Genomic DNA, 57,671 nt, shown 5'->3' on the forward strand with positions numbered 1-57,671 from the left:
GCTTGTTGGAAACGCAAGTTGAATAGTTCTTCTTTATATTCTTTAACTTTGTCTTGCAATTGAGCAGCAGTTAGCTCTTTGATCTCACTAGCCTTCATCAGCGCCACCTACTTCCTCACGTTTTACAAACTTAGTTCTAACAGGTAGTTTGTGTGATGCAAGTCTCAAAGCTTCACGAGCAGTATCCTCGTCAACGCCACCGATTTCAAATAAAATCTTTTCGCGTTTAACAGGGGCTACCCATCCAGCTGGAGCACCTTTACCATTACCCATACGAACACCTACACCCTTAGCAGTGTATGATTTATGAGGGAAGATTTTAATCCAAACCTTACCACCACGCTTCATGTAACGAGTCATAGCAACACGGGCTGCTTCAATTTGTCTGTTAGTGATCCAACTTGAATCAAGTGATCTCAAGCCATATTCACCAAATGTAACAGTTTTACCACCTTTAGCTTCTCCGCGCATCTTTCCACGGAATTCACGACGGTGTTTTACACGTTTTGGTACTAGCATAGATTATTCTCCTTTCCCTTCATTTTTTGTGTCATTATGTTGTGGCTTAGCAGGAAGAATTTCACCACGGTAAATCCAAGTTTTGACACCTAAATTACCATAAGTTGTCTTTGCTTCAACCCAAGCATAATCGATATCAGCACGCAATGTGTGCAAAGGAACAGTTCCTTCTGTATGCCATTCACGACGAGCCATATCGGCACCGTTTAAACGACCAGAAATTTGTACCTTGATACCCTTAGCACCGGCACGTCTTGAACGTTGAACTGCTTGACGTTGTGCACGTCTGAAAGCAATACGAGCTTCAAGTTGACGGGCGATACTTTCACCAACCAATTTTGCATCTAGATCAGGTTTCTTGATTTCGATGATGTTGATGTGAATGTTTCTGTTAGTTAAGTTGTTTAATTCATTACGTAATTTTTCAACTTCAGAACCACCTTTACCGATAACCATACCTGGTTTAGCAGTATGAATTGAAACAGTAACGTTCTTAGCAGTACGTTCGATTTCGATTCTTGATACAGAAGCATTTGAAAGTTTGTCTTCAATATACTTACGAATCTTAAGGTCTTCATGTAAAAATGTTGAAAAGTCTTTATTGTTTGCATACCATTTGGCATCCCAGTCACGGATAACACCGACACGGAATCCGACTGGATTAATCTTTTGACCCACTAAAGTTACCTCCTATACTATTCTTTTTCACTTACAACTACTGTAATGTGACTTGTTCTCTTGTTAATTGGTGATGCTGAACCTTTAGCTCTAGGACGGAAACGTTTTAGAGTTGGTCCTTCGTCAACGAAAGCTTCACTGACGTATAGGTTTTGTGCATCTAAATCAAAGTTATGTTCTGCATTTGCAATTGCTGACTTAAGAGCTTTAGCAATAATTGGAGAGCCTGCTCTTGGTGTGAATTGCAAAATTGCAAGTGCTTCAGCAGCTTGCTTGCCTCTGATTAGATCAATAACAAGGCGAGCCTTACGAGGTGCAATACGCACGTTAGTAACCTTAGCTGTTGCAGATGTAATTTCTTGTTCTGCCATCATTTAAGTCTCCCTTCTTATTTCTTAACTGTCTTCTTGTCATCTGTTGCGTGACCATGGAATGTACGTGTAGGTACGAATTCACCTAACTTGTGTCCAACCATATCTTCTTGGATATAAACTGGAACATGCTTACGTCCATCATGAACTGCGATTGTATATCCTACGAAACTAGGAAAAATTGTTGAACGTCTTGACCATGTCTTGATAACTGACTTTTTGTCAGAATCTGCTTGTGCATCGATCTTCTTTAAAAGATGTGCATCAGCGAATGGTCCTTTTTTTAAACTACGACTCATCTTATGTCCTCCTTATATTATTCTAATGAATAGTTTACTTACCTTTTCTATGACGAACGATAAGCTTTTCAGATTTGGCATGAGTTGAACGAGTTTTCTTACCAAGAGTCTTCTTACCCCATGGTGACATTGGAGATGGATGACCGATAGGAGCTTTACCTTCACCACCACCATGTGGGTGATCGTTAGGGTTCATTACTGATCCACGAACTGTAGGTCTCATACCTAACCAGCGCTTACGACCAGCTTTACCAATCTTAATAAGTTCATGTTGTTCGTTACCAATGGCACCGATACTTGCACGGCAAGTTGAAAGGATCAAACGAACTTCACCAGAAGGCAAACGTAAGATTGAGTACTTACCATCTCTACCAAGCAATTGGATTGATGTACCAGCTGAACGGCCAAGTTGACCACCCTTGCCAGGTTTCAATTCAACGTTATGAATTGTTGTACCAACAGGAATATCAGCAAGTGCAAGTGCATTACCTGGTTTGATATCTGCATCTTTACCAGATTGAATAACTTGTCCTACTTCTAGACCCTTAGGAGCTAAGATGTATGATTTAACACCATCTGAATAGTGAATAAGTGCAATATTAGCTGTACGGTTAGGATCGTATTCGATAGCCTTAACTGTAGCTTTAACACCGTCTTTGATACGTTTGAAATCAATAACACGGTATTTTTGTTTGTGTCCACCACCACGGTGACGCACTGTAATATGACCGTATGAGTTACGACCAGCAGTATGGCTTTGTGATTCTAAAAGTGTCTTTTCAGGAGTTGTTTTAGTAATTTCTGAAAAGTCAGAACCTGTCATATTACGACGACCGTTTGTGGTTGGTTTATACTTGATAATCGCCATTATTTGACCTCCTTATTTATTCTTCGTCAAAAATCTTAATTTCATCTGAATCTGCTGTAAGAGTAACAATAGCCTTACGACGTTTTGCTGTAAAACCAACATAACGACCTTGGCGCTTCTTCTTACCAGAAACATTCATGATATTTACTTGTTTAACTTTAACACCGAAAACTTCTTCAACAGCTTGTCTAACAAGAACCTTGTTAGCGTCTAGGGCAACATCGAAAGTATATTTCTTGTCGCTCATAGCGTCCATTGAGCTTTCAGTAACAACAGGGCGAATAATTACGTCTCTTGCGTTCATTATCCAAGCACCTCCTCAATTTTAGAAAGTGCTGCTTGTGTAACAACTAACTTGTTTGCGTTAATAACGTCAAGAACGTTAACACCTTCTGGTGCAACAACCTTAACTTTATCAATGTTTCTTGCTGATAAAGCAACGTTGTCGTTACCGTCTTCAACAACTACAAGAGCCTTGTTGTCAGCACCTACTGTATTTAGTAATTGTGCAAAAGCTTTTGTACTTGGCTTGTCGTATGAAATTGAGTCAATAACGATTAAGTTACTGTCAGCAGCCTTTTGTGAAAGTACAGACTTCAATGCCAAACGGCTAACCTTCTTAGGAAGGTGATATGCATAAGATCTTGGTGTAGGGCCGAATACGACACCACCACCTACCCATTGAGGTGATCTAATTGAACCTTGACGAGCACGTCCTGTACCCTTTTGACGCCATGGCTTTCTACCACCACCACGTACTTCGGAACGGTTCTTAACATCATGAGTACCTTGTCTCATTGATGCACGTTGCATGATGACTGCATCTGTAACAACACTATCATTTGGTTCGATACCAAAGATTGCATCTTTTACTTCAACAGCACCGTTCTCAGCACCGTTATCTTTGTAAGCTGTGATTTTTGTCATAACTCATTTCCTCCTTCCTATTTTTGATTAGCTTTAACAGCTGTTTGAATTTTAACTAATGATTTGTTAGCACCGGGAACATTTCCCTTAATCATGATTGCATTACGTTCAGCATCAACTTTGATGATTTCAAGGTTTTGTGTAGTAACACGGTTGTTACCCATAACACCTGGAAGCATCTTACCTTTGAATACACGGTTAATGATGGCACCCATTGAACCAGCAACACGGTGATATCTAGAACCGTGAGTTTCTGGACCTCTAGCTTGACCAAAACGCTTGATGTTACCTTGCATTCCGTGTCCCTTTGTTGTACCTGTAACGTCGACAATATCACCTGAATTAAATGTATCAACTGTAACGTTGCCACCTAATTCGTAGTCTCCCATTTCAACATCGCGGAATTCGCGAATGTAATGTTTAGGAGTTGTATTTGCCTTTTCTGCATGACCTTTGGCTGGTTTGTTAGATAGAACTTCGCGTCTGTCTTCAAAACCTAGTTGAACGGCCTCATAACCATCATTTTCAACTGTCTTAAGTTGCATAACAACGTTTGGTGTTGCTTCAACAACTGTTACGGGAACAAGTTCACCGTTGTCAGTGAAAATTTGAGTCATTCCGACTTTTTTACCAAGAATTCCTTTTCTGGCCATGTTTGCACCTCCAATAATTTATTTTTAATTAGTAATTATAATTTGATTTCAATGTCAACACCAGATGGTAGATCCAACTTCATAAGTGAATCAACCGTCTTCTTTGTTGGGTTAACAACGTCGATAAGTCTTTTATGTGTACGCATTTCGAATTGCTCTCTAGAATCCTTATGCTTATGTGGTGAAGCTAACACTGTATATAGTGAACGCTCTGTAGGCAATGGAATTGGACCTGAAATTTGTGCTCCAGTTCTCTTTGCTGTTTCCACAATTTTGTCAGCTGATTGATCTAGAATACGATGTTCATAAGCCTTCAAACGAATGCGAATTTTTTGACTTGCCATGGGGTTACCTCCTTTTTGTCTCTTTCAAGATGACCGGCTCCGTGAAAATATCCGCCAGCCCTGCCGTGGCAAAGCGGCCGGGTGTGTCGCAACCTCTCACTTCTAAGCCGTCGATATTATTTTAATATCAATTTGGTACATACTTCTATATGAAATAAGCACTCTTATAATATTACACGATGAACTCCATATTTTCAAGGTAAAATCAAGTATTTTTTTAAATGAAAGACGCTTTCTTAAAAAAGCTTTTTCAACTATACTCTAAGAAATAGTGGAGGTGTGAATTGAATAATAATCTCGAATTTAGTTATAATAACAGGTTTTCGCAAAATAATAAAGACAAACTTTATTTTATTTTGTTCAAGAGCCAGGTAATCTTTAATGCTCTAGCAATTTTTGCTTACAGTGCTATGACTGAGAACTTATATCTCTTTGGTCCAATTGTCCTCAATCTATTAGCTTTATATCTTAAACAGCACCCTCAAAAAATACTTGATCGTATCAATTACATCTTTCAATTATTTTTTCAGGTTTTTATCATACCGGAATCGTATCATTATCTGATTAATGCTACAGCTAAACTTTACGGATGGAATCTTCCCAGTTCAATTGCTCTTTTGCTTGTAACTATGTTGTTGATATATATCCCTTACGTAACTGTTTTCTTTGGTAGCATTCGAAACAAGTTCTGGCAATTGGTCATCTTACTATTTGTTTTTGAATATGTTTCAATGGGTGGATTGAGTATGGTAACTTATGGAACTTTACTTTACTTCAATCCTTTTATGGCTACTTTAATTAATTCAGCCTTTCTCGGTGCCCTGGAGTTTCTAATCCTAACTCTTCTATTAATGAATCATTGGGGCTATTCCTTACCTAAGATGCGTTTGGCTAAATCCGTTAATTTCAAAGTCTTGACTTTATTATTGGTAGTAAGTATTTGGTTTGTACTTTGGAATGCTTTCGGAAGTGGCAACAATCTATTAACATCGTTCTTCAACTTTAACTTCTCTAATCTTAATTTTAAACCAGAATATATTCTCTCCGGCTTAGAAGCAGGAATTGCCGAAGAATTATTGTTTAGATATTCTTTTCTAACGATCTTACTATTAGTATTTCGAAATACTAAATTCAAAATCTTTTATGCTGCTGGTGTCAGTAGCCTTTGTTTTGGATTATTACATTTAGGAAATATCACTGCCGGTCAAAGCATTGCCAATACACTTAATCAAGTTATCTTTGCTTTTGGTTTTGGTCTGTTAATGTGTGGACTATATCTTTATACGGAAATGTTTTATGTACCTGTCATCTTTCATATTCTAGTTGATACGTTAGTATTCAGTGTTTCAGGCACATTAATGTCAGGTAAAGTAACTTTAGCAGATAGCCTTTTGACGATCTTAGAAACCTTAATTTTCGTTGGTATTGCCATTGCTATTCTAATTGCTGTTTATAATAGAAGAAACAAATCATTTAGTTTCTAATTAAATAGGCATCGAGCTCTTATATATCAAGGGTTCGATGCCTATTTTTATTATTAGTCTACTATTATTGAATCGTATCAGAAATATTTAAGAATTCATTGGTAGCTACTCTATAAAAAGAGGTTGGATTATCATCACTACCAAGATAACCAATTCTATCAACTAACCAACTAGTTCTAGGAGCAAGTGCTCTATTTGTGACCAATGCACCTTCATCATTCAATAGTCTAGCTATTTGATCTTTAGTATTAGCAATCGTATTAAAATCCTTATAACGATAAACACTTGAGATTCTAACCCATTCATTGGTTGCTACTCTGAAATACGTCATATCACCTAATTTAACATATTGATCTGAATACCAATCAGTATTCTCCGCTAATGCTCGGTTCGTCACTGGAACAAAATTAGTTCCTGATAATTTATATAAAGTAACATCACCCTTATCAACAAAGGTTGAAACATTTTGATTCTTTTTAACAATATCTAATTGTTCGCCAGAACCACCATTACCAGAGGAAACCTTTTTATAAGTAACCGTTTCATCAGTAGTTATCGTACCATCGGCATTAATAACAGCTGTAACGGAATCCTTATCTTTAGTATATCCTGGAACATCCGGAACCTTAACTGTTACTTTATCACCCGCCAAACCACTGATCTCTTTGACAGATTTTTCACCCAGATTAGAATCGATTGTCACATCAGCTACTATTAATGGTTCAACATATGGTGTTATTTTGTAATCGGCCTCGGTCGTATTATTTGAAATGTCAACTCCCCCGTCGTACTCAACGCCATTAACTTGTTTGAGCCATTCACTAGTTGAGACACGATAATACAGTACATTATTAATATAACGGTAAGAATCAGTTTGCCATATAGTACCACCCGTTTGCCCCTCATCAACCGCTGGTAGTCCACGATTAGATAGAGTTATATCTATATTTTTATTGTTTAACTTGTAAACCTTGTAAATATAATTATCTTTCTTCTCTAAAAATAAAGTATTTCCTCCGATTAACGGCACAGCCTTAGAATAAGATTCAATCTTTACAGACACATCTGGTGTAACCATAGATTCATTATTACTACTCAAGGTGGCTTTTACAATTTCACCAGCTTTTCCAGAATACGAATACGTAAAATCTTTATCATAATAGTCTGAGTGAACCACGACGGTACCTGTATAAATGCTACTGTTCTTATCCAAATTTCCAGTAACTGATTTATACTCTCCATTATTTAAGGTTGGATCATTAACAATAAATACAGGGGTTATTATTGCTGTATTAGGGTTGAGATTGCCACCCTGAAATGTTACTCCTGTATTTGCTTCAATCCATCCATCAATATCAATGGTGTGGTAATAAATATTACCATTATAATCTGTCATTTGAGCATCTACGGTCCAATCACTATTTCCAGCCAAACCTACGTTTAATTTCAATCCATATTTATCATTTACTATATATCCATAACCAGATGGACTATCCAAAATAATTTTATTGCCATCCGCTGGACCGATAAATTTTTCCTGTTTATTTGCTTCAATATTAATTACTACACTATTACCTGAACTATCAGTTTTTCTAACTGTATCACCAATATTACCGGTAACATCATAAGTCTGTCCTTGGTAAGTTACTGAAGCCGAATACGTACCATCAGCATTTTGTTTAACATTATCACCTTGATAAACATATGAATCTTCGTCCATATAATCGGCAGTATCATTATCATTTTGAGTTGTATCAGCTGCTTGTGTTTGTACGCCATCATTTACATCAGCAGCTTGTACATTATTCGTATTAGTATTATCTGCAGTATAAGTAATCACATCACTAGTACTGACAGAACCATCCTCATTTATTTCAACCGCAACGGTAGGACTACTTGTCACAGTGTAACCAGTTTTTGTTGGAACTGGTACATTAACAGTCGTACCTTCTTGACCATTTACGGAAACCTCTACATCACCTAAATTAGACGACACCATTAGTGATTTAGTTACAGCGGTTAAATTGCTATTATCGTTAGTCTGACTACCATTATTTTTGGTTGATTCGCTATCAGGATCTTGTTGAATAGCTTCTTGCTGTGTGTTATTTACGGTTGTAGCTTTTACAGGCATTGTGCTTAACATCATTATGCCTGCAAAACCCAGCATTGATGCAACTACCCAAACCTTACCCTTCTTATAAAGTTTCTTTCTGACAATTGCGTTAGGATTCGCTTTAAGTTGATTGAATCGCATGGAATCACCCCTTTGCTTGCTATTATACATTTTTAAATATACATTTTGAGATAAAAAGATATACAATCCATTTTTTGTCGCACAAAAAAAGAGAAGATCAAATTGATCTTCTCTTTATTAATTATCAACTAAAGATTAGTCTTCTTCAGCCTTACCACCATTTTTCTTGATGATTTCAGCTTGAATTGACTTAGGAACCTTCTCGTAGTGATCCATTGTCATAGTAAATGTACCACGACCTTGAGTTGCTGAACGAAGTGTTGTAGCGTAACCAAACATTTCTGCTAGTGGAACGAAAGCATTGATAAGTTGTGCGTTACCACGTGCTTCCATACCTTCAACACGTCCACGACGAGCAGTAACTTGTCCCATAACATCACCTAAGTAATCTTCTGGTGTAACAATTTCAACCTTCATAATAGGTTCAAGAATTACGGCACCAGCAGTCTTAGAAGCGTTACGTAGTGACATTGAAGCGGCAATCTTAAAGGCAGCTTCTGATGAATCGACTTCGTGATATGAACCATCATACAACTTAGCCTTAACATCGATTAATGGATAACCGGCAAGAACACCGTTTTCCATAGCTTCCTTCAAACCTTGTTCAACTGAAGGGATGTATTCACGAGGAACAACACCACCGACGATAGCGTCTTCGAATTCGAAGCCTTTACCCTCTTCATTAGGTGTAAATTCAACCCAAACATCACCATATTGACCTTTACCACCAGATTGACGAACGAACTTACCTTGAGCACTTGTTTGTTGTGTAAATGTTTCACGGTAAGCAACTTGAGGTTCACCAACCTTACATGCAACGTTAAATTCACGTTTCATACGGTCAACCATGATATCCAAATGCAATTCACCCATTCCGGCGATAAGAGTTTCACCAGTTTCAGGATTTGTTTCAGCTTGGAATGTAGGATCTTCTTCAGATAGTTTTTGGATAGCAATATCCATCTTATCTCTATCTTCCTTAGAGTTAGGTTCGATAGAAACTTGGATAACTGGATCTGGAATATCCAATGATTCAAGGATCAATGGATCTGAAGGATCAGTTAGAGAATCACCAGTTGTAGTATTCTTCAAACCGATAACAGCAGCGATATCACCTGAGAATACTTCTGGGATTTCCTTACGGTGGTTAGAATGCATTTGTAGCAAACGACCAACACGTTCACGTTTGTCTTTTGTTGAGTTCAAGACATAAGAACCAGATTCTAGAGAACCTCTATATACACGAATGTATGTTAGACGACCAACGAATGGATCAGTAGCAATCTTAAATGCTAGACCAGCAAATGGTTTGCTGTCATCAGCCATAAGTTCAACTTCTGAATCATCCTTTGGATCAGTAGCTTTATAAGGACGTACATCAAGTGGTGATGGTAGGTAATCAACAACCGCATCCATCAACATTTGAACACCCTTGTTCTTGAAAGCAGAACCAGCAAGAACTGGGAAGAATTTCAAATTGATAGTAGCCTTACGAATAGCTGCACGAATCTCATCGTTACTGATTTCTTCACCTTCAAGGTACTTGTCCATGATATCATCATCAACATCAGCAACGGCTTCGATTAATTCAGAACGCTTCTTCTTAGCTGTTTCAACATACTCTTCGGGAACATCAACTGTATCCCACTTTGTACCTAGCTCATCTTCATCATAAAGATCAGCTTTCATTTCGATTAGATCGATAACACCTTCAAACTTATCTTCAGCACCGATAGGCATTTGGATAGCATGGGCATTAGCATCTAGTCTTTCATGAAGTGTATCTACAGAATAGTCAAAGTCAGCACCGATTTTATCCATCTTGTTAACAAAGACAATACGTGGAACACCATATGTTGAAGCTTGACGCCAAACATTTTCAGTTTGTGGTTCAACACCAGATTGAGCATCAAGAACTGTAATAGCACCATCTAGAACACGGAGTGAACGTTCAACTTCAATTGTGAAGTCAACGTGTCCAGGAGTATCAATGATATTGATACGGTTGTTCTTCCATTCAGCAGTTGTAGCAGCTGATGTGATAGTAATACCACGTTCTTGTTCTTGAGCCATCCAGTCCATTTGTGAAGCACCATCATGTGTTTCACCGATTTTATGGATTTTACCAGTATAGTACAAGATACGTTCAGTAGTTGTAGTTTTACCAGCATCAATGTGGGCCATGATACCAATATTACGGGTATCTTCTAGTGGAAATTCACGTTTATTAGCCATGAAATATTGTTTCTCCTCTCAAATTAACTAGTTTAAGTAACTAGATCCTACCAGCGATAGTGAGCGAATGCACGGTTAGCATCGGCCATCTTATGTGTATCTTCACGTTTCTTAACAGCAGCACCAGTATTGTTAGCTGCGTCCATAATTTCATTAGCTAGACGTTCGTCCATTGTGTGTTCACCACGTAGACGAGCATAACTTGTGATCCAACGAAGTCCAAGAGTTGTACGACGATCTGGACGAACTTCGATAGGAATTTGATAGTTAGAACCACCGATACGGCGAGCCTTAACTTCAAGTACAGGCATAACATTGTTCATTGCTTCTTCAAACACGTCCAATGGTTCGTTACCTGTCTTATCTTTAATAATATCGAATGCACGATATAGAATTGTTGAAGCTGTACCTCTTTTACCATCATACATTAAGTGGTTAATCAAACGAGTTACTAGCTTTGAGTTGTACATTGGATCTGGCAAAACATCACGTTTTGGAGCTCTACCTTTACGCATAAAAAATTCCTCCGTTATTACATTATTTCATTAAAATGATTAATTGTTATTTCTTAGGCTTCTTAGCACCATATTTTGAACGACTTTGCATACGTCCATCAACACCGGCTGTATCTAAGGCACCACGAACAACGTGATAACGAACACCAGGTAGATCCTTTACACGTCCACCACGGACAAGAACAACACTATGCTCTTGCAAGTTGTGACCAATACCAGGGATATATGCTGTTACTTCAATAAGGTTTGATAATCTAACACGGGCATACTTACGTAGGGCAGAGTTAGGTTTCTTAGGTGTCATTGTTCCGACACGAGTTGCAACACCACGTTTTTGTGGAGCTGGATTCTTTGTGGCAACTTTCTTCATACTATTGTAGCCGTAGTTCAATGCAGGTGCATCGGACTTAGAAGTTTGTGACTTACGGCCTTTGCGAACTAATTGATTAATTGTAGGCATTCAAAGTTCCTCCTAAAAATTTAAGTACACACATCCAGGTGGTTCATAATTGGGTAAAATAATAAACCACGTGAGTGGCGTACGTTATGAGCTTTATATTTAATAAACAAACTAATATTGCTGCCAATAAAAGCACGTCTACTAGAATACCATCTAAAAAAAGCCATGTCAATGCAACTTCTAAAAAGTTATCCACAATTCCTCGTAATTTCTATTGAGGTGATTAAATTGAGATACTTCTTATATTTATTATTTTTCATACTGGGAGCTTGCATTATCTCCTTTCTAAAAGTAATTGCATATGATTACCCACAGATCAGCTTAACCAGACGGTCTCATTGTGACTACTGCGGTAGGATTTTACGATGGTTCGAAATTATACCTATAATAGGTTATTTCATAGTTCATGGTAGATGCTCCACGTGTAAAAATCAACTTAGTTTTTTATATCCATTTTGGGAATTTATTGGCGGTACGTTCCTTGTCACATTGTTATATTGGCAAGATTTAAATTACTTACCCTTTTTTATGATGTTGATAATTCTTAGCTTTTCCGACTACTATTATGGCTATATTTATCCCATTTTTTATTTAATCGCTCTTCCGACGATTTTTTTGAATCATTCGTCGCTTCATCTACTGGTTGGCATTAGTATTTATCTTCTTTTACGCTTACTAAATTACTTTTACCTATTGGGATTAGGAGATATTGAAGTATTAGCCATTATTGGTTTTCTTCTGGGTCTTTCCATTTTTCTCAAAGTACTCTTACTTGCCTGTTTATTCTGTATTGGAATCTTTTTGATCAATAAAAAAAGATCATTTAGATTTATTCCCTACATCACAATTGCGACTGGAATAATCTATCTGATCTCTCACTTTATAGTTTAGGTAAAATATTTTGCAATTTAAGCCAATTAACACATAGTTCCCACCACTTGACGTCGTACTCGTTTAGGTTAGCCTCATTTCCAGGTGCTTGAGTTACATATGTACCCAAAGATAATCCATGATCACCTGAGCCAAACAAATGCATTTCATAAGGAATTTTTAGCATATCCATCTTTTGTGCATAGAGAATCGAATTCATTACCGGCACTGTTTTATCAGTTACTGTCTGCCAAATAAAGGTTGGTTTCCCATGTTTTGTCAAATGCTCTTGGGCTTGCCAATAATAGATATCTGGCGCAGCTTTCATAGCCCAGTCCTCATCTTTAGGCCAACCAATGGTCATATCTATTACCGGATAGCATAAGATATTTAAGGCTGGTTCAACACTCAAATCTTCAGAATAAATTTTCTCCCGTTGCTCAGGATCTAACATAATTGAATTAAAGTTTGCTACTACATGGCTACCAGCAGAAAAGCCAACCAATACAACTTTACTCAAATCAATATGATGATCAGTTTGTGTTTTGAGCCAATTCAAAGTTGTCGCTAATTCTTGCAAAGCCAATGGATAAACACTGTGATTATCATCAATTAATTGATAATCCAATACTAAAGCATGCATTCCTACAGCATTAAATTTAAAAGCAATTGGTTGAGCTTCACGATCTGTCAAAAATTTAAAAGCTCCACCAGGACAAATAATCGCCAATGGATGATCAACTGGAGTTTCATAATCAGAAATAGGATCTAGCCAGTAAGTATCTAAGTTAAACTTGATATCTTGATAAGTTAATTCTTGTTTTTGCAAAATCTTAACCCCCAAATTATTTTTCATTCACATTATACAAAAAAAGAACTTGAGATATAACCACTTTTGTCATTAGGCCAGAACCTGGACACAATCTTTCCCACATAAAAAATCCCAGTATAGCAACCATCCTTGATGGTCTCTATACTGGGATTTATTTTTAATCATTTATTAGTGCTTTTCTTCTTTAGCAGCATCTTCAGCTTTCATTTGAGCTTCGATGTCAGAAATTGTATAGGCACCATTCAAAGAATTGTCTGCCATAGGACCGACTTTCTTAGGTTCCATATGGTTGTACTTAGCCATACCAGTACCGGCAGGGATAAGTTTACCAATAATAACATTTTCCTTAAGACCAAGAAGTGGATCATTCTTACCTCTGATAGAAGCATCTGTAAGAACTCTTGTTGTTTCCTGGAATGAAGCGGCTGACAAGAAACTGTTTGTTTCAAGAGAAGCCTTAGTAATACCAAGAAGAACAGGACGTCCAGTAGCAGGAATACCACCATTGAACAATGTCTCACGGTTATGGTCAGTAAATTGAGAAATATCCATCAATTGACCAGGCAATACATCAGTGTCACCAGGATCAAGAATACGGATCTTTCTAAGCATTTGTCTAACCATAACTTCGAAATGCTTATCAGAAATATCAACACCCTGCATACGGTAAACTTTTTGAACTTCTGCAAGCAAGTAGTTTTCTGTATGTAGAACGTTTGTAACTTTGATTAATTCCTTAGGATCGATTGAACCTTGTGTTAACTTACCACCACGTTTAACGTGATCGCCTTCGGCAACCGCAACACTTGATGTATAAGGAACACTATAAGTTCTAGTATCAATGTCACCTTCAACAGTAATTTCCTTAGTATGTTCTGCTGGGTTTTCGTCAATGGCTGTAACAGTACCATCAACTTCTGAAATAACGGCAAGACCTTTAGGATTTCTAGCTTCAACAATTTCTTGAACACGAGGAAGTCCTTGAGTAATATCGTCACCACCGGCAACACCACCGGTATGGAAGTTACGCATAGTCAATTGAGTACCTGGTTCACCGATTGATTGAGCAGCAACAGTACCAACTGCTTCACCAATTTCAACTTCTTCACCAGTTGCAAGGTTACGACCGTAACATTTCTTACATACACCATGTTTTGTATCACATGTGAATGCTGAACGAATTGTAACGTGTGTAACACCAGCATCAACGACTTTTTGAGCAATAGTTTCATCCATCAAGACACCACGAGGTACGATAACTTCGCCAGTCTTAGGATCTTTAATTGTCTTTTGTGTATAACGACCAACAAGTCTGTCATACAATGGTTCGATCATATCTGTACCTTCCATGATTGAACTTACAACAAGTCCACGGTCAGTACCACAATCTTCTTCACGTACGATAACATCTTGAGCAACATCAACTAGACGACGAGTTAAGTAACCTGAGTTAGCTGTCTTCAAGGCTGTATCGGTCATACCTTTACGAGCACCATGGGTTGACATGAACATTTCCATGACAGATAGTCCTTCACGGAAGTTAGAAATAACAGGGATTTCCATCATACCACCATTAGGAGCGGCCATAAGTCCACGCATACCTGCTAGCTGAGTAAAGTTTGAGATGTTACCACGGGCACCGGAATCAGACATCATTGAGATAGGGTTTGTAGGATCAAATGAATCGATCAACAATTGTTGAATTTCATCCTTTGTATCGTTCCAAACACTAATAACACGATCATGTCGTTCATTGTCGGTGATAAGTCCACGACGGAATTGCTTAGAAATTGAAGCAACTTGTTTGTGGGCTTTTTCGATGATCTCAGGTTTTTGAGTTAAGTTAGGAACATCTGTAACACCAACTGTCAAACCAGAAAGTGTACAAATTGTGTAACCTAATTCCTTCATATCATCAAGAAGTGATGATGTTCTTTGAACACGATAGATCTTGAAGATTTGAGCAATGATATCTGATAGATAACTACTCTTCAATGGATCAACAAGGTCCATTTCATCAAGGCGTTGGTTAATATCTTCACCTTTGCCAAGGAAGTATTTATCAGGAACACCATGCATCAAATTATCATCAGTTGGTTCATTCAAGTATGGGAAATCTTCTGGAAGAATTTCGTTGAAGATTACCTTACCAACGGAAGTAATCATAACTTTACTTCTTTGGTCATCCTTGAATGGCTTGTTAGGCATTGAATCAACAGCAATACCAATTCTTGTATGGTAATGAACGTCACCGTTCAAGAGAGCTGTTTGAACTTCGTTTGAATCCTTGAAGATCTTACCTTCACCAGTCATATGTCTTGTTTCAATTGTTAGATAGTAGTTACCTAAAACAACATCCTGTGAAGGAGTAACGATAGGCTTACCATCTTTAGGAGCAAGGATATGGTGAGCAGCAAGCATCAACATACGTGCTTCGGCTTGGGCTTCGTCTGATAGTGGCACATGGATAGCCATCTGATCACCATCAAAATCGGCATTATAAGCTTCACAAGCAAGTGGATGCAAACGGATTGACTTACCATCAACCAATACAGGTTCAAAGGCTTGAATACCAAGTCTGTGAAGTGTAGGGGCACGGTTAAGTAATACTGGACGTTCTTTGATAACGTCTTCTAGTACATCCCAGATGTCATCATCTTGTCTGTCGATCTTTCTTCTAGCATTTTTAACGTTAGAAGCAATTTCTCTCTTAACAAGTTCATGCATAACGAATGGTTTGAACAATTCCAAAGCCATTTCACGAGGCAATCCACATTGATAGAACTTCAATGTAGGTCCAACATCGATAACTGAACGTCCTGAGTAGTCAACACGTTTACCAAGTAAGTTTTGACGGAAACGTCCTTGCTTACCTTTAAGCATATGTGAAAGTGACTTCAATGGACGGTTACCAGGTCCTGTAACAGGACGGCCACGACGACCATTATCAATCAAAGCATCAACAGCTTCTTGCAACATTCTCTTTTCATTTTGAACAATGATATTAGGAGCATGTAGATCCAACAATCTCTTTAGACGGTTGTTTCTGTTGATAACACGACGATACAAATCGTTCAAATCAGAAGTGGCGAAACGGCCACCTTCAAGTTGAACCATTGGACGTAGATCAGGTGGGATAACGGGAATAGCTTCCATGATCATCCATTCAGGTTTGTTACCTGATTTTTGGAAAGCACTTAAGATGTCCAAACGTCTGATCGCACGAGTACGTTTTTGACCTTGAGCAGTCTTTAGTGTTTCACGTAATTCTTTAACTTCACTATCCATATCAACTTGGCTAAGTAAATCACGGACACCTTCGGCACCCATCTTAGCAACGAACTTGTTACCAAATTCTTCACGTTTCTTACGGTATTCTGTTTCAGTTAATAATTGTTTCTTTTCTAGATCTGTGTCACCTGGGTCGATAACTACATATGATGCAAAGTAGATAACTTCTTCCAAGTTTCTTGGACTCATGTCCAAAACAAGTCCCATACGTGATGGAATTCCCTTAAAGTACCAGATATGTGATACAGGGGCTGCTAGTTCGATATGAGCCATACGTTCACGACGAACTTTTGAACGAGTAACTTCAACACCACAGCGGTCACAGACAATACCCTTATAACGGATACGTTTGTACTTACCACAGGCACATTCCCAGTCTTTAGTTGGTCCGAAAATTCTTTCATCGAATAGACCATCTTTTTCTGGTTTCAAAGTACGGTAGTTGATAGTTTCTGGCTTTTTAACTTCCCCATAAGACCAACTACGAATCTTATCCGGAGATGCTAAACCAATTTGCATACTTTCGAATTTATTAACGTCTATCAAAAGGTAACCTCCCTAAAGTTTTGACTAGTTTTCTGATTTTGTACTAGTTGATTCGGCTGAATCTTTTGCTTCTTCAAGCTTCTTAGCTTCTTCTTCAGCACGTTTTTGTTCTTGTTGTTTAGCAAACTTAGATAGAGCGTCAATACTTACAGTATCATCGTCGTCATCCATATCTCTAAGTTCAATTTCTTTCTTATGTGAGTCTAGAACTTTCATGTCTAGTCCTAGAGCTTGTAGTTCCTTAACAAGAACACGGAATGATTCAGGAACACCAGGTTTAGGAATACTTTCACCCTTAACGATAGCCTCATATGTCTTAACACGTCCGACAATATCATCTGACTTGTATGTCAAGATTTCTTGTAGTGTGTATGCGGCACCATAAGCTTCAAGGGCCCAAACTTCCATTTCACCAAATCTCTGACCACCAAATTGTGCTTTACCACCAAGTGGTTGTTGAGTAACAAGTGAGTATGGTCCGATTGAACGAGCATGAAGTTTATCATCAACCATGTGAGCTAGTTTCAAGTAGTACATAACACCAACAGCAACACGGTTCTTGAATGGTTCACCAGTACGTCCATCATAAAGAATTGACTTACCGTCTGAATCCATATCGGCTTCCTTAACAATGTCCCAAAGTTCATCATTTTGTACACCATCGAAAACAGGTGTTGAAACATGAATACCAAGTTTTCTAGCAGCCATACCTAAATGAAGATCAAGAACTTGTCCAATATTCATACGTGATGGAACACCCATTGGGTTCAATAGGATATCTACTGGAGTACCATCTGGCATGTATGGCATATCTTCTTCAGGTACAACGATTGAAACAGTACCCTTGTTACCATGACGACCAGACATCTTATCACCAACTTGAATCTTACGCTTTTGAGCAATGTAAACACGAACTAACATGTTTACACCAGGATCAAGTTCGTCTCCGGCTTCACGAGTGAAGACCTTAACGTCTTGGATAATTCCGCCACCACCATGTGGTACACGAAGTGAAGTATCACGAACTTCACGAGCCTTTTCACCAAAGATAGCATGTAGCAATCTTTCTTCGGCTGATAATTCTGTAACACCCTTAGGTGTAACTTTACCAACTAAGATATCGCCATCACGAACTTCAGCACCAACACGGATAATTCCGAATTCGTCAAGATCCTTCAATGAATCTTCACCAACATTAGGAATTTCACGAGTGATTTCTTCAGGTCCAAGTTTTGTATCACGTGCTTCTGATTCGTACTCTTCAATATGAATTGAAGTATAAGCATCTTCACGCACTAATTTTTCTGAAAGTACAATCGCATCTTCATAGTTGTACATGTTCCATGTCATAAAGGCAATAAGTGGGTTTTGACCAAGAGCCAACTCACCATTTTCCATGGCAGGACCATCGGCAATGATGTCACCCTTCTTAACCTTTTCATCCTTGTGAACAATAGGTCTTTGGTTGTAACTCTTACCATTATTTGAACGACGGAACTTAGTTACTTTGTAATCATCAGTTGTGCCATCTTCATCACGTTTGATAGTGATCTTCTTAGCATCAACATATTCAACAACACCGGCGTGTTCAGATAATAAGGCAGCACCTGAATCATGCGCAGCAATGTATTCCATACCAGTACCAACAAGTGGAGCATGTGGGTTGATCAAAGGAACAGCCTGACGTTGCATATTAGCACCCATTAGGGCACGGTTAGAATCATCATTTTCCAAGAAAGGAATACATGCAGTAGCTACAGAAACTACTTGCTTAGGAGAAACGTCCATGTAATCGACTTTTTCTGGAGTTGTTTCGATATTATCATCTTTGTGACGAGCCAAGATGGTATTGTCAGCAAATGAACCATCATCGTTCAATGGTGTATTAGCTTGGGCAACAACATAGTTATCTTCTTCGTCAGCAGTTAAGTAATCGATCTTATCAGTTACTTTGTGAGTATCCCATGAAACACGACGATATGGTGTTTCGATGAAACCATACTTATTGATAATGGCATATGAAGCCAAGTTATTAATAAGTCCGATATTAGGACCTTCCGGAGTTTCAATAGGACACATACGACCGTAGTGAGTATAGTGAACATCACGAACTTCATATCCGGCACGATCACGAGTCAAACCACCAGGTCCAAGAGCTGATAGACGACGTTTGTGTTCTAGTTCACCTAGAGGGTTAGTTTGATCCATGAATTGTGACAATTGTGATGAACCAAAGAATTCCTTAATTGAAGCAACAACAGGTCTGATATTGATCAATTGTTGAGGTGTAACAGTTGATGAATCTTGAATTGACATTCTTTCACGTACAACACGTTCCATACGTGACAAACCAATACGGAATTGGTTTTGTAGCAATTCACCGACTGAACGAATACGACGATTACCCAAGTGATCAATATCATCAGTGTTACCAATACCTTCTTTTAAGTTCAAGAAGTAGTTGATACCAGCCAAAATGTCAGCAGGTGTAATTGTACGATTTTCTTCTGGAATATGACCATTACCGATCATATTAACAACTTTTTCGTTGTCAGTTTCTGAATATACTTTAATAATTTGAACAGTGATTGGGTCTGTTAGGACACCTTCATCTGATGGTTGTAATGTAACAGTCTTGAAGTCATCTCTTTCAAGATAAGGAGCAAGTTTGTTCATTGCATCACGGTCAAGAAGAGTGTCTTTAGCAAGCACAACTTCACCAGTATCTGGATCAGCTAATGTTTCTGCCAAAGTCTTGTTCAAAAGTCTTGTCTTGATGTTTAACTTCTTATTGATCTTGTAACGACCAACAGGAGCTAGATCATAACGACGTGGGTCAAAGAATCTAGCATATAGCAATGAACGAGAACTATCTGCTGTCTTTGGTTCACCGGGACGGAGTCTTTCATAAATATCTTTCAAGGCTTCTTCAACACGTGAATCACTTGTATCTTTATGAACATCTTTTTCAAGAGTAAGGTTCAAAGTATCGTTATCACCAAAAATATCAAGTACTTCTGAATCTTCGCCAAAACCAAGTGCTCTAACAAGTTCAGAAATAGGTAATTTTCTAGTTCTATCAATTCTTACGTAGCCTAGACCCTTAGCATCTGTTTCATATTCCAACCAAGCACCACGATTAGGGATAACAGTTGTACCGTAATTTACACGGCCATTTTTATCTGTATCTTGGTTGTAATAAATACCAGGAGAACGTACTAATTGGGAAACAATAACACGTTCAGCACCGTTGATGATGAAATTTCCTTCATCAGTCATGAGTGGGAAATCACCAAAGAAAACATCTTGAGTCTTGATTTCACCAGTTTCATGGTTAGTCAATTTTAGAGTTACATGTAATGGTGCTGAGTAATTAGCATCATGTTGTCTTGCTTCATCAACAGTATATTTTGGTTCTAGCAACTTGTAGCCGACGTATTCCAAAGAAAGGTTACCAGCAAAGTCATCGATTGGCATAATATCGTCAAACATATCTTTAAGTCCTTCATCTAAGAACCACTTATAAGAATTAGTTTGGATGTCAATCAAATTTGGCAATGGAAGTACTTCCTTGATCTTCGCATAACTACGACGAACACGGTGTGCACCATAATTAACGTTATGATAAGTCAAATTTTTCACCTCAACATTTAATTTGTTCAAATTGAGCCACCAAATATTACAATTTGATTACATTTTGCATGAAAACGGTTTTTTAACCTGTTTTAAGGCAAAAAAAAACCAAAAATAGAATCAAAATCTATTTTTGTGTTTTTTTATTTAGCATAACCACGGACAATAGATCGCGGCTTGCAATTTGAACTTTGAATCTCAAAAGAGATAATACTCTTAAACACTCTTCTTGTCAATAGTCAAGAGCCTAATTTTAATGAGCTAGTGTTGTTTTTCTTGCTTCAGGTTTATCAACTGTAATAGTTAACTTGCCCTTCTTAGAACCAACTTTAATTGAATCTCCAGCTTTAACCTTACCCATTAAGAGTTGTTCACTAACTGGATCTTCAATTTCTCTTTGAATAGTTCTTCTCATTGGACGAGCACCGTACTCAGGATTATAGCCATCTTTAACCAAATCATTATAAGCTGTTGGAGAAATAACCAATTTAATTTCTCTTTCTGCCAAACGTTTTCTCAAGTTATTGCTCATGATCTTAGCAATAGCCTTCAATTGATCCTTAGTTAGAGCCTTGAAAACGATAGTTTCATCAACACGATTTAAGAATTCTGGACGGAAGAACTTCTTTAATTCAGCATCAATTCGATCCTGCATTTCTTTATAATCGTTGTGAACATCCTTAGCACCGAAACCAACCTCACGATTGTCCTCTAATGATCTAGCACCTAAGTTAGAAGTCATGATAATAATAGTATTTCTAAAATCAACCTTACGACCTTTGGCATCAGTCAAAATACCATCATCTAAGACTTGTAGCAAAATGTTAAAGACATCTGGATGAGCTTTTTCAACTTCATCAAGCAAAACAACTGAATAAGGTTCATTTCTAACCTTTTCTGTCAATTGTCCACCTTCATCAAATCCTACATAACCAGGAGCTGATCCAATTAGCTTGGAAGTACTATATTGTTCCATGTATTCAGACATATCTACACGAATCAAATTATCTTCAGAGCCAAACATAACCTCAGCAATTGATTTAGCCAATTCAGTTTTACCCACACCAGTAGGTCCTAAGAACATAAATGAGCCGATAGGACGATTAGGATCTTTCATACCACTTCTAGCACGACGGATAGCACGTGAAACAGCACCGATAGCATTATCTTGTCCAATAACTCGTTTATGTAGTTCTTTTTCAAGATTAAGTAGCTTCTCACTTTCTTTTCTAGTGATCTGTTTAACAGGTACACCAGTCCATTGAGCAATTACTTCAGCAATATCGTCGGCTGTAACAACTGGCTTTTTATTGCTTTCAGTCTTCTTTTCTTTAAGCTTACTGATTTTTTCTTGAATATCTTGTTCTTCTTGACGAATCTTAGCGGCTTTTTCAAAATCTTGATCAAGAATAGCATTATTCTTATCATTCAAAAGTTTCATTGATTGATCAGTTAATTCTTCAACCTTGTTATTCTTAGAAACATTGTGGATTCTAACCTTAGCTGAAGCCTCATCCATCAAATCAATTGCCTTATCAGGTAAGAAACGATTTGTTAGGTAACGTGTTGAGAAACGCACAGCAGCTTCAACAGCCTCATCAGAGATTGTCAAACCATGGTGTTGTTCATATCTTGGACGTAAGCCTTCCAAAATTTTAACTGAATCAACAGCAGTTGGTTCTTCAACATGAACTTTAGCAAAACGACGTTCAAGTGCTGTGTCCTTTTCAATGTACTTTTGATATTCATTAGAAGTTGTGGCACCAATCAATTGAAGTTCGCCACGAGCCAAAGCTGGTTTCAAAATATTTGAAGCATCAATAGCACCCTCAGCACCACCAGCACCAATCAAAGTATGCAATTCATCAATAAATAAAATAACATGCTTATCTTGATAAATTTCTTCAATAATTTTCTTTAGACGATCTTCAAATTCACCACGATACTTAGTTCCGGCTACCAATGAGCCCATATCAAGCATCATGATACGTTTGTTTTGCATATCGATAGGAACTTCTTTTTTAACGATAGCAATAGCTAGTCCTTCAGCAATAGCAGTTTTACCAACACCTGGTTCACCTACTAGAACAGGATTATTCTTTGTTCTACGACTTAAAATTTGAATAGTTCTTTCAACTTCATCTTTACGTCCGATAACGGGGTCAATTTGATTGTCACGAGCCATCTTAGTTAAATCTCGAGCCAAAGAATCAAGAGTTGGTGTTCCACCATTTGATTGTGATTGTTGTTTCTTTTGTTTATTAGCTAGACCAGATGCAAAGCCACGACGAGAAGCCTTATTTGACATACCCATCTTACTCAAAAGTAATGACTTAGTTTTAGCCAAGCTGAGTCCTAAATTAACTAAAATTCGATTTGCTAAATTATCAGCGTCATCAAGAATGGCCAATAAAATATGTTCTGTACCGATACGGTTAGCCTTATATAAGTTAGAAGTTTCTTCCGCATCGCTTAAAATTAATTGTCCTTTAGGGGAATATGGTAAATAAATTCCTTTAGCAGTATTAGATGAGACATCCCCATAACCTGTAAGATGTTCAATCTCCTCTTCAACATCTCGATCACTTACAGCTAGATCTCTCAAAGTAATACCGGCAATACCATCGTTCTCCATTGTTAGACCAAGTAGAATGTGCTCAGTTCCAACAGCATTATGATGAAATGTTTTAGCTTGTTCTTGGGCTAAAACAAGTGCATTCTTGGCGCTTTCGGTAAATACTTTGTCCATAAATGTTACCTCTACTTTTTAAGTGTCTGTTTAGAAAGTATAATTGTGTTTTAAAAAAAAGCAATTAATTTATCTTTTTAGCAATTTTTCCACTATAAATATTCTTACATATCTTTATACGTTTATTAATTGCTTCCACTAGAATCCTAACACATTCGCACAACTTATACGCTTAATTCAGATTGCCAATCTGAACATTTCTATATTTACTAAAAATAATTCTTAGAGAACGAAAAAAGGTAATCAATTCTTATTAGAATTAATTACCCTTTTTTCAATTGTGATACTTCTCTAAAGCGGAAGACGGGATTCGAACCCGCGACCCCCACCATGGCAAGGTGATGTTCTACCACTGAACTACTTCCGCATTATGACGATGCCGACTAGAGGATTCGAACCTCCGACCCCCTGTTTACAAGACAGGTGCTCTGCCAACTGAGCTAAGTCGGCATTATGTCAACAACAATTAACATAATACCTAATAACTAACCTTTTTGCAAGGTTAATTATTAATACGGGTGAAAGGACTTGAACCTTCATGTCCAAAGGACACTAGAACCTAAATCTAGCGCGTCTGCCAATTCCGCCACACCCGCAAAAAACTTAATAAATCCACTAAGCATTTTGCTTAATGGAGGATACAGGGATCGAACCTGTGACCTCCTGCTTGTAAGGCAGATGCTCTCCCAGCTGAGCTAATCCTCCATAGTGTTTCTCGTTTGAAACAACTATATTAGTATACCTTTTGCTCATAAAAGTTGTCAACGAAAATTTTGAACTTAATTTAATTTTTTTGAAGGATGATTTTATAGTGGTTCACTGCCGGTTCCGAGACAAAAGAAAATTTTGGCTGGAACGCTACGGGCACAGATTTGAGCTAATTGAAGTACACAATTATCTCAAATACTGGCCTTCTTCTAAGTGGGTTCCCCACTAAGAAGAACTTCGTGGCTGAGCCAAATTTTCTTTTGTCTCTCCACCTAGTTTTTCCAAATTCTTTTTAATGTTCAGTTACAACGTTTATTTCTATATGCCTCAACAATTATTACGTCTCCATCACATTAAGTATTCACAATAAGAAAGCCTAATACTCGATACACTAGTTTATATTCTATTTAAGTAAGCAAAATAATATACAACTTGAATTAACGCAATATAAATAGCTCTAGGTGGAGGGGTGAAAGAAAATTTGGCTCAGTAGTGAAATTCTACTTAGCTCACGTAGTGAGGTTAGTAGAAGGCCGAAATTTGAAACAATTGCGACTTTCAATTGGTTCAAATTCGTGCCCACTACGTTCCAGCCAAAATTTTCTTTCACCCCGGAACCGGCAGTGAACAGAAACAAAAAAAGCTAGCCCTTAAAATCAGGGCCAGCTTTTTTAAATTTATTCTTCATTATTTGTATTGTCTTCAGGTCTCATTGTTGGGAACAAGATAACATCACGAATTGATGGTGCATCTGTCAATAACATTACCAATCTATCAATACCAATACCTAGTCCACCAGTTGGTGGCATACCATATTCCATAGCTTCAACATAGTCGTTATCAATGTGTTCAGCTTCATCATTACCATTTTCACGTTCTTTAGCTTGTGCTTCAAAACGTTGTTTTTGATCAATAGGATCATTTAATTCAGTAAAGGCATTACCGTATTCATGTCCTAAGATATAAACTTCAAAACGATCTGTGAAATTAGGATTATCTTTGCTCTTCTTAGCCAAAGGTGAAACTTCGATAGGATATTCATAAACAAATGTAGGTTCTTTAAGAGTATCTTCAACAAATTCTTCAAAGAATTCAGCGATGATATGACCAACACCCCAGAACTCTTCATAGTGAACATCTTTTTCATCAGCTAACTTACGAGCTTGTTCAAGATCCATATCTTGACTAAAGTCGATACCTGTTTGTTCCTTGATAGCATCAACCATCTTAATACGCTTAAATGGCTTGCTTAGATCAATTTCTTCACCTTGGTAAGTAACAGTTTGTGTGCCATTAGCTTTTTCCGCGGCATGTCTGAAAATTCCTTCGACTTCTTTCATAACGTCGGTCATATCCCAGTATGCAGCATATGTTTCCAATGAAGTATATTCCGGATTATGTTGTGTATCCAAACCTTCATTACGGAAAGCACGACCAATTTCGTAGACACGTTCAAAACCACCAACAATTAATCTCTTCAATGGTAATTCCAAAGCAATACGAAGATACATTTGCATATCCAAAGCATTGTGATGAGTAATAAATGGTCTAGCACTAGCGCCACCAGCTTGAGTATTTAAAACAGGAGTTTCAACTGACATGAAACCTTCTCCGTCCAAATATTCACGCACAGCTGAGATGATCTTAGTACGCTTCTTGAAACGATCAAAGCTATCTTGATTGGCAATTAAGTCCAAATATCTTTGACGATAAATTTGTTCAACGTTTGTTAATCCATGGAACTTATCAGGTAATGGACGTAATGACTTAGATAGCATTGTAATATGAGTAGCTTTAACTGTTAATTCACCCATATCAGTTTTCATGATTTCACCATGAATACCTAAATGATCACCAATATCGGCACGTTTGAAGATATGATAGTTTTCTTCACCAACAGTATCTTTACGTACATAAATTTGAATCTTACCACTTCTATCGCGAATATCGGCAAAACCAACTTTACCTTTTCCACGTTTTGACATCATACGACCGGCAATAACACAAGGTAAGTCTTGTTCTTCAAGAACTTCCTTATCCTCATCACCATACTTATCATGAATTTCTTGAGCTAGAGCTGTTCTTTCGAATCTTGAACCAAAAGGATCGATTCCTTCATCATAAAGTTCTTGTAGTTTTTCACGTCTGACCCTCAATTGGTCATTCATGACTCTAGTCTTCTTTATTTCTTCTTTAGTTGGTTGCTTTTTCTTATTTTCGTTACTCAAAATTTTTCCCCCTGTCTACGAAATTTTTGAAGATCTCGCTTCTCGTTTTTCGTAACTTTCAACAAATTGATCTAATGTACCGAACACTTCTTGCATTGTATTTTCATTCATAACTTTAGCACGAGTTCGTACTGCATGGGGAATCCCCTTTAGATAATATGCTGCTTGTTGACGAAATTCTGGAACACCAACATGCTCACCTTTTAAGTCTACCAGACGTTGGAGTTGAAGTTTAGCTATATTAATTTTTTCTCCAACTGATGGTTCAGGTAAAATTTCTCCTGTTTCCAAATAATGGTTCATTTCATTCAAACGCCAAAGATTTCCCAAAACTGCTCGACCGACCATTACTGCATCGGCTCCAACTTCATCAATCATCTTTTTGGCATCTTGAGGTGTTTTCACATCGCCATTACCCATAAATGGAATCGTTAAGTGTTGCGCTACTTCGTGTAAAAGTTCCCAATCAGAATGTCCTGTATACATTTGAGCCTTAGTTCGACCATGCATGGCAATAGCACTAGCACCAGCTTCTTGAGCAGCCAATGCATTCTCGACGGCTAAAATATGGTCGTTATCCCAACCAGTTCTCATTTTGACAGTCAAGGGCTTATCAATAGCTGAACTAACAGCCTTAACAGCCTCATACAAAGCATCAGGATCTCTTAACCAGCTTGAGCCAGCACCAATTTTAGTTACTTTTTTTACTGGACAGCCCATATTGATATCAATAATATCGGCTCCAGTATTTTCCGAAACATAACGTGCTGCTTGAACTAATGATTCCTTGCTACCACCAAAAATCTGAATACTAACGGGATGTTCTTTGGGATCAACGAACAACATACCGAGTGTTTTATTATTATGATACTTAATTCCTTGGTCACTGATCATTTCGCAAACAACTAATCCTGCGCCAAACTCTCGGGCGGTAACTCGAAAAGAAGAATTAGTTATTCCAGCCATAGGAGCAACAACAATCTGATTAGGAATTGTCACATCGCCTATTTTCCACTCCATACTTTTACCTCGGATTTTTTTCAATTACAACTTGCAATAATAACAAATTTTCTATTAATATGGCAAATATCATTAATCCTTTTTAGCAATAATTTCTTTTAAATCAGCTTCTGAGAATTGATACTTGTTGCCACAAAACTTGCAGATTGCTTCGGCTCCATGATTTTCTTCAATCATGGATTGTAAATTATCCGTTGATAAAGTTGCTAAAGATTTAGAAAATCTTTCTTTAGAACAATCACACTTAAATTGAACTGACATATCTTCAAGATACTTCATATCAATTCCATTCATAATTTTTTCCATAACTTCTTTATTGCTCAATCCTTCATTCAATAAAGTAGATAAATTAGGAATAACCTTTAAGTTATTTTCAATCTTAGCAATATCTTCATCAGTAGCTCCTGGCAATGTTTGAACTAAGAAACCACCAGCAGCACCAACAGTTTCATTAGGATTTACAAATACTGAAACTCCGATAGCTGAAGGAATTTGTTCTGATTCAGCCATATAATAGGCAAAATCCATTCCAATTTCACCGGAAACCAATGGTACTGAACCTGTGAATGGTGTCTTCAAATGTAAGTCCTTTGTTACGCTCAAAGTACCTTTTGTACCAACAGCAGCTTTAACATCGATATGACCATCTTCACGAGCCTTCAAACTTACATGGGGATTAGAAATATATCCTTTAGTATTTCCTTTGGCATCGGCATCAACAATAATTGCACCAACTGGTCCATCACCTTGAATACGAGTAGTTAATATTTCATCTTCCTTTAATGTCGAAGTGGCGATTAGTACTGAACCAATCATAGTTCTACCCAGTGCTGCACTAGAATTTCTCCAAGTATCATGTCGTTTTTGAGCTTCCTGAATTGTTTCTGTTGCATTCACAACATAAGCTCTAAACTTACCATCCTTTGAGATTGCTTTAGTTAAAGTATCCGTCATATATTTATTCCTCCGTTCAAAAAAGCGACTCTAACGAGTCGCTTTTTCTGTTTAATTATCATTATTATTGTTATTACTATTGTCCTTTGAATCACTGTCTGAACTATCAGAATCATTCTTAGCTGATTCATCAGCAGAATTGTTATCTTCTGCTGGTTTCTTATCAGCATCTTCTGAAGGATATGTAGTTTCATCAAGACCATCATTAGTTGATGTTGATGAACTTTCCTTACTTGATTCTTCTGATTTTTGTTTAGCAGCATCTTTGGCTTCAGCAGCCTTCTTAGCTTGTTCAAAGGTTGCAGCACTTTCACTTGGGAATTCTTGGTTAGCATCATTGGCAGGCATCTTACCTGTGTTATACAAGCTCAAGATTTCCTTTTCATCAAGTGTTTCGTACTTCAACAAGGCTTCAGCAATAATCTTATGTTGTTCACGATGTGTTTCAAGAATTTCTCGAGCACGTTCATGATCTTCATCAATAATACGCTTAACCTCTTGATCAATAGCCTTAGCAGTATCTTCTGAATATGAAGGCAATTGACGATAATTACCACCGCTAAATGGTTGACCGTTCTTTTCAAGTTGAACAGTACCCAATCTATCTGTCATACCATATTCAGTAACCATTGTACGAGCAATTTGAGTTGCTTGTTCAAAGTCATTTGAAGCACCCGATGAAGGTTGGCCGACAATAATTTCTTCGGCTGTACGTCCACCAAGTAACCCAGTAATTTGTTCGTTTAATTCCTTCTTAGTAGCAAGGTTTTGATCGTCCTTAGGAAGCATGATAGCATAACCGCCAGCACGTCCACGAGGAACAATAGTAACCTTTCTAACAACTCGAGAATCACTCAATACTAAACCAATCAAAGCATGTCCTGCTTCATGGTAAGCCACTGTGTGACGCTCTTGTTCAGGAACAACATGATTTCTCTTAGCTGGACCAGCAATAACACGATCTTCAGCTTCATCAAGATCAGTTGGATCAATCTTTTGCTTACCACGTCTTGCAGCAACAAGTGCAGCTTCGTTTAGTAAGTTTTCTAGATCAGCACCAGCAAATCCTGGAGTTTGTTGAGCAATTGCTTTCAAATCAACATCATCTGTAAATGGCTTGTTCTTTGCGTGAACCTTAAGAATAGCTTCACGACCCTTAACATCAGGACGACCGACAAGAATCTTTCTATCGAAACGACCTGGACGTAGTAAGGCTGGATCAAGGACATCAGAACGGTTAGTAGCAGCCATAACGATGACACCCTCATTACCAGTAAATCCATCCATCTCAATCAATAATTGGTTAAGAGTTTGTTCACGTTCATCATTACCACCACCGGTACCAGAACCACGTTGACGACCGACGGCATCAATTTCATCAATAAAGATGATTGATGGAGCATCTTTTTTGGCGTTTTCGAACAAATCACGTACACGTGATGCACCGACACCAACGAACATTTCAACGAAATCTGAACCAGAGATTGAATAGAAAGGAACCTTAGCTTCACCAGCAACAGCCTTAGCTAGTAAAGTTTTACCAGTCCCGGGAGGACCCTCTAAAAGAACACCAGATGGTATTCTGGCACCCAGAGAGACAAATTTTCTTGGATCTTTTAGAAATTCAACAACTTCAACAAGTTCTTGTTTTTCTTCTTCAGCACCGGCAACATCAGAAAATCTAACTTTATTTTTCTTTGGATCTTCTGGTTTAACCTTAGATTTACCAAAGTTCATGACACGGTTTGCGCCACCACCTTGGCCTCCACGGCCCATCATTGCGAAGATTATAAAGAAGAATAATGCAAACGGAACAATAACCGTCAAGATCAATGATATCCATTGTCCCGATTGCGACTTAGGAGCAGCAGTCGTCTTAACTCCCTTTGCCATCGCGGCATTGTTAATTCTCTTTAACGTGTCATTGTTAGGCAAAACAGTTGAACTAAATGAAGTTACTTCACTAGAAGTCGTAGATTGATTACGGCTGAATAATGACACTGAACGTGTAGTTTCGGCCTTTTGAGCTTTCTTGTATTCACCAGTTACTTGATAAGCTCCACCAATTGGCTCTAGTTTGAAACTCTTCACTTTGCCTTGCTTCAATTGTGTGATGAATTGGTCTTGGCTTAACGTTTTTGATTGGTCTGAGGATTGACCACCAGCAAACCAACTCGCTGCAAGAACCAAAACAACAAAGAGCAAGATGTAAAACAGGCTATTATTAATTAACCTATTTCGATTATTTTTCATACATTTCCTCCTAATTACTTAGACGTTACATATTGTAACATTGGTGAACAGTAACACAATAATAATTGTAACTCTAACTAAATTATTTTGTATTATATACCTCTGGTTTTAGAACACCAACATAAGGTAAATTACGATAGTGCTCGTTATAATCCATACCATAGCCGACCACAAATTCATCTGGAATTTGAACGCCAACATAATCAACATCAACGTGTTTAATTCGGCGAGCTGGCTTATCTAAAAATGAAACGATCTTGATTGATTTGGCATGACGAGCATCGAACAATTCAGTCAAGCGGTCCAACGTGTATCCAGTATCAATAATATCTTCCACAATAATCACGTTACGATCACGAATTGAGGTATCCAAATCTTTAATGATTCTGACATCTCCAGTTGTCACCGTATTCTCGCCACCATAACTAGAAACATCCATGAAGTCATACTCCATTTCAATATCTACGTTTTTGACTAGATCCATCATAAACATAGCAGCTCCACGTAGAATACATACAAACAATGGATTCTTTCCGCGATACTCTTCTGTCAATTCTTTGCCAAGTCTTTTGTTAGCTTGTTCGATCTCTTCTTTGGAAACCAATACCTTTTCGATATCTGAATTCATCCTTTTACCTCATCCAAGTTAATTTTGTAATGCAGATTACCTTTTTTTAAATAATCGCCCATATTATAGATTTTTTCAACCCAAACAATCTGATTATCAAATAATAAAACTAAATAATCATTTCGTTCATATTCAGGTATCTTTTCATTTATAAATCGCTTGCTAAGCTTTTGATGTAAACCATTCGATAAAAGTAGTTTATCACCGTCACGACGAGTTCTCAAAGTAATTTGTTGCGGCTTTTTATCAACTGATAAAGTGTAATTATCGGTTGTTTCTAAAACTTCTATTGTTTTATTATCAAAGCGCAACGATTGTCCAATCACTAGATCAACCGTAGCTAAATTTTTCTTCACAGTTTTTTTTATCACAAATTGATTATAAGTTCTGATAAATTGCCAAGAGTTTTCTAAATCAATCGAGGCATTAGATTCTGAGCCCGTCAATATTTCAATAATTTGATTAATCTGACGATTACTAATGGTTAGATCCAAATGTCGTTTAGTAAAGAAATTCCCCCAAAATAATGTTTGCTGCTCAAAATTCAACTTTAAAATTGGTTCGATCAAACCACTTATTTGTTGGGAGTTTTCTTGCAATGACATTGATTGTTCAATTTGTTGAAATTGTTTTTTAGCCAAATCTATCAATGCGGTCAATTGTTGATCAAAAAAGCGAAAGTGACTTAGCATTTGACCGTTTTCTTTTTGTAGTTCTGGGAAGATATTATTACGTAATCTATTACGTAGAGTAATATTAGCAAAATTAGTTTCATCTTGAACATGTTTTATATCATGGATATCAGAATATTCTGACAACTTTGCTTTTGAAAAATCCAACAAAGGACGCACTATCTGTCCTTGTCCAAATTGACGCTGTTCTTTAAGACTAACTACCTCGTAGGCATTACCTGAACGTATCATCTTCATCAAAATATTCTCCGCCAAATCATTGCCGTGATGTGCTGTCAATAAAGTATCAAATTGATTAGACTGCATAACTTCTTTAAAGAACCCATATCGGAATTTTCTAGCAGCTGCCTCCATGCCGATATCATTTTGAGGTTTATCTTGCCATTTCGTTGTAAAGAACTGATAGTTATTTTTTTTACAATAATCTTGAACAAATTTTACTTCAGAGGCACTTTCTGGACGCAAATTATGATCAACATTCACCACTCCAAATGAATCATTCGGTAACAATTGCGCTACAACATTCAATAGCACCATCGAATCAACTCCACCTGAAACTGCTATTAATACACGTTGAGCTTGATACCTTTTTAAAACTTGCCTGACTGTTCCTAAGATTTTATTATCTAGTTCCATTTAAAACTCCCTTCTCAAAAATCAAAAAAAGGCTGAGACATTGTCCCAACCTAGATAAACTATTAGCTACGACGTCCGCCGCGGCCACCACGCTTACCTTCAGTATTTTTCTTGATAACACTAAGTCTTTCTTCACTTTCTTTCATGAATCCTGACATCATATCATCAAAACTTTCTTTTTTGTGTGGTCTTGGTTTTCTATCATTAGAATCGTGTGAACGATGTGAATGATATTTTGGCTTAGGCTTGTCTGAAGCTTGTTTAATTGAAAGTGCAATTTTATGATCTTTATCATTAAGAACTAAAACCTTAACAGTATCGCCAATGCTTAGCACATCATGAATATCTTTGACATAACCATCAGCAATTTCACTGATGTGCACCATTCCGCTTTGTCCTTCTCCGAGATCTACGAACGCCCCAAAATTTGTAATTCCGGTAACCTTACCTTCTGTTTTAGCTCCTACTTCAACTGTCATCTAATTAAAAAATATTCCTTTCCCTATTTTTGAATCGTAGTGGTCTTTACATCATCAGGCAAATTATAAATTTGTTCACCAGGTTTGCTGTACATATATTTCTCGCGGATATATTTTTCCAAATAATTCGTGTCATGAAGTTGGTTAACTTCAAGTTTCAAATCACGTTGCGTCGATTTTTGCTTATCCAACTTCTGCTTGCTAACTTCTATTTGTTCCATTGTATTGGCATATGTTCGATGTGCATTAAAAATTTGAACGCCAAATACAACCAAGATAATCGCAAAAATAATTCCAATCATGGCCATACGTCTGCGATGAACGACCTTTTTGTGGTTATTGTGATTGGGATTAGGAGTTTGAGATTTTTTTGGTTGTAAGACAGAAACGTTAGAATTTAGTTTACGTACTTCCATACCACTACTCCCCTAGAAATGATTATCTTGAGTATAACAAGTTTAAGCAATTATTTGAATAAAAAAATTGTTAATTTTAATCTATTTCTAATTTTAATTAAACTTCTTCGTACATATCCATTGATTCATTTTTCTTAGTTGTTTCTTTAACATTAAGAATTCTAAGTTTCATAGTTTTCTCACCGAAGTGTAATTCTATTACGTCACCAACAGTCACGTCACTAGACGATTTGGCAACACGATCATTGATCAAAGCACGACCGTTATCAGCAAATTCTTTGGCAACGGTTCTTCTTTTGATAATTCTACTTACTTTTAAAAACTTATCTAATCTCATAATTAATCCTCAATTTTCATAAACTTTGTAATATATTTTCCCATGGGTAAAATTTCCCACTCTTCTTTAGTTAACATATGCCAATGTCTTGAAAGCTTCAAATAGATGAATGCTCCTATCGGAATAGCGATTATATTGATCAAAATTGTATTGGCCCGCGTCATCCCATAATAGCTTGCCAAAAACTTAACAACTATTTTAACAGCAATGGCCATTATCAAACCTGCCTTGATTAAATTGGAAGTAAACTTTTTATCCAAGGCTAAGAACTTCCTATCAAAGTTATAAATAATCAAAATTCCAAACAAGATAATACATTCACTCAAAACTGTTGCCATTGCACTGCCCGCAATACCAAACTTAGGTACCAAAATGATATTCAAGGCCGCTTTAGCGACTAACGACATTCCGAAGAGAATCAGCTTATGCCAATTTTTTTCATCATCACCACTAGTAACAGCAATCAATAAATTAATAAATGAAACAATCAAGATTGACAACATATAAATACTTAAGGTTCTTGAACCACTAGCGTCCGTAAAAAGCATCGTATTTACTTGTGGCATTAAGGCAATTAAGCCAGCCGTCTCAGCTACCGACAACCATAAGCAAACCCGCACCATTTTTTGAATGGTGTTTTTATTTTGTCTTAAACGATTCTTTTCTTTTAGTTGTGGCATAATCGTTGAAACAAAAGACAATGATAAAACAATTCCCAATTGCAATAACGGTTGTCCACGATCAAAGACGCCTTTTTGGATTTCCGCCTGACTTAAAGATATCCCCGAATGAACTAATAATCGTACCGTAGAAAAGGAATCAATGAACTGATAAAAAATCGTAATTCCTGTAAATACAACGATCAAAACAACTTCCAGAGCCAATCCATGTTCCAATTTAATCTTAGAATCTTCTGATGTTACCGTCTTGGGTTGCTTCAAAAAGGTCCAGATCAGGATACCAACCGCTAAAATGCCACCAATGAAGGCTCCTGAATTAGCCAACGTTCCCATTTGATAAACATTCAAAATTCCATGTCCAAACAAAAGTGCACTGCCAATAATGATGACAATACGGAAGAATTGCTCTGAAACTTGTGAAATAGCGCTCGGCGTCATAATCAAATCACTTTGGAAGTATCCTCGTAAACTGGCTTCAAATGGAACTAATAAAAATGTTAATGCAACAACTCTAACTTCCACGTACAACGCTGGATCACCCATCAAGAATGCTAAATACTTAGCTGAAAGCCACAGCATCCCTGTGATAATTACACATGCAACCATTAGAATAACAAAAGTTTTCTTTAATAAGTTATGCTTAGCTGCTAACGATTCTTGTTGTGCAAAAGTCTTAGATATTACTACCGGTAATCCTGAAAGTGCTAATACAGAAAAAATCCCATAAATTGGATAAACCTGCTGATAAATAAAATAACCACGATCCCCAACAATATTCTGCAATGGAATCCGATAAATAGCACTCAGTAGTTCTGAGAACAGTGAGGCAATCGTCAGAATCCAGGTCCCCTTAATAGCCCTAGACACTTCTTTTTGCATATTAGTTTTTAATTTTTTCTTTCTTTAAATTGTCAAAGCCCTTTGCCATCTTCTCAGCAAAAGTTTCGAGTTGTCCGAACCACTCATCCTTTTTGACACTACCTGAATCTAAAGTAATCGTAAATTCACCATTTCGATCGTTAACTTTAGCTTTCATTGTTGTATTGCCTAAGAACTTAAAGACCAAATCGCCAGTTAAATAGTCATTAGCTTTTTTAGAGAACTTGATAGCAATCATACCATTACGCATAACGACACTTTTGACTAACGATTCATCAAATGAATTCTTTAATAAACTAATATCTAACAAATTAGCGACTTCTACTGGATACTTACCAAAACGATCCAACAATTCTGATCTAACCTCTTGATAATTCTCCAATGAATCAATTTGTCTAATCCGTTTATATAATTCTACTTTTTGACGTTGATCAGTAATGTAATCTGCTGGCAAATATGCTTCCAAAGCCAAATTAACTTCAGCATTGGTTTTTTCAGCCTTTGTATGACCACGTTTTTTAGCAACGGCATCATTCAACATTTGTGTATAAAGATCAAATCCAACTGAATCAATAAAACCATGTTGCTGTTTACCTAAAAGATTTCCAGCACCACGAATGGATAAATCTCGCATAGCAATTTTGAAACCAGAACCTAATTCCGTAAAGTTCTTAATTGCTTCAAGACGTTGTTCACCAACTTCAGTCAAAACTTTATTAGGTCGATACATTAAGTAAGCATAGGCCACTCGATTTGATCGACCAACTCGTCCTCTAATTTGATAAAGTTGTGATAAGCCATAACGATCGGCGTTTTCAACAATCAAAGTATTGGTGTTCGGCATGTCCACACCGGTTTCAATAATGGTAGTTGTTACCAAAACATCATATTCACCCGCCAAATAATCGGCAATAACACCTTCCATTTGTGTTTCATTCATCCGACCATGAGCCGTAGCAATTCTTGCATTAGGAACCAGAGCCTGTAACTGATTAGCCACTTGGTCCATATCTTCTACTCGATTATGTAGATAAAAGACTTGTCCACCACGGGCCATTTCTCGCTTGATAGCTCCAGCAATCACTTCATAGTTTTGTTCCATAACATAAGTTTGAACTGGATAACGATTACTTGGTGCTGTTTCAATCAATGAAAGATCACGAACTCCTAACATTGACATATTCAAAGTTCTTGGAATTGGAGTAGCAGTTAACGTCAAAACATCGACATTAGCTTTTAATTGCTTAATTTTTTCCTTGTGTTTAACACCAAAACGTTGTTCCTCATCAATGATCAATAATCCAATATCATGGAATTTGACATCTTTGGAAAGTAGACGATGTGTTCCTACAATAATATCTAGCGAACCATCAGCTAATTGTTCAATCGTTTCCTTACTTTGCTTACGAGTTTGAAAACGTGACAAAACTCCAATGTTAACTGGAAAACCATCAAAACGATCTTTCATTGTTTCGTAATGTTGTTGCACCAATAAAGTAGTAGGAGCCAAAAAGACAACTTGTTTGCCTGCCTCAACTGCCTTAAAAGCAGCCCTTAAAGCCACTTCCGTCTTACCAAAACCAACGTCACCCACCAAAAGGCGATCCATTGGATGTGGTTTTTCCATATCACGTTTAATTTCATCAATTGACCGTAATTGATCCGGAGTTTCTGGATATGGAAAGGCATTGTCAAAGTCTGTCTGCATTGAATCATCTTTGGGAAAGGCAAAACCCTTCTCAGCTTCACGTTTAGCATAAAGATCAATCAAATCGTCAGCAATATCCTCAATATTAGATTGAACTTTACGTTTTGTTTTTTGCCATTCGTTACCACCAAGCTTATTGATCTTCGGTGATTTTCCTTCAGCTGAAACATACTTTTGAACCATATCCAGCTGTGTTACAGGAATGAACAATCGACCATCATCACGATATTCAATTGTTATATAGTCCTGATGCTTACCATCAACTTCCATCGTCTGCATACCAATAAACTTACCGATACCATGATTGACATGAACTACATAATCCCCAGGCTTCAATTCGTTATAACTCTTCAAACGTTCTGCATTAGCTAAAGTTTGATGACGACGTTTTTTAGGTTGACGATTGAACAACTCTTTTTCAGTAATTACTGCAAATTTTTCTTCTGGCATTTCAAAACCAGCACTCAAATTGGCATTCATAATCTGTGTTTGATTCTCAATCACTTTATCGCTTGTGGTCAAGATTGCCTTGATACCGAAATCCACCAGAGTATTGTTGATGGCATTGATTCGCTTTTCATTACTAATTGTCAAAATAACCGTGTATTCTTGCTTTTGCCAACGTTCGATTTCTGACTTCAAAAGTGGCATCTGACTAAAGAATTGTTGCATTGAACGAACCGAAACATTTTGCAACTGATTCAAACGAATATGTCCCATACCTTGTTGGAATGTTGAAAGATAAATCTGTCCATGCTGATCATCTTTGATATTTTCAATAAAGTCCTGACGAATCTTCTGTTCTGGCAAGGCTTTACCAAATTCCAACTGACTAGCAAGCCACGACTGATTCTCAGCCTTATTATCATTAGATTGTTCAATCAAACGATTATATTCATTGAAAACTACCAGATCATCTTTTTCTAAATAATCTAAAAGATTACTAGGATGTTCAAAAATATAGTCGGCAATTCTCCCAATATTTTCAGGACGCATCCCTTCCGATAATTGTTCAACCGTCTGACCAAAAGAAATTTCCAAATTATCTTTGGTTTCTTTATCAGCCGAATCTAATTGATTTTGATAACTCTTTTGTAATTTCTTTAAACCATTAGCAACTTGTTCATCAGTAACGATTCGATCATTGGCTGGCAAGATATCAATATCGTCAAGTTCTTCCATACTACGTTGCGTTTCGGTATCAAAAAACTTAATCTTTTCAACTTGATTGCCAAAGAAATCAATTCTAACCGGATTATCAACAGTCAGTGGATAAATATCGACAATATCCCCACGGATTGCAAAATCCCCGGGTTTAGCTACTAATTTCTCTTTGATGTATCCCATTTGGACAAATTCTTGATTCAATTTTTCCAAATCATATTCTTCATTAACTTTAATCTTTAATTGAGCTGCCTTAAAAATATCTTTAGCTGACAATTCATATTCCAAACCAGCTACTGAAGTAACCAAAATTCCCGGCTCATCATTTGCCAAAAAGCTCAATGAATCTAAACGCTGACTTAATTCATCTGGTGAACTAGTCGCTAATTCCGTTGAGATAGACTCTTCAACTGGAAAGATATGGACTGCATCGCTATCCAAGAGATTCAAATCATCATACAACTTATTTGCATGAAAATTAGTATTCTCCACCATCAGCATTTTTTTACCGGTTTGTTTTAATGTATCCAATGCAAAAAGGGAAATCGTTGATCCCGTCAAACCAGTTAAAAGATTTTTGGTATCTGGTTTGACCTGATTAATAAATTCCCCAAGGTCGAGCTTATTCGTAATGAAATTTACTAAATTCAATTTTTGCCCCCTTGCTTATTATTAATTGTATTTGTTCATTAATTGATCAGCTGTACTTCCAGCTACCCAGTCCTTCACCATATCAACAGCCTTGTCGATACCTGAAAGAGCTAGTGGCTCTTGATCTTTTGAAAAAGGTGTCAAAACCCAATTGACCACTGTTTGTTTAGCAGGATGTTGTATACCAATCTTAATACGACTGAAATCTTTTGTACCCACAGCAGAGATTATACTCTTAATACCATTGTGACCACCAGCAGAACCCTTTGTTCTTAATCTTACTTTACCAATTTCCATGTCTAGATCATCCTGAATCACCATTAATTCTTCAGGTTTAATTTGATAATATCCCATCAAGAAGTTCACTGCTCTACCTGATTCATTCATAAATGTTAAAGGTTTAACTAAGAAAACTGTTTCGCCGTCAACTTTGAACTTGCAATATTCAGCTTCAAAATCTTTTTTCATTTGTGTTTGACCGTATTCATCCATCAATCGGTCAATAGTCATAAAGCCCATATTATGTTTTGTACGATCGTATTTTTTACCTGGATTTCCTAAGCCAACAATTAGTTTCATATTAATACCTCATTTCGAATTTACATTATATCATGTTAATTTCACTAATTTTTCACTTTTTTCACAATCAACTTGTTAATTACCCTTAATTATTTGTATAATGAACCACGGAACATATTATTTTCGAAGGGATGATATTTTATAATGACAACTCCAACAAACGAAAAGAACCATCAAAAAGTACTTCTAGTTGGTGACGGTGCTGTAGGTTCAACATTTGCCTATGCAATGACACTTCAAGGTATTGCTCAAGAACTAGTTATCTGCGATATCGCTAAAGACAAGATTAAGGGTGACGCAATGGACCTTGCTGATGCAATTCCATTCTCATTCCCAAAGAACATTCACGCTGGTGAATATTCAGATGCTAAGGATGCTGATATCGTTGTTATCACAGCCGGCGCTCCACAAAAACCAGGTGAAACAAGACTTGACCTTGTTAACAAGAACTTGAACATCTTGAAGACAATCGTTGATCCTATCGTTGAATCAGGATTCAATGGTATCTTCGTAGTTGCTGCTAACCCAGTTGATATCTTGACATACGCTACTTGGAAACTTTCAGGCTTCCCTAAGGAACGTGTAATTGGTTCAGGTACATCACTAGATACTGCTAGATTACAAAAATTCGTTGGTGAAGAATTAGATCTTGACCCTCGTTCAGTTCATGGTTACATCATGGGTGAACACGGTGATTCAGAATTCGCTGCATGGTCACATCTAACAATCGGTGGCGTTACAATGGCCGAATGGATGGAACAACACCCAGAAATCACTAAAGATACTCTTGACAAGATTTACAAGAAGGTTGTTAACGCAGCTTATGACATTATCAATACTAAGGGTGCTACATTCTATGGTATCGGTACTGCTCTTGCAAGAATCTGCAAGGCATTGTTAGCTGATGAAAACACAGTTCTTCCATTATCAAACATGATGACTGGTCAATATGGCGTTTCAGACATTTATATCGGTTCACCTGCAATCGTTAACCGTAAAGGTCTAAAACAAATTATTGAAGTTCCATTGAATGATGAAGAATCAGCACAAATGAAGAAGTCAGCCGCAGAACTTGAAAAAATTCTTAAAGATGGTTTCGAAGCAACAGGTATCAAGGGTCGTCAATAATCCAAAATATCATGCATAAAAAAAGTCTGAAACAAATGAATAATTTGTTTCAGCTTTTTTTTTATTCCGAAGTACTGTATTATTAATTCAATTATACTTTGATTGGATGTGAATATATATGTTAGTTAAATCACTTGTACTTAAAAAGGACAAGCTTACAACAGTTAAAGAAACTGTCACACTTGAGGAAGCTTTGAAAGTTCTTGAAGATTCAGGTTATCGTTGTGTGCCAATTTTGGACGAAAGCGGACAGATATTTAGGGGTAACATCTATAAGATGCATATCTACCGTCACAAGTCACGTGGTGGCGACATGAGCCTTCCTGTTACAACTTTGATGAAGAATGCTACTAAAACAATTAGCGTTGACTCACCTTTCTTCAAGGTCTTCTTCAACATTAAAGATTTGCCATACATCGCCGTTCTTGACGAAAACAATCTTTTCTACGGTATCTTAACTCACTCAAGACTTTTGAGTATGTTGTCAGATGCATGGAACCTAGACATTAGTAGTTATGTTCTAACTGTTAGTTCTTCAGGTGACCGTGGTGATCTAGAAAAAATGTCAAAGATTTTTGCTAAATACGTTTCTGTTGCTGCTTGTATGACTTTGGATGCTAAGTCTAACGAAGTAGTTCGCAGAACTTTGTTCACATTGCCATCAGGAACCGATATTGATACCTTAAAAGAGATCATTAAACGATTAGAAAAGAAAAGTTTCATTGTTTCTGAAATTGATGACCTTAAATCTGGTAAAATTCTAGATAAGAACACATTGTAAGATTAACACCGAAAATTATTTGACCTTAAGGACATTTACGCAGCAAATATTTTTAAAGCAAATTATTCGGTCCCGTTTTATCTCCAATCGTTCTTAGTATTACAAGTTTCTAAATCAAAACCGTTTTTAAAACAAAACCAAAAATCCTTACTAACTGAGCTACGTCGGTTAGTAAGGATTTTTTTATTGTTTTATTTTAATAGTAATTTGATTGGAACAATTTAATTCTTCATCCACCGGATGTTCCCGAAAATATCTGAGTTGATATTTTTCCATTAAATTACGTTGCAAAGTATCTAAGTAAGGTCGATTTCGATTATTTTTAATTTGATATTTTTTATAATCACTATTTTTCATGAACTCATGCCATTGTTCGCTTATCATGATGGACACTTCTTTTCCACTAGTTTTCATTAAAATCCCAAATTTCGACTAGAGAATACTACCTTGAGGACTTAATAGACAACTAAAAAGGATTATGAATTTATATTCCATCCTACGCAACAAAAAAATTGTAATTAACAATATCAAAATGAATAACCTAGTCGGGAGCAAATATTATTTTTTATAAACTCGAGGTAATCTTTCACTCAAGCTACAAAGGATTTCATAATTAATTGTTCCAGCATACTTAGCAGCATCTGTTGTAGTAATCTCTTCATCGCCATCTTTACCCAAAATAGTAACCTTAGTACCAGTAGGCATTTCTTTAGGCAATCTGACCATGAATTGATCCATACAGATACGACCAACGATTTGGCAACGTTGACCATCGATCAAGACATCATTACCTTGCATTCTTCTTAACCAACCATCGGCGTAGCCAATTGGAACTGTTCCGATCCATTCATCTTTATCACTTGTATAAGTAGCACCATAACCAATACTTGTCCCGGCCTTAACTTTCTTTACAAAGACTAATTCAGAATAAAGGCTCAATGCTGGTTCTAAATCGTATGGCAATTCAGTAATATCTGTTTGAGATGGATTCAATCCGTATAATGCAATACCATATCTAACCATATTAATAGCCAAATCTTTGTGCCACAACGCTGTTGCTGAATTGGCGCAATGAACGTAAGTGAACTTAGTTGGCAAATCACTCGACATTTCTTTGAAACGTTGAACTTGTTTTTCAAAGTAATTTTCATCAGGACTATCGGCCGTTGCAAAGTGTGTGAACAATCCTTCAGGAACAAAGGCATCTTTATGGTCATTTAAAAATTCACATGCTTCAATTAAATCAGCCTTTTCTTGAAAACCAATTCGTCCCATGCCACTATCAATACCAATGTGAACCTTCAAATTAGTTACTCGTAGTTCTAAAGCAACCTTCAGCCAATTTAAGCTGCCCACAGTGACCGAAATATTAGCCCGTGCAGCCACTTTTGCATACTCGACGGGAATTATACCTAAAACTAAAATAGGAGCGTCTACGCCACTATTACGAATCTCTAAGGCTTCATCTAACGTTGCTACACACAAACCTGAAGCACCATATTCAATTTCTGATTTAGCAACACGAACCAAACCATGCCCATAAGCGTTAGCCTTCACTACTGCAAAGACCTTAGTACCTTCCGGTACAGAGTTTAATTCATTTTGAAGATTCTTTTTCAATTTTGCCAAATCTACTTCTACATAAGCTGGACGATGAATTGATGGTAACATTTTACTCTGCCTCCTCTAGAATAACTTCAGTTATTACTAGTTCATCTGTATCTGAAATAGATACATGAATATTACCTTTAAAAAGATCAGTCTTTATATAAGGCTGTCCTGACTGGTGATTCAACACACTTAAATCGTGAAAACCAATGCCAACTAGGCCGGTTCCCATTGCTTTTGTGAAAGCTTCTTTGGTTGAAAAGCGTCCAGTCAAATACGTCATCTTAGATTTTTCAGTATTTAAGGAATTAAAAACTGCCACTTCATCCTCATTTAAAATCTTTTCCAAAAATCGCGGATGACGACCATAGATCTTACGCACCCGATCAATTTCTGCTATATCAATACCTAATCCTTTAATCATATGTCATTTCTCACAATCTATTTTTTAGAGCTAAATTAAGACTAGCCCAATCCTTTATCTAAAGGACAACACACAAATAGTCACTCCCTGCAATTGAAGTAAAACACAGAAAGAGAATTTATGCAGTCCCATTTAACAAAAAAGCAAAACAAACTGTTGACTCCTATTCAAGCCTAAATCATAGCATTTTAAAATTACATTACAAGTTTTAATGAGCTACTGTTTGTCAGACCCCTCAAGTGTATTTTACTGTAAAAAAAAAGACAAAGTAAAATAATTTACCTTGTCTTAATTAAAATCTTTATTTATTTAATAATTACTTTTCTAGATTAGTTCTGATCTTGAATGACTTCTTGCTACGACCATTACGTTTGTTGTCATGTTCGCGACGTTTGCCACCTTTACGATCATCATGGTTACGACTTCCATGACTACCATCACGACGATCATTATTACGTCTGCGGTGATCGCCACCACCACGATTGCCGTTATTTCTACGACGACCATGGCCTGAACGACTATGACTAACCTTTCTTGATGGAAGTGGTCTTTCAGGAGCAATCTTAACAGGAACACTTTGTGCATCCTTGATAGCATCACTCAAGAAAATACGAGCAATATCTTCAGCAGAATATTCTGAAAGTAATTCTTGAACAGCTGAATCGAAACGATCCAAGTGCTTGTCATGTTCCAAGGTATCCTTGATATCTTGTTTAACAGCTTCAAGTTGTCCTTTAAGAACTTCTTTATCAGTTGGTGGAGCTAATGGTTCCATACGCTTCTTAGTTAGGTTTTCAATGGTACGTAAGTAACCCATTTCGTTTGGTGTAACGAAGGTTACTGACACACCAGAATGTCCGGCACGACCAGTACGGCCAATACGGTGAACATAACTATCAGGATCTTGAGGAATATCATAGTTATAAACATGTGATACACCAGAAATATCCAAACCACGAGCAGCAACGTCAGTTGCAACAAGGAAGTCTAATTTACCAGCCTTGAACTTACGTAATACGCTAGTACGCTTGTCTTGTGACAAATCACCATGAATACCTTCGGCATTATAACCACGGGCTTGCAAACCACGTGTCAATTCATCAACACGACGCTTTGTACGACCGAAAATCAATGCCAATTCAGGTGCTTGAACATCGAAAAGACGTGTCATCAAGTCAAACTTTTCAAATTCTCTAGCCTTAACAAAATATTGTTCAATCTTGTCAGCAGTTAATTCTTTTGACTTGATCTTAACAATCTTAGGTTCAGTCATGAACTTGTCAGCAATCTTCATGATTGGCTTAGGCATTGTAGCTGAGAACAACAATGTTTGATGTTGATTAGGAACGTTAGAAAGGATACTTTCGATATCCTCAACAAATCCCATATCTAACATTTCGTCAGCTTCATCAAGCACAACGGTTTTAACGTTATGCAATTTCAAAGTGTGACGGTTGATATGATCAAGCATTCTACCAGGAGTACCAACAATAACTTGAGGGTGACTCTTTAAGGCACGAATTTGACGTCTAATATCAGAACCACCATAGACACTTTGAACCTTAACTTTCTTTTTACTACCTAAACGATATAACTCTTCTTGTGTTTGGATAGCTAATTCTCTAGTTGGTGAGATAATCAATGCTTGGATATCGCTTGATTGAGTATCAACGGCATTTAGCAATGGTAAGCCAAAGGCTGCCGTCTTACCTGTACCAGTTTGAGCTTGTCCGATGACGTCATCGCCGCTCATAACTAGTGGAATAGTTTGAGCTTGAATAGGTGTAGTTTCTTCAAAACCGGCTTCGTCTACGGCACTCAATAATCTGGGATCTAAATCTAATTCTTTAAATTTCACAAATGTCCTCCATTTTTTAAAACACGATAAATAACAATTTGACTACTTTACCACGTTTTATACACAAACTCAAATGACAACTTCTACATTAATCCATGTAAAACGTTTTCTAAATGAATTCCATGACTTGCCTTTAATAAGACGGTGTCATTTGGCTTTAATTCTTTTTCTAAATCTTTGGTTAAATCTGTTAGTTGATCTTTTCCATACCAAAGAAGATCTGTTGAATCATACTTATTGTCAAGTTTGTCACGCAAATATTTCATATAATCGCCAACAAGATAGACCTTTGCAAAATTTTCTGCATCAATATGTTTTGCCAAAGATTCATGCAAGTCCTTGGAAGCATCACCAAGCTCTAACATATCACCTAGGACAATCAATTTTCGACCATCTGTTTTGATTTCTTTAAGACTGTTCAAAACTTCAATGGCTGCAGTTGGATTAGAGTTATAAACATCACTCAAAATATCGGCACCATTTTTTGCCTTGATCCATTCTGTTCTATTTTCCGTTACAAATAATTCACTCAAAGCTTCTTGCATAGCTTCTGGTTTAATATGAGAAATTTGACCAACCAATAAAGCTGCCAGAGCATTATTTACATTGTATTCACCCATCATTGGAATCTCAAATTCGAGGTCTGGCCATAGGTTAGTTGTAAATTTGGTAGTTGTTTTGCCTGCTTTTATTTCAGTAGCATAAATATTATTGCTATTGTGATTACCAAAAGTTAATTTATTTTGTTCAACTTTTTCTGCACGCTCCAGCAATAATGGTTCATCGCCATTAAAAATAAAAGAACCATCTTCTTGAAGATGATCTGTGATTTCCATCTTAGCATCAGCAATTTTATCTCTAGTACCAAAGAATTCGATGTGCGCTTCACCAATCATTGTAATAACTGAAATATCTGGGTTGGCAATACTACTCAAATGATTGATTTGACCAGGACGATCCATCCCCATTTCAACTACTAATACTTCCGTATTTGTCGGCATATTCAAAATAGTGAAAGGTACACCAATTTCATTATTGAAATTTTGCGGCGTCTTAGCAACATTATTGCTTGTGCTTAAAACTTTGGCAATCATATCCTTGGTAGTAGTTTTACCATTGCTGCCAGTTACAGCCACAACTTTGGGATTAACTTTATTCAAATAATACTTAGCTAATGTTTCAAACGCGTTCGAAACATTCTTAACGACAACATAAGGTATCTTGTCATTAGGAATATCATGATCGCTTTGCCAAACGGTAGCACTTACGCCGTTTTCAATTGCACTGTTGATAAATTCATGTCCATCACGTTCCCCCTGCAATGGAAAGAATAAATCACCCTTTTTAGCCTTACGACTATCGAAGCAAACTCCAGTTATTTCAACGTCTGCGACCTGGTCGCTTTGGATTTTCAATGCTGAGTAAACTTCTCTTAACTTCATCTTCATGAACAAACTTCCTCAATTTTAAAAAATTAAATTTATAAGATATAAATAAAAAAAGAGTATACTAAGATACTTAGAAAGGATTTGATGTATATGACATCTAATACAGAAAGTACTGCCGAGCCGAATAACTATTGGAAGAAAAACCTAATAGTTCTTTGGTTCAGTACCTTTGTATCAGGTATTGGCTTCAGTATGATAACACCCTTTATGCCATTATACATTAACCAGTTAGGCAATTTCACAAAAAGTCAGCTTGTCATCTGGAATGGTATCGCGTTTTCAGCGACATTTCTAGTCATGGCGATTATCTCACCAATCTGGGGAAAAATTGCCGATCGTAAAGGTCGGAAATTAATGCTGATTCGAGCATCTCTAGGTATGGCAATCGTGATTTTCCTTCAGGCCTTCGTAACTGCCCCTTGGCAATTAGTTGTTTTAAGACTCCTACAAGGTGTCTTCTCTGGATTCGTTAGTAATTCTAACACTTTAATTGCTTCCACAGCTCCTAGATCTGAAAGTGGAAAAGCCTTGGGTACTTTAAACACCGGTGTTATTTCCGGTACGCTTTTAGGACCTTTGGTTGGTGGTGTTATCGCTCAATACCTAGGTTATCGTATTCCATTTATGATAACCGGTTCACTGCTATTTTTAGCATTTATCTTGGTTACGATCTTTATCAAAGAAGATTTCAAACCTATTCCTAAAGGTCAAGAGGAGTCAACTAAAGAAATTTTCCACAAGTTGAAAAATCCTAATATGATCTTGGCTATGTTCATTACTACAATGATCATTCAAACCTCTAACAACTCGATCAACCCTATCATCAGTTTATACGTTAAACAACTGATGCATGGCTCTAGTCAAGTTACGTTAATCGCTGGTGTCGTTGCGGCTATGCCAGGTATTGCCAATATTATTGCTGCCCCAAGATTTGGCGCTCTAGGTGATAAGATCGGAACTGGAAAGATTTTAATCGGCGGTTTAATTTTTGCCGTTCTAGTTTATATTCCACAGGCCTTCGTCACCAATGTTTGGCAACTAGCTATTTTGCGTTTCTTAGTTGGCATCTCTGATGCGTGTCTAGTTCCACAAGTACAAACTATTTTGGCAAAATACACCGACCCTAAGTACACTGGTAGAGTCTTTGGATATAATCAGTCATTCCAATCTGTTGGTAATGTCTGTGGACCATTGCTTGGCTCTTCAATATCCAGCGCTTTAAGCTATTCAGCAGTCTTTTTGAGTACTAGTTGTTTAGCCCTGATTAACTTTGTTTGGGTATTTACACACCTGAAATCAAAGCATACGAAAGCAAAAAAATAAGCCATCCGAACGGATGACTTTTTTTATTTGTTTTGCAAGCCATATTTCTTGTTGAAACGGTCGATACGTCCATCTGCTTGAGCAAACTTTTGTTTACCAGTATAGAAAGGATGTGAATCTGATGAAATTTCAACACGAATTAATGGGTATTCTGTACCTTCATAATCAGTTGTTTCTTTTGAGCCCATTGTTGAACCAGCTAAGAATTTCTTACCTGTTGATGAGTCCATAAATACAACTTGGTGATATTCTGGATGAATTCCTTGTTTCATTCTATGTCGCTCCTTTGCCATAAGTCCTTAACGGAAATATAGATTAAATTACTAACAGTGTTTAATATTATCATGACTTAAGCAAATATTCAATACAATTCTAATAATGCAATTCGACTTTCTTTGTGGAAACTTCATCTATCAAATCTAAATCATGATCTATCAACAACATCGTTGGGTGTTGTTTTTTTATTGCATCAATTATTTGCTGGCGTGTAATAACGTCTAAATAATTCAAAGGTTCATCCCAAAAATAAAGGTTAGCCTTCTGTGACAAACTCAATGCTAAAGCTACTTTACGACGTTGTCCCTGAGACATGTTCTCTACTGGCTGTTCAAAAAGATATCTCTCAAATCCTAATTTTCTTAAATTTGAATAAACCATTTCTGGCTCGATCTTCTTATTCATCGCCAATTGTTTGATATTTCCCTGTAACTCATTATCTTGTGGCAAATATGAAATTTTTAAATTATTAGCCACAGTGATTTTTCCACTCTGTTTAAAAGGTTGTGGTAAACCTAAAATCTGTTTAAAAATCGTTGTCTTGCCGATACCATTTTGTCCCATCAAAGCCATAACTTGATTTCTTTTAACTTCAAAACTTACTTCTGGTGTAACGATATCTGCATGACTCAGTTGTAATTTATTAACTTCAACAAATACATCCGGATGATTTTTTTCTTCGTAATTTAAAACGATGGGCTCTTCAATTTCGATATTCTTTAGTAATTGTTGTTTCTCATCAATTGCTGAATCGACACGTTTAGCAGCTGTCTTAGCTTTTTTCATCATTTTAGCCGATTTATGTCCTAAGAACCCTTTATCCAAATTAACTTTTTCAGAATAACGATTTTTATTTTTCTGTGCCTCGGATTGATTGGACCAATTTTCACGTTTCACAGCTGTTTCATGCAGACGGTTGATATCTTTTTTCAACTGCTCCTTTTGCCCTAATTCATGCTTATCCTGTAATTCTTTATTCTCTTGCCATGTATCAAAATTGCCCTTATAGACGTCAACATTACTACGATTAATTGAAATAACATGGTCAATCACTGGATTTAAGAAAGTTTTATCATGACTAATAACAATAAAACCTTTCTTACTCTTTAAATATTCAGAAACAATTCGTCGTCCTTCAATATCCAAGTGATTCGTTGGCTCATCAATCAATTGAAAACCTGATTCATCAACGAATAAAATTGCTAATAAGACTTTGGTCCTTTCGCCTGGACTTAATGTGGAAAACTGTTGTTGCAACACTTCTTGATTTACTTGTAACTTATCCAATTCAATCTCAATCTTCCAAAGATCATATTCTTCCAATTGGGTTAGCTTTTTAACTACTTCAATTGTCGGAATATTTTTATCAACAACCATCTGTGGATAATAATAAAAATTAAGATTTGAAATAATTTGTCCTTGATAATCTAATTGACCTAACAACATCTTCATCAACGTCGTTTTGCCTCGACCATTACGTCCGATTAATCCTAATTTCCAACTTTCATCAATTTTCAAATTCAACGAACTAAAAAGATTTTCAACCATTTGGTCGTATTTAAAACTAACATTTTCTATTTGTATTGTTCCCATGTAAAAACACCCTCATTCAGGTGTAGGTTGATCGGCTAAAGTTATTTTGATACAAAAAAAGAACGCTAAACAGCGTCCTTATCTTTGTAAGGAAGCACTGTTGGAAAAATAAGCCAAATCAAACTACACACTATATTTCTATACTTGTATAATTTGGAATTTGAACTTATTTTCTCAACGGCGCACTTCCTCTCTCGTTTTAAGCTATAAATAAATTTATCAAGTTAATCCCTTAATGTCAAGACTCAACTAAATCGTCTTCACCAATCAATTTAACATCTGCGCCTAAACAATGTAACTTCCAAACAACTTGATCATAACCACGCAAAATATTTTCTGCATGGTCAATCACAGTTTGCCCTTCAGCCAAAAGTCCGGCAATCATCAAACAAGCACCAGCTCTGATTTCATCTGCGGATACATTAGCACCTTTTAACTTGGCACCACCATGAACAAAGATCAAATCATTTTCACTAGTGATATCAGCACCCATTTTATTCAATTGGGAAATATGTTTAACACGCTTAGGATAAATCGTATCAACAATCATTGCATCCCCACTAGCTCTCATCAAAAGTGGTGTGATCGGTTGTTGTAAATCTGTTGCGAATCCTGGATATGGCATTGTTTTGATATTAACAGCCTTTAATTCTGAAGATGGTTTGACGTAAATACTATCTTCGCCAACCTCTAAATTAACACCCATCTCATCTAATTTTGCCAAGAAAGCATCTAAATGTTCACTGATGATATTCTTTATTAAAATATCCCCACCATTGGCAGCAGCTAAACTTAAATACGTTCCTGCTTCAATTCGATCAGGAATAATAGTATGGGCATTATTTGAACGTAAGGTATCAACACCCTCAATACGAATGGTTTCTGTCCCAACTCCACGGATCACAGCACCCATATTGTTTAAAAATGTTGCTAAATCAATAATTTCTGGCTCTTTGGCGGCATTTTCAATAACAGTTGTCCCTTTAGCTTTTACAGCTGCCAAGATAACATTGATCGTTGCACCAACAGAAACCATATCTAAAAAGATCTTGGCTCCTTTAAGTCCTTCTTCAGGAGTAGTGATAATGATTTGCCCATGTTTGTTCTCAACGTGTGCACCTAATGCTTCGAATCCCTTGATATGTTGATCAATAGGACGTGGTCCAATATCGTCACCGCCAGGAAAACCGACTACAGCTTTACCGAATCGTCCTAGCATAGCGCCCATAAAATAATATGAGGCCCGCAAACTGCTTACTTTACCACTTGGTAATTCAGCAAATTGGATCTTTGTCGGATCAATTCGCAATACATCATTATTCATTTCTGAAGTAACGTTCATATCTTTCAAAATAGAACGTAAATTTTTTACATCTCTAATTTGGGGAACAGAATCTAACACTACAGGTGTATCAGATAAAATGGCTGCAGGAATCAATGCGACGGTACTATTCTTAGCCCCACCGATTGTCACTTCACCCGATAATTTCTTTCCACCGTTGATTACAAGTTTTTGCATAAGCTTTTTCCTAACTATATTTAACTACAGAAGATTACATATCTTCTTCTTCAAGGCCTGAAGCTGCGCCGATGAATCCCTTGAATAGGCCTTCTGGCTTAGTAGGTCTTGATAAGAATTCTGGATGATATTGAGCTGCAACGAAGAATTTGTTTTCAGGAACTTCAATAACTTCAACCAAATGATTATCTGGTGAAACACCTGAGAATACTAAACCAAGATCTTCGAATTGTTTACGATATTCATTGTTGAATTCGTATCTATGACGGTGTCTTTCTTGAATAACAGATTGATTGTCATAGGCAGCGGCTGCTTTTGAGCCTTCCTTTAGTTTACATGGATATGAACCCAAACGTAAAGTACCTCCACGATCTTCAACATCCTTCTTATCAGCCATGATATCAATGATCTTATGTGGAGCATTAGCATCTACTTCACCAGTTGTGGCATCTTTAATGCCGGCTACATTTCTAGCAAATTCAATACTTGCCATTTGCATACCTAAACAAATACCTAGATATGGTACATCATGTTCACGAGCATACTTAATAGTTGTGATCATTCCTTCTAGACCACGGCTACCAAAACCACCAGGTACTAGAATACCATCAGAATCTTTTAGATAATCAGCAACATTGTCCTCTGTAATAAGGTCGGCTGAAATCTTTTCTAGTTCTATTTCCGTATTATAAGCGTAACCTGCAGAACGTAGGGCTTCTGTCACAGAAATGTAAGCATCTTGTAACTTTGTATATTTACCAACTAAAGTAATTTTTGTCTTATGTTTCAAGTTATGTACACGATCAACTAACTTGTTCCAATTTTCCATATCTGCTTCTTTAGTATCAAGATGTAGATAACGACAAACGATATCATCAAAGTTTTGAGCTTGTAAGTTCAATGGAATATCGTAAAGTGAACTAGCATCACGTGATTCAATAACTGCTTCAGAATCAACATCACAGAATGATGCAATCTTGTCTTTCATATTTTGTGGCATTGGCAATTCTGTACGAACAACCAAAATATTTGGTTGAATACCGATTCCACGCAATTCCTTAACACTGTGTTGTGTTGGTTTTGTCTTCATTTCACCGGCGGCCTTCAAGTAAGGTACCAATGATGTATGAATATAAACAACGTTTTCTGAACCGACTTCAGCCTTCATTTGACGCAATGCTTCTAGGTATGGTTGTGATTCGATATCACCAACAGTACCACCGACTTCAGTAATAATAACGTCTGAATCAGTTGTTGTAGCAGCACGCATAATCTTTTGCTTGATCATATCTGTAATATGTGGAATTACTTGAACAGTTGCTCCGTTGTAGTCACCATGACGTTCGCGACGGATAACTTCTGAATAAATCTTACCTGTTGTAACGTTTGAATATTTGTTCAAATCGTTATCGATAAATCTTTCATAGTGTCCCAAATCAAGATCGGTTTCTGTACCATCATTTGTTACATAAACCTCACCATGTTGATATGGACTCATTGTTCCAGGGTCCACATTGATATAAGGATCGAATTTTTGCATTGTCACCTTTAGGCCGCGATTCTTTAATAATCTACCAAGGGATGCGGCAACGATTCCCTTTCCTAATGATGAAACGACTCCACCTGTAATAAAAATGTATTTAGTCATATTTTCCTCCACATATTAATTCTAGGGATTTCTCACTCACAAAATAAAAAAGTCCCCTATTCAGCATGAACAGGGAACTTGAAGTTGTCTATCTAATAGAGCCCGAACTATATAATACCGTGATATGTTCGAGTCGTCAAACTTTTAATTCAAAAAGTTAAACTTAATTTTTATCATCATCGTCATCTTCGACATCATCGTCGTCGTCATCATCATCGTCAGAAAGATCGATATCTTCATCATCATCGTCTGCATCAAACTCTGACAATTGACCTTCGATACCATCTTCCAAACTATCATCATGTTCGTCGTCGTCATCTTCGTCAACAGATGTTAAATCAGAATTAGTAAATTTAGATAAGTCTGGACCATTATCTGATGAACCATCACTATCGTCATCATCATCCATATCAGATACATCCAAATCACTATCATCGTCATAATCAACGACATCGTCATCAGTGTCATCGTCACTCAAGAAGGCATTAACCTTTTGAGCAGCTTTATGAGTATTTTCTGTACCGTTATCCTCGGGATGATTTACTTCTTCATCAACTGAGTCATATGGATACCACTTACGTAGACCCCAAACGTTTTCGCCAAGTGAAAGAAAACTACCATCATTATTCAAATCTGTATAGAATTGAGGAAGTGCTTCCTTGATTTCATCATCAGACTTGCCTAAGTAGTCTTGTATTTCATTAACGATGTCAGAAAAGTTCATTACTTCTTTTTTATTGTTATTTAGAATCTCATAGGCAACCTCAATCAATGAGAGCTCGTCTTTGTTTTGATCCTTGAATTTGTCAAACTTCAAACGTGTACACGTCCTTTCGCAGCGTCTTACTTATAATGATATAGACCTAAGCACTAAAAATCAATCTAAACTTATAATTACCTATTACATTATTATCGTAAATCAAGTCATAATCAATGTTTATTTTTCCAGAAAGTGGATTGCTTACAATTTCTACCTTGGAATCTTTCGTATATGTTTGCAATGGCAAAACACCATATTCAGTTTCCAAATGACCTGTATTATGTTTTTGATGGGTAAAGTATAATAACGATGCTAAGTTAGTTGCTTTGGCAACCCGTTTAACATGTATCTCTCCAGCATCAGTTATTTTAACTAAGATTGATGCGTGGTCATCATTATCTAGACTTTCTTTAAATCTTAAATATATTGAATCTCCAATTTGGATAAACTGACCAGGCTCTGAAATTTTTGTATGAGTTAATTCCCCAGATTGAAGAGTTTCAATATTTAACTCTACATTTACGTCAAAACTATTATTTTCCAATACCTACTGCCTCTACATGATAAAATTATATTAATTAATTAAAAGAAGTGATCAATTGAACAATACTATTATATTATACGACCAAAAAATAAGCTCTAACAAAGATATGCTTGTTCCATTTTCAGACACTGGAGCCATCCTAAAATTTGTTTCCGAAAATCATCAACCTGTAATTCATTTCTGGGTTACTCCCCCAACGGTAATCTTAGGCATGCAGGATAAACGTCTCAAAAACCTTCAAGCCGGATTAAATATGTTATCTGACAAAGATTATTTATTTTACTTACGTAATTCTGGCGGCCTGGGTGTTGTTACTGACGAAGGAATCTTAAATTGTACAATTTTTCTACCTGACAAGGACAACCTTCAAATTGACGATGCCTATGAGAAAATGTATTCCTTATTAAAACAAGCCTTTTCTTCTCAGATAGAAACTGGTGAGATAACTCATTCCTATTGCCCAGGTACTTACGACTTAAGTATCAACGGTAAAAAGTTTGCTGGTATTTCTCAACGTCGAGCTGGTAACGCTGTAGCAATTATGGCATACATTAGCATCAATGGTGATCAAAAGAAACGCAGCCAATTGATGAAGGATTTTTACGAAATCAGCAATTTTCCTAAACATGAACGTTTTACTTATCCAGATATTGATCTACATGCCATGGAAAACTTGGACCAGCTTTTGCAAACAAGCTTATCTATTGAAACAGCTAAACAAAAAATCATCGATATTTTAACTCAAGATTATCAAGTCAACAAAGAAGAATTTTTCATCATTCAAAATTCCTTACCTTATAAAAAAGCCTACAACGACACTTTAGTTGATCTGGTCAAACGTAACAAGAAAATATTGGAGGAAAAATAATGTCATACAACATCGAAATGTTACCTCGTGAAAAGGTCTTTCGCGATCCTATACACAATTATATCCACATTCAGCACAAAGTCATTCTTGATCTCATTAATACTAAAGAATTTCAACGATTAAGAAGAGTAAAACAATTAGGTACTTCTTCATTCACCTTTCAGGGTGCAGAACACTCACGTTTTACCCACTGTATGGGTGTTTATGAAATAACTCGCCAAATCTGTGACAACTTCCAAAGAAATTATCCTACTAAAGTTCCCGGCGATGGTCTTTGGGACGATAATGAACGCATAGTTGCCTTGTGTGCCGCATTATTGCACGATGTTGGACATGGAGCATACTCACATACTTTTGAACATATTTTTAATACCGATCATGAAATGTGGACTCAAAAAATAATTACCTCTCCAGAAACAGAAATCAATCACGTTTTACGCCAAGTTTCAGAAGACTTTCCCGAAAAAGTGGCTGGAGTTATTGCCCATACCTATCCTAACCCTCAAGTTGTTCAAATGATATCTAGTCAAGTTGATGCTGACAGAATGGATTACCTTTTACGTGATGCCTACTTTACTGGAACCAAATACGGAATGTTTGATCTTACTAGAATTCTTAGAGTTATGCGCCCTTATAAAGGTGGCATTGCTTTTGATAATGACGGAATGCATGCTGTTGAAGATTACATTATTAGTCGTTTTCAAATGTATCAACAGGTTTATTTCCATCCTGTTTCCCGAGGAATGGAAGTTGTTTTAACAAAGTTATTACAACGTGCTAAAGATCTTTATGAACATAATCATATGAATGGCTTTGAGATGCCAAGTTTATTAGTACCTTTCTTTGAAAATAAGGTAACCATCGACGATTATTTGCTATTGGATGATGGTATTCTCAACACTTACTTCACACTTTGGCAAAGCTATCCTGACGAAATATTAAAGGATTTAGCTTATCGTTTTCTTTCTCGTAAACCTTTCAAGTCAGCCGAATATGATCATAGAACTAAACACCTACTACCTGATTTAGCCAATATTGTGGAAAATGTTGGTTTTGATAAAAACTATTACACCGATACAAATACCAGCTTTGATTTACCTTATGATGTTTACGATCCTAACTCTAATAAGAGCCGTACCCAAATTGAAATTATGCAAGATGATGGTTCATTGATTGAACTTTCAACTGTTAGCCGTTTGGTCAATGCTTTAACTGGTAAAATTCTGGGAGACGAACGTTTTTATTTTCCTAAATCAATGTTAATGCAACCTTCTGATGATATCTTCAATGATGATTATCGTAAATTTCAAAAACATATCCACAATGATAAAATCATTCAGTAAAACGTTTTCAATTTTGATGGTATTTTATTAAAATAAAGCTAGTTCATTTTGATATTTAATTTGTGCAATTCCCGTTTTATGAGATTATGCTTATTTTGCTAAACATATGCACCAAAGGAGGATAACATGAAAGAATTTTCAGACAAAACTAGATCAAAAAATTTACAAGCTATGCAAGATACGACCCTAGATTTATTAGTAATTGGCGGTGGTATCACTGGTAGTGGTATTACTTTAGATGCTCAGAGTCGAGGCCTTCAAACCGGTTTAATTGAAATGCGCGACTTTGCTTCCGGAACCTCCAGTCGTTCAACTAAATTAGTTCATGGCGGATTAAGATATTTGAAGCAAGCTGCTATTAAAGAAGTTCATGAAGTTGGTAGTGAACGAGCTATCGTTTACAACAATGCCCCCCAAATCACCACACCACTAAAGATGATGCTTCCCTTTTATGAAGAAGGAACCTTTGGACCTTTCACTACTGCAATCGGATTAGATGTTTATGATCGTTTGGCCGAAGTAAAAAGCTCTGAACGAAAATACATGCTAAATTCACATGACACGCTTGAACGTGAACCCTATTTGAAGAGTGAGAATCTTAAAGGATCTGGAGTTTACGTTGAATATCGGACAGATGATGCTCGTTTAACTTTAGAAGTCGTTAAAAGGGCTAACGAATTAGGTGCTCTCATTGCTAATTACACTAAAGTAACTGGTTTACTATATGATTCTGATAATAAGATCTGTGGCGTCATTTTCCAAAACCTTATTACTGGATCTACTGGTGAAATTCATGCCAAAAAGATCATCAATGCTTGTGGACCTTGGGTCGATGAAATTCGTAAAATGGATAACTCTGATAAAAATAAACATCTACATCTAACTAAGGGAGTTCATTTAGTCATCGATCATGACAAATTTCCTATTTCTAATTCAGTCTATTTCGACACACCATTCCACGATGGCCGTATGATGTTTGCTATTCCTCGTGAAGGAAAAACTTACAT

The 57,671-nt window shown here is 36.7% G+C and carries 49 protein-coding genes and 4 tRNA genes (2 of these 53 cut by a window edge); 8 read left to right on the forward strand and 45 right to left on the reverse strand.

What is annotated here, in order from left to right; all coding sequences use genetic code 11:
• The 10 genes in view from rpmC to rpsJ are tightly spaced (at most 35 nt apart) and all read right to left on the reverse strand, a layout consistent with a single transcriptional unit that may run on beyond the window.
• Positions 1-98 carry the 5' portion of a 50S ribosomal protein L29 gene (rpmC, locus tag LAB100_RS04135; protein ID WP_119325787.1) on the reverse strand. The gene continues 97 nt to the left of window position 1, outside the view, so only the first 98 of its 195 coding nucleotides appear in the window; its start codon is at positions 96-98; its stop codon lies off the left edge, out of view.
• Positions 88-519, reverse strand: coding sequence for a 50S ribosomal protein L16 (rplP, locus tag LAB100_RS04140; RefSeq protein ID WP_119325786.1), 432 nt, complete (start codon positions 517-519; stop codon positions 88-90). Before rplP ends, rpmC begins: the two co-directional genes overlap by 11 nt.
• Positions 520-522: 3 nt before the next feature.
• Positions 523-1,197 carry a 30S ribosomal protein S3 gene (gene rpsC / locus LAB100_RS04145; protein WP_119325785.1) on the reverse strand — a complete coding sequence of 225 codons (675 nt, stop codon included), beginning with the start codon at positions 1,195-1,197 and terminating at the stop codon, positions 523-525.
• Positions 1,198-1,214: 17 nt separating this feature from the next.
• A complete protein-coding gene (gene rplV, locus LAB100_RS04150; protein WP_057866732.1) occupies positions 1,215-1,568 on the reverse strand; it encodes a 50S ribosomal protein L22 in 354 nt (117 codons plus the stop codon).
• A gap of 17 nt (positions 1,569-1,585) precedes the next feature.
• A complete protein-coding gene (rpsS, locus tag LAB100_RS04155; RefSeq protein ID WP_041501334.1) occupies positions 1,586-1,867 on the reverse strand; it encodes a 30S ribosomal protein S19 in 282 nt (93 codons plus the stop codon).
• 34 nt (positions 1,868-1,901) lie between these two features.
• A complete protein-coding gene (rplB, locus tag LAB100_RS04160; protein WP_119325784.1) occupies positions 1,902-2,735 on the reverse strand; it encodes a 50S ribosomal protein L2 in 834 nt (277 codons plus the stop codon).
• A gap of 16 nt (positions 2,736-2,751) precedes the next feature.
• Entirely contained in the window at positions 2,752-3,039 is a 288-nt protein-coding gene (rplW, locus tag LAB100_RS04165; RefSeq protein WP_057888154.1) for a 50S ribosomal protein L23, read from the reverse strand.
• A complete protein-coding gene (gene rplD / locus LAB100_RS04170) occupies positions 3,039-3,662 on the reverse strand; it encodes a 50S ribosomal protein L4 (protein ID WP_119325783.1) in 624 nt (207 codons plus the stop codon). The genes rplW and rplD overlap by 1 nt, the downstream gene beginning before the upstream one ends.
• A gap of 17 nt (positions 3,663-3,679) precedes the next feature.
• Positions 3,680-4,315, reverse strand: coding sequence for a 50S ribosomal protein L3 (gene rplC, locus LAB100_RS04175; protein ID WP_119325782.1), 636 nt, complete (start codon positions 4,313-4,315; stop codon positions 3,680-3,682).
• A gap of 35 nt (positions 4,316-4,350) precedes the next feature.
• A complete protein-coding gene (gene rpsJ / locus LAB100_RS04180; protein ID WP_010018513.1) occupies positions 4,351-4,659 on the reverse strand; it encodes a 30S ribosomal protein S10 in 309 nt (102 codons plus the stop codon).
• Between the two features lie 284 nt (positions 4,660-4,943).
• On the opposite strand from rpsJ, the gene LAB100_RS04185 reads away from it, so the two are divergent.
• Entirely contained in the window at positions 4,944-6,143 is a 1,200-nt protein-coding gene (locus LAB100_RS04185) for a CPBP family intramembrane glutamic endopeptidase (protein ID WP_119325781.1), read from the forward strand.
• Positions 6,144-6,207: 64 nt separating this feature from the next.
• Here the strand turns inward: LAB100_RS04185 and LAB100_RS04190 are convergent, their stop codons facing one another.
• From LAB100_RS04190 to rpsL, 4 genes are all read right to left on the reverse strand, one after another.
• Positions 6,208-8,400, reverse strand: coding sequence for a KxYKxGKxW signal peptide domain-containing protein (locus LAB100_RS04190; RefSeq protein WP_162894162.1), 2,193 nt, complete (start codon positions 8,398-8,400; stop codon positions 6,208-6,210).
• A 135-nt stretch (positions 8,401-8,535) separates the two neighbouring features.
• Positions 8,536-10,635 (reverse strand): elongation factor G, encoded by a 2,100-nt coding sequence (gene fusA, locus LAB100_RS04195; RefSeq protein WP_119325779.1) that lies wholly within the window; start codon positions 10,633-10,635, stop codon positions 8,536-8,538.
• Between the two features lie 47 nt (positions 10,636-10,682).
• Positions 10,683-11,150: a 30S ribosomal protein S7 gene (gene rpsG, locus LAB100_RS04200; RefSeq protein WP_010018510.1), complete on the reverse strand. Its 468-nt coding sequence runs from the start codon at positions 11,148-11,150 to the stop codon at positions 10,683-10,685.
• 46 nt (positions 11,151-11,196) lie between these two features.
• Complete coding sequence (rpsL, locus tag LAB100_RS04205) at positions 11,197-11,610, reverse strand: 30S ribosomal protein S12 (RefSeq protein ID WP_010018509.1); 414 nt, start codon at positions 11,608-11,610, stop codon at positions 11,197-11,199.
• A 171-nt stretch (positions 11,611-11,781) separates the two neighbouring features.
• Here rpsL and LAB100_RS11795 point away from each other — a divergent pair, with 171 nt between their 5' ends.
• Positions 11,782-12,501: a prepilin peptidase gene (locus LAB100_RS11795; protein WP_211321941.1), complete on the forward strand. Its 720-nt coding sequence runs from the start codon at positions 11,782-11,784 to the stop codon at positions 12,499-12,501.
• Here LAB100_RS11795 and LAB100_RS04215 read toward each other — a convergent pair.
• The 20 genes from LAB100_RS04215 to pth form a co-directional block, all read right to left on the reverse strand.
• On the reverse strand, positions 12,491-13,309 hold the full coding sequence (locus tag LAB100_RS04215) for an alpha/beta hydrolase (RefSeq protein ID WP_119325918.1): 819 nt from the start codon (positions 13,307-13,309) through the stop codon (positions 12,491-12,493). The genes LAB100_RS11795 and LAB100_RS04215 overlap by 11 nt on opposite strands.
• A gap of 171 nt (positions 13,310-13,480) precedes the next feature.
• Positions 13,481-17,149, reverse strand: a complete 3,669-nt coding sequence (rpoC, locus tag LAB100_RS04220; RefSeq protein ID WP_119325777.1) for a DNA-directed RNA polymerase subunit beta' — start codon at positions 17,147-17,149, stop codon at positions 13,481-13,483.
• Between the two features lie 24 nt (positions 17,150-17,173).
• On the reverse strand, positions 17,174-20,791 hold the full coding sequence (gene rpoB, locus LAB100_RS04225; protein ID WP_281273978.1) for a DNA-directed RNA polymerase subunit beta: 3,618 nt from the start codon (positions 20,789-20,791) through the stop codon (positions 17,174-17,176).
• Between the two features lie 244 nt (positions 20,792-21,035).
• Positions 21,036-23,531, reverse strand: coding sequence for an ATP-dependent Clp protease ATP-binding subunit (locus tag LAB100_RS04230; RefSeq protein ID WP_119325776.1), 2,496 nt, complete (start codon positions 23,529-23,531; stop codon positions 21,036-21,038).
• A 295-nt stretch (positions 23,532-23,826) separates the two neighbouring features.
• Positions 23,827-23,898: transfer RNA gene (locus LAB100_RS04235), tRNA-Gly, on the reverse strand.
• 10 nt (positions 23,899-23,908) lie between these two features.
• Positions 23,909-23,981 (reverse strand) — tRNA-Thr (locus tag LAB100_RS04240).
• A gap of 63 nt (positions 23,982-24,044) precedes the next feature.
• Positions 24,045-24,127, reverse strand: a tRNA-Leu gene (locus LAB100_RS04245).
• Positions 24,128-24,163: 36 nt separating this feature from the next.
• Positions 24,164-24,236, reverse strand: a tRNA-Val gene (locus tag LAB100_RS04250).
• Positions 24,237-24,916: 680 nt separating this feature from the next.
• Positions 24,917-26,407, reverse strand: a complete 1,491-nt coding sequence (lysS, locus tag LAB100_RS04255) for a lysine--tRNA ligase (protein WP_119325916.1) — start codon at positions 26,405-26,407, stop codon at positions 24,917-24,919.
• Between the two features lie 75 nt (positions 26,408-26,482).
• Positions 26,483-27,487, reverse strand: coding sequence for a tRNA dihydrouridine synthase DusB (dusB, locus tag LAB100_RS04260; RefSeq protein WP_119325775.1), 1,005 nt, complete (start codon positions 27,485-27,487; stop codon positions 26,483-26,485).
• 72 nt (positions 27,488-27,559) lie between these two features.
• Entirely contained in the window at positions 27,560-28,441 is an 882-nt protein-coding gene (gene hslO / locus LAB100_RS04265; protein WP_119325774.1) for an Hsp33 family molecular chaperone HslO, read from the reverse strand.
• Between the two features lie 51 nt (positions 28,442-28,492).
• Complete coding sequence (gene ftsH / locus LAB100_RS04270) at positions 28,493-30,694, reverse strand: ATP-dependent zinc metalloprotease FtsH (RefSeq protein WP_119325773.1); 2,202 nt, start codon at positions 30,692-30,694, stop codon at positions 28,493-28,495.
• Positions 30,695-30,776: 82 nt separating this feature from the next.
• Complete coding sequence (hpt, locus tag LAB100_RS04275) at positions 30,777-31,322, reverse strand: hypoxanthine phosphoribosyltransferase (protein WP_119325772.1); 546 nt, start codon at positions 31,320-31,322, stop codon at positions 30,777-30,779.
• Positions 31,319-32,650: a tRNA lysidine(34) synthetase TilS gene (gene tilS / locus LAB100_RS04280; protein ID WP_119325771.1), complete on the reverse strand. Its 1,332-nt coding sequence runs from the start codon at positions 32,648-32,650 to the stop codon at positions 31,319-31,321. The genes hpt and tilS overlap by 4 nt, the downstream gene beginning before the upstream one ends.
• Positions 32,651-32,712: 62 nt before the next feature.
• Positions 32,713-33,129: a S1 domain-containing RNA-binding protein gene (locus LAB100_RS04285; RefSeq protein ID WP_119325770.1), complete on the reverse strand. Its 417-nt coding sequence runs from the start codon at positions 33,127-33,129 to the stop codon at positions 32,713-32,715.
• 23 nt (positions 33,130-33,152) lie between these two features.
• Entirely contained in the window at positions 33,153-33,545 is a 393-nt protein-coding gene (locus tag LAB100_RS04290) for an FtsB family cell division protein (protein ID WP_119325769.1), read from the reverse strand.
• 97 nt (positions 33,546-33,642) lie between these two features.
• Positions 33,643-33,882 (reverse strand): RNA-binding S4 domain-containing protein, encoded by a 240-nt coding sequence (locus tag LAB100_RS04295; protein ID WP_119325768.1) that lies wholly within the window; start codon positions 33,880-33,882, stop codon positions 33,643-33,645.
• Positions 33,883-33,884: 2 nt separating this feature from the next.
• Positions 33,885-35,441: a putative polysaccharide biosynthesis protein gene (locus LAB100_RS04300; RefSeq protein ID WP_119325767.1), complete on the reverse strand. Its 1,557-nt coding sequence runs from the start codon at positions 35,439-35,441 to the stop codon at positions 33,885-33,887.
• Position 35,442: 1 nt separating this feature from the next.
• Positions 35,443-38,964, reverse strand: a complete 3,522-nt coding sequence (gene mfd / locus LAB100_RS04305; RefSeq protein WP_119325766.1) for a transcription-repair coupling factor — start codon at positions 38,962-38,964, stop codon at positions 35,443-35,445.
• 21 nt (positions 38,965-38,985) lie between these two features.
• On the reverse strand, positions 38,986-39,543 hold the full coding sequence (gene pth / locus LAB100_RS04310; protein WP_119325765.1) for an aminoacyl-tRNA hydrolase: 558 nt from the start codon (positions 39,541-39,543) through the stop codon (positions 38,986-38,988).
• A 144-nt stretch (positions 39,544-39,687) separates the two neighbouring features.
• Between pth and LAB100_RS04315 the strand changes: the two genes are divergently transcribed.
• Both LAB100_RS04315 and cbpA read left to right on the forward strand, forming a co-directional pair.
• Positions 39,688-40,671, forward strand: coding sequence for an L-lactate dehydrogenase (locus LAB100_RS04315; protein ID WP_119325764.1), 984 nt, complete (start codon positions 39,688-39,690; stop codon positions 40,669-40,671).
• A 118-nt stretch (positions 40,672-40,789) separates the two neighbouring features.
• On the forward strand, positions 40,790-41,452 hold the full coding sequence (gene cbpA, locus LAB100_RS04320; RefSeq protein ID WP_119325763.1) for a cyclic di-AMP binding protein CbpA: 663 nt from the start codon (positions 40,790-40,792) through the stop codon (positions 41,450-41,452).
• Positions 41,453-41,635: 183 nt separating this feature from the next.
• On the opposite strand, the gene LAB100_RS04325 is transcribed toward cbpA, so the two are convergent.
• The 5 genes from LAB100_RS04325 to LAB100_RS04345 form a co-directional block, all read right to left on the reverse strand.
• Positions 41,636-41,836: a hypothetical protein gene (locus LAB100_RS04325; RefSeq protein WP_126322024.1), complete on the reverse strand. Its 201-nt coding sequence runs from the start codon at positions 41,834-41,836 to the stop codon at positions 41,636-41,638.
• A 174-nt stretch (positions 41,837-42,010) separates the two neighbouring features.
• Positions 42,011-43,123: an alanine racemase gene (alr, locus tag LAB100_RS04330; RefSeq protein ID WP_119325761.1), complete on the reverse strand. Its 1,113-nt coding sequence runs from the start codon at positions 43,121-43,123 to the stop codon at positions 42,011-42,013.
• Position 43,124: 1 nt separating this feature from the next.
• Positions 43,125-43,484: a holo-ACP synthase gene (acpS, locus tag LAB100_RS04335; RefSeq protein ID WP_119325760.1), complete on the reverse strand. Its 360-nt coding sequence runs from the start codon at positions 43,482-43,484 to the stop codon at positions 43,125-43,127.
• A gap of 316 nt (positions 43,485-43,800) precedes the next feature.
• Positions 43,801-45,342, reverse strand: a complete 1,542-nt coding sequence (gene cshA / locus LAB100_RS04340) for a degradosome RNA helicase CshA (protein WP_119325759.1) — start codon at positions 45,340-45,342, stop codon at positions 43,801-43,803.
• Between the two features lie 83 nt (positions 45,343-45,425).
• Positions 45,426-46,790, reverse strand: coding sequence for a UDP-N-acetylmuramoyl-tripeptide--D-alanyl-D-alanine ligase (locus LAB100_RS04345; protein WP_119325758.1), 1,365 nt, complete (start codon positions 46,788-46,790; stop codon positions 45,426-45,428).
• 90 nt (positions 46,791-46,880) lie between these two features.
• On the opposite strand from LAB100_RS04345, the gene LAB100_RS04350 reads away from it, so the two are divergent.
• Positions 46,881-48,113, forward strand: a complete 1,233-nt coding sequence (locus LAB100_RS04350; protein WP_119325915.1) for a multidrug efflux MFS transporter — start codon at positions 46,881-46,883, stop codon at positions 48,111-48,113.
• Positions 48,114-48,136: 23 nt separating this feature from the next.
• On the opposite strand, the gene LAB100_RS04355 is transcribed toward LAB100_RS04350, so the two are convergent.
• The 6 genes from LAB100_RS04355 to LAB100_RS04380 form a co-directional block, all read right to left on the reverse strand.
• Positions 48,137-48,385 (reverse strand): type B 50S ribosomal protein L31, encoded by a 249-nt coding sequence (locus LAB100_RS04355; RefSeq protein WP_119325757.1) that lies wholly within the window; start codon positions 48,383-48,385, stop codon positions 48,137-48,139.
• 100 nt (positions 48,386-48,485) lie between these two features.
• The gene (gene abc-f / locus LAB100_RS04360; protein WP_119325756.1) at positions 48,486-49,982 is read right to left on the reverse strand and encodes a ribosomal protection-like ABC-F family protein; all 1,497 of its coding nucleotides are present in this window, start codon (positions 49,980-49,982) and stop codon (positions 48,486-48,488) included.
• A 238-nt stretch (positions 49,983-50,220) separates the two neighbouring features.
• Complete coding sequence (gene murA / locus LAB100_RS04365; RefSeq protein ID WP_119325755.1) at positions 50,221-51,501, reverse strand: UDP-N-acetylglucosamine 1-carboxyvinyltransferase; 1,281 nt, start codon at positions 51,499-51,501, stop codon at positions 50,221-50,223.
• Positions 51,502-51,535: 34 nt separating this feature from the next.
• On the reverse strand, positions 51,536-53,149 hold the full coding sequence (pyrG, locus tag LAB100_RS04370) for a CTP synthase (protein WP_119325754.1): 1,614 nt from the start codon (positions 53,147-53,149) through the stop codon (positions 51,536-51,538).
• A gap of 163 nt (positions 53,150-53,312) precedes the next feature.
• Positions 53,313-53,966: a DNA-directed RNA polymerase subunit delta gene (rpoE, locus tag LAB100_RS04375; protein ID WP_119325753.1), complete on the reverse strand. Its 654-nt coding sequence runs from the start codon at positions 53,964-53,966 to the stop codon at positions 53,313-53,315.
• Between the two features lie 46 nt (positions 53,967-54,012).
• Positions 54,013-54,453 (reverse strand): YwiB family protein, encoded by a 441-nt coding sequence (locus LAB100_RS04380; protein WP_119325752.1) that lies wholly within the window; start codon positions 54,451-54,453, stop codon positions 54,013-54,015.
• Positions 54,454-54,508: 55 nt separating this feature from the next.
• Here LAB100_RS04380 and LAB100_RS04385 point away from each other — a divergent pair, with 55 nt between their 5' ends.
• The 3 genes from LAB100_RS04385 to LAB100_RS04395 form a co-directional block, all read left to right on the forward strand.
• Positions 54,509-55,321, forward strand: coding sequence for a lipoate--protein ligase family protein (locus LAB100_RS04385; protein WP_119325751.1), 813 nt, complete (start codon positions 54,509-54,511; stop codon positions 55,319-55,321).
• Positions 55,321-56,664, forward strand: a complete 1,344-nt coding sequence (locus LAB100_RS04390; RefSeq protein WP_119325750.1) for an HD domain-containing protein — start codon at positions 55,321-55,323, stop codon at positions 56,662-56,664. Before LAB100_RS04385 ends, LAB100_RS04390 begins: the two co-directional genes overlap by 1 nt.
• Before the next feature lie 126 nt (positions 56,665-56,790).
• A protein-coding gene (locus LAB100_RS04395; protein ID WP_119325749.1) for a glycerol-3-phosphate dehydrogenase/oxidase crosses the window boundary here: on the forward strand, positions 56,791-57,671 show its 5' portion. It continues 814 nt past the right edge of the window; the window shows 881 of its 1,695 coding nt (coding positions 1-881); it begins with the start codon at positions 56,791-56,793; its stop codon lies off the right edge, out of view.

Origin of the sequence: Companilactobacillus musae (assembly GCF_003967595.1) — a bacterium.
Classification (GTDB): Bacteria; Bacillota; Bacilli; order Lactobacillales; family Lactobacillaceae; genus Companilactobacillus; species Companilactobacillus musae.

What these genes read in the sequence shown, in the direction of transcription:
- pth (WP_119325765.1), bottom strand. Translation starts at nt 39,543, where the DNA reads ATGAAACTAATTGTTGGCTTAGGAAATCCAGGTAAAAAATACGATCGT.
- acpS (WP_119325760.1), bottom strand. Translation starts at nt 43,484, where the DNA reads ATGATTAAAGGATTAGGTATTGATATAGCAGAAATTGATCGGGTGCGT.
- LAB100_RS04390 (WP_119325750.1), top strand. Translation starts at nt 55,321, where the DNA reads ATGTCATACAACATCGAAATGTTACCTCGTGAAAAGGTCTTTCGCGAT.
- LAB100_RS11795 (WP_211321941.1), top strand. Translation starts at nt 11,782, where the DNA reads ATGCAACTTCTAAAAAGTTATCCACAATTCCTCGTAATTTCTATTGAG.
- ftsH (WP_119325773.1), bottom strand. Translation starts at nt 30,694, where the DNA reads ATGAAAAATAATCGAAATAGGTTAATTAATAATAGCCTGTTTTACATC.
- LAB100_RS04285 (WP_119325770.1), bottom strand. Translation starts at nt 33,129, where the DNA reads ATGACAGTTGAAGTAGGAGCTAAAACAGAAGGTAAGGTTACCGGAATT.
- rpsS (WP_041501334.1), bottom strand. Translation starts at nt 1,867, where the DNA reads ATGAGTCGTAGTTTAAAAAAAGGACCATTCGCTGATGCACATCTTTTA.
- pyrG (WP_119325754.1), bottom strand. Translation starts at nt 53,149, where the DNA reads ATGACTAAATACATTTTTATTACAGGTGGAGTCGTTTCATCATTAGGA.
- rplB (WP_119325784.1), bottom strand. Translation starts at nt 2,735, where the DNA reads ATGGCGATTATCAAGTATAAACCAACCACAAACGGTCGTCGTAATATG.
- LAB100_RS04315 (WP_119325764.1), top strand. Translation starts at nt 39,688, where the DNA reads ATGACAACTCCAACAAACGAAAAGAACCATCAAAAAGTACTTCTAGTT.
- tilS (WP_119325771.1), bottom strand. Translation starts at nt 32,650, where the DNA reads ATGGAACTAGATAATAAAATCTTAGGAACAGTCAGGCAAGTTTTAAAA.
- LAB100_RS04300 (WP_119325767.1), bottom strand. Translation starts at nt 35,441, where the DNA reads ATGCAAAAAGAAGTGTCTAGGGCTATTAAGGGGACCTGGATTCTGACG.
- dusB (WP_119325775.1), bottom strand. Translation starts at nt 27,487, where the DNA reads ATGGAGTGGAAAATAGGCGATGTGACAATTCCTAATCAGATTGTTGTT.
- LAB100_RS04290 (WP_119325769.1), bottom strand. Translation starts at nt 33,545, where the DNA reads ATGGAAGTACGTAAACTAAATTCTAACGTTTCTGTCTTACAACCAAAA.
- LAB100_RS04355 (WP_119325757.1), bottom strand. Translation starts at nt 48,385, where the DNA reads ATGAAACAAGGAATTCATCCAGAATATCACCAAGTTGTATTTATGGAC.
- LAB100_RS04345 (WP_119325758.1), bottom strand. Translation starts at nt 46,790, where the DNA reads ATGAAGATGAAGTTAAGAGAAGTTTACTCAGCATTGAAAATCCAAAGC.
- LAB100_RS04325 (WP_126322024.1), bottom strand. Translation starts at nt 41,836, where the DNA reads ATGATAAGCGAACAATGGCATGAGTTCATGAAAAATAGTGATTATAAA.
- alr (WP_119325761.1), bottom strand. Translation starts at nt 43,123, where the DNA reads ATGTTACCATCAATTCATCGTCCAGCTTATGTAGAAGTAGATTTGGCA.
- hpt (WP_119325772.1), bottom strand. Translation starts at nt 31,322, where the DNA reads ATGAATTCAGATATCGAAAAGGTATTGGTTTCCAAAGAAGAGATCGAA.
- rpsJ (WP_010018513.1), bottom strand. Translation starts at nt 4,659, where the DNA reads ATGGCAAGTCAAAAAATTCGCATTCGTTTGAAGGCTTATGAACATCGT.
- rplD (WP_119325783.1), bottom strand. Translation starts at nt 3,662, where the DNA reads ATGACAAAAATCACAGCTTACAAAGATAACGGTGCTGAGAACGGTGCT.
- rplV (WP_057866732.1), bottom strand. Translation starts at nt 1,568, where the DNA reads ATGGCAGAACAAGAAATTACATCTGCAACAGCTAAGGTTACTAACGTG.
- rplW (WP_057888154.1), bottom strand. Translation starts at nt 3,039, where the DNA reads ATGAACGCAAGAGACGTAATTATTCGCCCTGTTGTTACTGAAAGCTCA.
- rplP (WP_119325786.1), bottom strand. Translation starts at nt 519, where the DNA reads ATGCTAGTACCAAAACGTGTAAAACACCGTCGTGAATTCCGTGGAAAG.
- abc-f (WP_119325756.1), bottom strand. Translation starts at nt 49,982, where the DNA reads ATGGGAACAATACAAATAGAAAATGTTAGTTTTAAATACGACCAAATG.
- LAB100_RS04295 (WP_119325768.1), bottom strand. Translation starts at nt 33,882, where the DNA reads ATGAGATTAGATAAGTTTTTAAAAGTAAGTAGAATTATCAAAAGAAGA.
- lysS (WP_119325916.1), bottom strand. Translation starts at nt 26,407, where the DNA reads ATGAATGACCAATTGAGGGTCAGACGTGAAAAACTACAAGAACTTTAT.
- rplC (WP_119325782.1), bottom strand. Translation starts at nt 4,315, where the DNA reads ATGGCCAGAAAAGGAATTCTTGGTAAAAAAGTCGGAATGACTCAAATT.
- rpsG (WP_010018510.1), bottom strand. Translation starts at nt 11,150, where the DNA reads ATGCGTAAAGGTAGAGCTCCAAAACGTGATGTTTTGCCAGATCCAATG.
- LAB100_RS04350 (WP_119325915.1), top strand. Translation starts at nt 46,881, where the DNA reads ATGACATCTAATACAGAAAGTACTGCCGAGCCGAATAACTATTGGAAG.
- hslO (WP_119325774.1), bottom strand. Translation starts at nt 28,441, where the DNA reads ATGACGGATACTTTAACTAAAGCAATCTCAAAGGATGGTAAGTTTAGA.
- LAB100_RS04190 (WP_162894162.1), bottom strand. Translation starts at nt 8,400, where the DNA reads ATGCGATTCAATCAACTTAAAGCGAATCCTAACGCAATTGTCAGAAAG.
- fusA (WP_119325779.1), bottom strand. Translation starts at nt 10,635, where the DNA reads ATGGCTAATAAACGTGAATTTCCACTAGAAGATACCCGTAATATTGGT.
- rpsL (WP_010018509.1), bottom strand. Translation starts at nt 11,610, where the DNA reads ATGCCTACAATTAATCAATTAGTTCGCAAAGGCCGTAAGTCACAAACT.
- murA (WP_119325755.1), bottom strand. Translation starts at nt 51,501, where the DNA reads ATGCAAAAACTTGTAATCAACGGTGGAAAGAAATTATCGGGTGAAGTG.
- cbpA (WP_119325763.1), top strand. Translation starts at nt 40,790, where the DNA reads ATGTTAGTTAAATCACTTGTACTTAAAAAGGACAAGCTTACAACAGTT.
- LAB100_RS04230 (WP_119325776.1), bottom strand. Translation starts at nt 23,531, where the DNA reads ATGGACAAAGTATTTACCGAAAGCGCCAAGAATGCACTTGTTTTAGCC.